The 57,671-nt window shown below is 71.5% G+C and carries 43 protein-coding genes and 1 pseudogene (1 of these 44 running past the window's edge); 23 read left to right on the top strand and 21 right to left on the bottom strand.

Annotation, left to right across the window (positions count from 1 at the left end):
- From JK364_RS47105 to JK364_RS47055, 12 genes and pseudogenes are all read left to right on the top strand, one after another.
- A protein-coding gene (locus JK364_RS47105) for an ABC transporter substrate-binding protein (protein ID WP_201857595.1) crosses the window boundary here: on the top strand, positions 1–678 show its final stretch. The gene continues 681 nt to the left of window position 1, outside the view; the window shows 678 of its 1,359 coding nt (coding positions 682–1,359); the start codon falls outside the window, past its left edge; it ends in the stop codon at positions 676–678.
- Between the two features lie 24 nt (positions 679–702).
- Positions 703–2,076 carry a carbohydrate ABC transporter permease gene (locus JK364_RS47100; protein WP_201857594.1) on the top strand — a complete coding sequence of 458 codons (1,374 nt, stop codon included), beginning with the start codon at positions 703–705 and terminating at the stop codon, positions 2,074–2,076.
- The gene (locus JK364_RS47095; RefSeq protein WP_201857593.1) at positions 2,073–2,954 is read left to right on the top strand and encodes a carbohydrate ABC transporter permease; all 882 of its coding nucleotides are present in this window, start codon (positions 2,073–2,075) and stop codon (positions 2,952–2,954) included. Before JK364_RS47100 ends, JK364_RS47095 begins: the two co-directional genes overlap by 4 nt.
- A gap of 132 nt (positions 2,955–3,086) precedes the next feature.
- The gene (locus tag JK364_RS47090; protein ID WP_201857592.1) at positions 3,087–3,746 is read left to right on the top strand and encodes a TetR/AcrR family transcriptional regulator; all 660 of its coding nucleotides are present in this window, start codon (positions 3,087–3,089) and stop codon (positions 3,744–3,746) included.
- Positions 3,747–3,905: 159 nt separating this feature from the next.
- Complete coding sequence (locus JK364_RS47085; protein WP_201857591.1) at positions 3,906–4,949, top strand: medium chain dehydrogenase/reductase family protein; 1,044 nt, start codon at positions 3,906–3,908, stop codon at positions 4,947–4,949.
- A gap of 243 nt (positions 4,950–5,192) precedes the next feature.
- On the top strand, positions 5,193–5,804 hold the full coding sequence (locus JK364_RS47080) for an ABC transporter permease (protein ID WP_201857590.1): 612 nt from the start codon (positions 5,193–5,195) through the stop codon (positions 5,802–5,804).
- A 60-nt stretch (positions 5,805–5,864) separates the two neighbouring features.
- Positions 5,865–6,278 carry a Dabb family protein gene (locus tag JK364_RS47075; RefSeq protein ID WP_201857589.1) on the top strand — a complete coding sequence of 138 codons (414 nt, stop codon included), beginning with the start codon at positions 5,865–5,867 and terminating at the stop codon, positions 6,276–6,278.
- A pseudogene (locus JK364_RS56320) lies at positions 6,262–6,567 on the top strand (Scr1 family TA system antitoxin-like transcriptional regulator); the annotation flags it as partial. The gene JK364_RS47075 and the pseudogene JK364_RS56320, both read left to right, overlap by 17 nt.
- A gap of 34 nt (positions 6,568–6,601) precedes the next feature.
- Complete coding sequence (locus tag JK364_RS47070; RefSeq protein WP_201857588.1) at positions 6,602–6,817, top strand: DUF397 domain-containing protein; 216 nt, start codon at positions 6,602–6,604, stop codon at positions 6,815–6,817.
- 156 nt (positions 6,818–6,973) lie between these two features.
- Positions 6,974–7,516, top strand: a complete 543-nt coding sequence (locus JK364_RS47065) for a DUF4232 domain-containing protein (protein WP_201857587.1) — start codon at positions 6,974–6,976, stop codon at positions 7,514–7,516.
- A gap of 248 nt (positions 7,517–7,764) precedes the next feature.
- On the top strand, positions 7,765–8,634 hold the full coding sequence (locus JK364_RS47060; protein ID WP_201857586.1) for a hypothetical protein: 870 nt from the start codon (positions 7,765–7,767) through the stop codon (positions 8,632–8,634).
- A 12-nt stretch (positions 8,635–8,646) separates the two neighbouring features.
- On the top strand, positions 8,647–9,447 hold the full coding sequence (locus JK364_RS47055) for a phosphotransferase (protein ID WP_201857585.1): 801 nt from the start codon (positions 8,647–8,649) through the stop codon (positions 9,445–9,447).
- Positions 9,448–9,644: 197 nt separating this feature from the next.
- Here JK364_RS47055 and JK364_RS47050 read toward each other — a convergent pair whose 3' ends face one another.
- The 6 genes from JK364_RS47050 to JK364_RS47025 form a co-directional block, all read right to left on the bottom strand.
- The gene (locus JK364_RS47050) at positions 9,645–9,962 is read right to left on the bottom strand and encodes a winged helix-turn-helix domain-containing protein (protein WP_201857584.1); all 318 of its coding nucleotides are present in this window, start codon (positions 9,960–9,962) and stop codon (positions 9,645–9,647) included.
- Positions 9,949–10,476 (bottom strand): hypothetical protein, encoded by a 528-nt coding sequence (locus JK364_RS47045; RefSeq protein WP_201857583.1) that lies wholly within the window; start codon positions 10,474–10,476, stop codon positions 9,949–9,951. Before JK364_RS47045 ends, JK364_RS47050 begins: the two co-directional genes overlap by 14 nt.
- Before the next feature lie 100 nt (positions 10,477–10,576).
- Positions 10,577–11,128 (bottom strand): TIGR03086 family metal-binding protein, encoded by a 552-nt coding sequence (locus JK364_RS47040; protein WP_201857582.1) that lies wholly within the window; start codon positions 11,126–11,128, stop codon positions 10,577–10,579.
- Positions 11,129–11,316: 188 nt separating this feature from the next.
- Positions 11,317–13,029 (bottom strand): amidohydrolase, encoded by a 1,713-nt coding sequence (locus JK364_RS47035; RefSeq protein ID WP_201857581.1) that lies wholly within the window; start codon positions 13,027–13,029, stop codon positions 11,317–11,319.
- 10 nt (positions 13,030–13,039) lie between these two features.
- Positions 13,040–14,512 carry a sodium:solute symporter family protein gene (locus JK364_RS47030; protein ID WP_201857580.1) on the bottom strand — a complete coding sequence of 491 codons (1,473 nt, stop codon included), beginning with the start codon at positions 14,510–14,512 and terminating at the stop codon, positions 13,040–13,042.
- The gene (locus tag JK364_RS47025) at positions 14,512–14,799 is read right to left on the bottom strand and encodes a hypothetical protein (protein WP_201857613.1); all 288 of its coding nucleotides are present in this window, start codon (positions 14,797–14,799) and stop codon (positions 14,512–14,514) included. The genes JK364_RS47030 and JK364_RS47025 overlap by 1 nt, the downstream gene beginning before the upstream one ends.
- A 134-nt stretch (positions 14,800–14,933) precedes the next feature.
- Here JK364_RS47025 and JK364_RS47020 point away from each other — a divergent pair, with 134 nt between their 5' ends.
- The 4 genes from JK364_RS47020 to JK364_RS47005 all read left to right on the top strand — a co-directional run bounded on the left by JK364_RS47020 (position 14,934) and on the right by JK364_RS47005 (position 21,591).
- Positions 14,934–15,968 (top strand): Lrp/AsnC family transcriptional regulator, encoded by a 1,035-nt coding sequence (locus JK364_RS47020; RefSeq protein ID WP_201857579.1) that lies wholly within the window; start codon positions 14,934–14,936, stop codon positions 15,966–15,968.
- Between the two features lie 177 nt (positions 15,969–16,145).
- Positions 16,146–18,554 carry a bifunctional glycosyltransferase/CDP-glycerol:glycerophosphate glycerophosphotransferase gene (locus JK364_RS47015; RefSeq protein ID WP_307841621.1) on the top strand — a complete coding sequence of 803 codons (2,409 nt, stop codon included), beginning with the start codon at positions 16,146–16,148 and terminating at the stop codon, positions 18,552–18,554.
- Positions 18,555–18,679: 125 nt separating this feature from the next.
- Positions 18,680–20,524: a stealth family protein gene (locus JK364_RS47010; protein WP_201857578.1), complete on the top strand. Its 1,845-nt coding sequence runs from the start codon at positions 18,680–18,682 to the stop codon at positions 20,522–20,524.
- Positions 20,497–21,591: an FkbM family methyltransferase gene (locus tag JK364_RS47005; protein WP_201857577.1), complete on the top strand. Its 1,095-nt coding sequence runs from the start codon at positions 20,497–20,499 to the stop codon at positions 21,589–21,591. Before JK364_RS47010 ends, JK364_RS47005 begins: the two co-directional genes overlap by 28 nt.
- Positions 21,592–21,747: 156 nt before the next feature.
- Here the strand turns inward: JK364_RS47005 and JK364_RS47000 are convergent, their stop codons facing one another.
- Both JK364_RS47000 and JK364_RS46995 read right to left on the bottom strand, forming a co-directional pair.
- Positions 21,748–22,101: a VOC family protein gene (locus tag JK364_RS47000; RefSeq protein WP_201857576.1), complete on the bottom strand. Its 354-nt coding sequence runs from the start codon at positions 22,099–22,101 to the stop codon at positions 21,748–21,750.
- A gap of 9 nt (positions 22,102–22,110) precedes the next feature.
- Entirely contained in the window at positions 22,111–23,811 is a 1,701-nt protein-coding gene (locus tag JK364_RS46995; protein ID WP_307841620.1) for a glycosyltransferase family protein, read from the bottom strand.
- A 107-nt stretch (positions 23,812–23,918) separates the two neighbouring features.
- Here JK364_RS46995 and JK364_RS46990 point away from each other — a divergent pair, with 107 nt between their 5' ends.
- Entirely contained in the window at positions 23,919–26,111 is a 2,193-nt protein-coding gene (locus JK364_RS46990; protein WP_201857575.1) for a hypothetical protein, read from the top strand.
- Between the two features lie 255 nt (positions 26,112–26,366).
- Positions 26,367–28,379, top strand: coding sequence for a glycosyltransferase (locus JK364_RS57320; protein ID WP_201857574.1), 2,013 nt, complete (start codon positions 26,367–26,369; stop codon positions 28,377–28,379).
- Positions 28,380–28,462: 83 nt separating this feature from the next.
- Here JK364_RS57320 and JK364_RS46980 read toward each other — a convergent pair whose 3' ends face one another.
- From JK364_RS46980 to JK364_RS46970, 3 genes are all read right to left on the bottom strand, one after another.
- Positions 28,463–30,490 carry a glycosyltransferase family 2 protein gene (locus tag JK364_RS46980; protein WP_201857573.1) on the bottom strand — a complete coding sequence of 676 codons (2,028 nt, stop codon included), beginning with the start codon at positions 30,488–30,490 and terminating at the stop codon, positions 28,463–28,465.
- A 149-nt stretch (positions 30,491–30,639) separates the two neighbouring features.
- Positions 30,640–32,889, bottom strand: a complete 2,250-nt coding sequence (locus JK364_RS46975; protein WP_201857572.1) for a bifunctional glycosyltransferase/CDP-glycerol:glycerophosphate glycerophosphotransferase — start codon at positions 32,887–32,889, stop codon at positions 30,640–30,642.
- Positions 32,890–33,066: 177 nt separating this feature from the next.
- Positions 33,067–38,043 carry an NAD-glutamate dehydrogenase gene (locus JK364_RS46970; RefSeq protein ID WP_201857571.1) on the bottom strand — a complete coding sequence of 1,659 codons (4,977 nt, stop codon included), beginning with the start codon at positions 38,041–38,043 and terminating at the stop codon, positions 33,067–33,069.
- Between the two features lie 454 nt (positions 38,044–38,497).
- Between JK364_RS46970 and JK364_RS46965 the strand changes: the two genes are divergently transcribed.
- Positions 38,498–39,064, top strand: coding sequence for a DJ-1/PfpI family protein (locus JK364_RS46965; RefSeq protein ID WP_201857570.1), 567 nt, complete (start codon positions 38,498–38,500; stop codon positions 39,062–39,064).
- A gap of 127 nt (positions 39,065–39,191) precedes the next feature.
- On the opposite strand, the gene JK364_RS46960 is transcribed toward JK364_RS46965, so the two are convergent.
- Together JK364_RS46960 and JK364_RS46955 are read right to left on the bottom strand one after the other, a co-directional pair.
- Positions 39,192–39,860: an HAD family hydrolase gene (locus tag JK364_RS46960; RefSeq protein ID WP_201857569.1), complete on the bottom strand. Its 669-nt coding sequence runs from the start codon at positions 39,858–39,860 to the stop codon at positions 39,192–39,194.
- A gap of 35 nt (positions 39,861–39,895) precedes the next feature.
- Positions 39,896–40,402, bottom strand: coding sequence for a DUF6912 family protein (locus JK364_RS46955; protein ID WP_201857610.1), 507 nt, complete (start codon positions 40,400–40,402; stop codon positions 39,896–39,898).
- A gap of 795 nt (positions 40,403–41,197) precedes the next feature.
- Between JK364_RS46955 and JK364_RS46950 the strand changes: the two genes are divergently transcribed.
- Positions 41,198–41,689 (top strand): Rv3235 family protein, encoded by a 492-nt coding sequence (locus JK364_RS46950; RefSeq protein ID WP_230993609.1) that lies wholly within the window; start codon positions 41,198–41,200, stop codon positions 41,687–41,689.
- 390 nt (positions 41,690–42,079) lie between these two features.
- On the opposite strand, the gene secA is transcribed toward JK364_RS46950, so the two are convergent.
- Positions 42,080–44,926: a preprotein translocase subunit SecA gene (gene secA / locus JK364_RS46945; protein WP_201857568.1), complete on the bottom strand. Its 2,847-nt coding sequence runs from the start codon at positions 44,924–44,926 to the stop codon at positions 42,080–42,082.
- Between the two features lie 242 nt (positions 44,927–45,168).
- On the opposite strand from secA, the gene JK364_RS46940 reads away from it, so the two are divergent.
- Positions 45,169–45,849, top strand: a complete 681-nt coding sequence (locus JK364_RS46940) for a GNAT family N-acetyltransferase (protein WP_230993608.1) — start codon at positions 45,169–45,171, stop codon at positions 45,847–45,849.
- An 83-nt stretch (positions 45,850–45,932) separates the two neighbouring features.
- Entirely contained in the window at positions 45,933–47,129 is a 1,197-nt protein-coding gene (locus tag JK364_RS46935) for a winged helix-turn-helix domain-containing protein (protein WP_201857566.1), read from the top strand.
- A gap of 121 nt (positions 47,130–47,250) precedes the next feature.
- Here the strand turns inward: JK364_RS46935 and JK364_RS46930 are convergent, their stop codons facing one another.
- From JK364_RS46930 to mtnA, 7 genes are all read right to left on the bottom strand, one after another.
- Positions 47,251–48,000, bottom strand: coding sequence for a response regulator (locus tag JK364_RS46930; protein ID WP_201857565.1), 750 nt, complete (start codon positions 47,998–48,000; stop codon positions 47,251–47,253).
- Between the two features lie 222 nt (positions 48,001–48,222).
- The gene (gene hpf, locus JK364_RS46925) at positions 48,223–48,912 is read right to left on the bottom strand and encodes a ribosome hibernation-promoting factor, HPF/YfiA family (RefSeq protein WP_020870848.1); all 690 of its coding nucleotides are present in this window, start codon (positions 48,910–48,912) and stop codon (positions 48,223–48,225) included.
- Positions 48,913–49,227: 315 nt separating this feature from the next.
- The gene (locus JK364_RS46920) at positions 49,228–50,049 is read right to left on the bottom strand and encodes a ComF family protein (protein WP_201857608.1); all 822 of its coding nucleotides are present in this window, start codon (positions 50,047–50,049) and stop codon (positions 49,228–49,230) included.
- Positions 50,050–50,225: 176 nt separating this feature from the next.
- On the bottom strand, positions 50,226–52,124 hold the full coding sequence (locus JK364_RS46915) for an LpqB family beta-propeller domain-containing protein (RefSeq protein WP_307841619.1): 1,899 nt from the start codon (positions 52,122–52,124) through the stop codon (positions 50,226–50,228).
- Positions 52,114–54,150, bottom strand: a complete 2,037-nt coding sequence (mtrB, locus tag JK364_RS46910; protein WP_230993607.1) for an MtrAB system histidine kinase MtrB — start codon at positions 54,148–54,150, stop codon at positions 52,114–52,116. Before mtrB ends, JK364_RS46915 begins: the two co-directional genes overlap by 11 nt.
- Before the next feature lies 1 nt (position 54,151).
- The gene (gene mtrA, locus JK364_RS46905) at positions 54,152–54,829 is read right to left on the bottom strand and encodes a two-component system response regulator MtrA (RefSeq protein ID WP_020870844.1); all 678 of its coding nucleotides are present in this window, start codon (positions 54,827–54,829) and stop codon (positions 54,152–54,154) included.
- Positions 54,826–55,983: an S-methyl-5-thioribose-1-phosphate isomerase gene (gene mtnA, locus JK364_RS46900; RefSeq protein WP_201857564.1), complete on the bottom strand. Its 1,158-nt coding sequence runs from the start codon at positions 55,981–55,983 to the stop codon at positions 54,826–54,828. Before mtnA ends, mtrA begins: the two co-directional genes overlap by 4 nt.
- Positions 55,984–56,132: 149 nt before the next feature.
- Between mtnA and JK364_RS46895 the strand changes: the two genes are divergently transcribed.
- Complete coding sequence (locus JK364_RS46895; RefSeq protein ID WP_201857563.1) at positions 56,133–57,398, top strand: DUF7544 domain-containing protein; 1,266 nt, start codon at positions 56,133–56,135, stop codon at positions 57,396–57,398.
- The last annotated feature ends 273 nt before the right edge of the window (positions 57,399–57,671 follow it).

The raw sequence follows: 57,671 nt of genomic DNA, 5'->3' as shown, positions 1-57,671 counted from the left end.
CAGGCGGGCGCGGAGAAGTACGACCAGCTCGCCCAGCACAAGATCAAGTGGACCGATCCATCGGTGAAGAAGGCGCTCGAGACGCTCGCCGAGCTCTGGGGCACCAAGGGCCTGGTCGCGGGCGGCCGGGGCGGCGCGCTCCAGACCGCGTTCCCGGACTCCGTCACCAAGGCGTTCGGCAACAAGGCGGAGCCGGACGCGGGCATGGTCTTCGAGGCCGACTTCGTCGCCGCCAACGTCGCCGACGCGGGCGCGGAGCTGGACCAGGACGCGAAGGTGTTCCCGTTCCCGGCGGTGGGCGCGGACGCGCCCGTCGTGACCGGCGGCGACGTCGGCGTGGCGCTGAAGAACAGCAAGGCGGCGCAGGCGCTGCTCACCTTCCTCGCCTCGCCCGACGCCGGGACCATCTGGGCCCAGTCCGGCGGGTTCATCTCGGCGAACAAGAACGTCAAGTTCAGCGCCTATCCCAATGCCTCCATGCGCAAGATCGCACAGGCGCTGATCGCGGCGGGCAATGACTTCCGGTTCGACATGTCCGACCAGGCTCCCGCCTCCTTCGGCGGCAAGCCGGCGCAGGGCGAGTGGAAAGCGCTCCAGGACTTTCTCAAGAACCCGAGGAATGTCGCGGGCATCCAGCGCCAGCTGGAGCGGGATGCCGCCAAGGCGTACAAGAACTGACGACTCGACCGGGAGAACCACATCATGTCGACCGCGACTGCGGACGGCGCGGCCACACCTGGCCGGGCATCGTCCTCCCCACCGGCACATCGGCCGAGCGCGAAGAAGCGGAAGAGTCTCATGGGCACCCGGCCCTGGCTGGCGGCGGTGTTCCTGCTGCCCGCCCTGGTGCTGCTCGGGGCGCTCGTCGTCTATCCGATCGCCTACTCCGTCTACCGGAGCTTCTTCGACGCCTCGGGCAATGGCTTCGTCGGCCTGGACAACTACCAGGAGATGTTCTCCGACGACGCCACCAAGACGGCCATCAAGAACAATGTCATCTGGCTGATCCTGGCCCCGACCGTCTCCACCGCGCTGGGCCTGATCTTCGCCGTGCTCACCGAGCGGATTCGCTGGGCCACCGCCTTCAAGCTGGTCGTCTTCATGCCGATGGCGATCTCGATGCTGGCGGCGGGCATCATCTTCCGGCTGGTCTACGAGCAGGACCCGGACAAGGGCGTGGCCAACGCCATGTGGGTGGGCGTGCATGACTCCTTCAGCGAGTCGCCGCCGTTCCCCGGCGCCCATCCGCGTCCCACCGCCGGGCTGACCGAGGCGTCGAACGGCTCGTTCACCACCAAGGACGCCGTGCGCGCCGGTGACCCCGCCTCGCTGCCGCTGGTCGCGGCCAAGCGCGGGGACATCAGCGGGGCGCAGGACGCCAAGGCCGCCAAGGCCGAGCCCGGGAAGGTCACCGGCACCGTCTGGTTCGACTTCACCCGGGGCGGCGGTGGTGAGCAGGGGACCATCGACAAGGGCGAGAAGGCGATGGCCGACCTCAAGATCGAGGCGGTCAAGGACGGCAAGGTCGTCGCCCGGACGAAATCGGCGGCGGACGGTACGTACACCCTCCCCGCCAAGGCCGAGGGCGCCCAACTGCGGCTGCCCGCCTGGAACTTCTCCGAGCCGTACAACGGCGTGGACTGGCTCGGCCCGTCCCTCGTCACCCCCGCCATCATCGGCGCGTACGTCTGGATCTGGGCCGGTTTCGCGATGGTGCTGATCGCGGCGGGGCTCGCGGGGGTGCCGCGCGAGCTGATGGAGGCCGCGCGGATGGACGGCGCCAATGAGTGGCAGGTCTTCCGGCGGATCACCGTGCCGATGCTGGCACCGGTGCTCTCGGTCGTCGTCGTCACGCTGATGATCAACGTGATGAAGATCTTCGACCTCGTCTACATCATCGCGCCCGGCCCCTCCCAGGACGACGCCAACGTCCTCGCCCTCCAGCTCTTCCAGTCGTCCTTCGGCACCGACGTCAACCAGGGCCTCGGCAGCGCGATCGCCGTGCTGCTGCTGTTGCTCGTGCTGCCCGTCATGTTCATCAACATCCGCCGGATCCGAAGGGAGAGCCGCCGATGACCAGCGCGGACACGGTCGTACAGGCGAAGCAGTCCCCGGTCGCGCGGATCGCCGCCCGCGCCGGCGGCGGGGTCCTCCGGGTCGTCCTGATCCTGGTCGGCCTGCTGTGGCTGATGCCGACCGCCGGACTGCTGCTGTCCTCCCTGCGGGACCCGTCGGAGGTGGACCTCTCCGGGTGGTGGAAGGTCTTCACCGACCCCGGACAGCTCACCTTCAGCGGCTACGACCATCTGCTGGGCAATCAGCAGATCACCGACTCCCTCTGGACCACGCTCGCCATCACCGTCCCGGCGACGCTGCTGGTCGTGGTGATCGGCGCCCTGGCCGGTTACGCCTTCGCCTGGATGGACTTCCCCGGCCGCGACGTGTGGTTCCTCATCGTGGTCGGCCTGCTGGTGGTCCCGATCCAGGTGGCGCTGATCCCGGTGGCCAAGCTCTTCGGCGAGATCGGCATCTTCCAGACCACCACCGGCGTGGTCCTCTTCCACACCGCCTTCGGCCTCCCCTTCGCGATCTTCCTCCTCCGCAACTTCTTCGCGGAGATCCCCCGCGAGCTCCTGGAGGCCGCCCGCCTGGACGGCGCGGGCGAGCTGCGGCTCTTCCTGCGCGTCGTCATGCCCCTGGGCGGCCCGGCCATCGCCTCGCTGGGCATCTTCCAGTTCCTCTGGGTCTGGAACGACATGCTGGTCGCCCTGATCTTCGCCGACAGCGGCAACCCCCCGATCACGGTCGCCCTCCAGCAGCAGGTCCGCCAGTTCGGCAACAACATCGACATCCTCGGCCCCGGCGCCTTCGTCTCGATGCTGATCCCGCTGGCGGTCTTCTTCGCCTTCCAGCGCCAGTTCGTGGCGGGCGTGATGGCGGGCGCGGTGAAGTAGCGCGCTTCTGGAACGAAGTAGCGCCCTCCCGGAACAGCGTGCGGCCCGACACCCCCCGGGGTGCCGGGCCGCCCCTTTGTCGACTGCGACAAGAGGTTCGCGCCCATAAACTTCACGGTGTAAGGTTACGGAGTGGAGAAGACCAGCACGGCAGGCCCGGCCGCACCGAAACCGGCGCGCACGCGCAACCGTCGCGGCGAGGGGGGCCGCCTGCGCGAGGACATCGTCTCCGCCGCCGCGGCGCTGCTCGACGAGACCGGCGACGAACACGCCATCACCCTGCGGTCGGTCGCCCGCAAGGTGGGCATCTCCGCCCCGTCGATCTACCCGCACTTCCCCGACCAGCCGGCCATCATGCTCGCCGTCGTACAGCGGGAATTCGCCGAACTGGAAACCCTCCTGCGCTCCGTCGCACAGGAGGCCGGTGACGACCCGCGAGAACAGCTGTATGCCGTCTGCCGGTCCTACCTCGCCTTCGCGCAAAGGCACCCCGAGCGCTACCGCACGATGTTCGGCGGCCTCTGGATGCCATCCCTGGGCGACAATTCCCTGACCGAGGAGGACCTCGTCAGCCTCGGCTCGACGGCCATACAGGTACTCGTCGACGTACTCACGGACTGCGCCGCCGCGGGCCGGTGCGCCATCAGCGACCCGTCGCTCGACGCGGTCACGCTGTGGCTCAGCCTGCACGGCCTCGCCCACCAGCGTGCCGTCATCCGCGCCTTCCCCTGGTCCGAGGAGAGCATCGCCGACTCGATCATCGCCAGGATCGCCCGCCTCAAAGACGCCTGATCACCGCCTCCGGGCTCGTCGCCATCGGGGGCCGCGGGGTCCTCTTCCGTCCGTAACCTTACAGCGTGAAGTTTATTGGCGTAGCCCCTTGCCGCCCTCGACTTACATGCGTAACCTTACGCAGGCAAGCACACATTTGAGGCGTCAAGGAGCCCCCTCATGAGCACATCGGTCGCCACCCGCGCCACCGAGATCGTCCTGCCCGGCAAGGTCGAGCCGAGCGGCCTGGAGGTCCGGACCCGCGACCTTCCCGCCCCGGACACGGGCCAGGTCCTCCTGCGGATGGACGCGACCGGGGTCTCCTTCGCCGAGCAGCAGATGCGCCGCGGCAAGTACTACGACCAGCCGCCGTTCCCCTTCGTGCCCGGGTACGACGTGGTGGGCACCGTCATCTCGACGGGGCCCGGCGTGGACGCCGGGATGGCCGGACGCCGGTTCGCCGCGGTCACCAAGGTCGGCGCATGGGCCAGCCATCTGCTGATCGACGCCGCGGAGCTGGTGCCGGTGCCGGACGGCATGGCCGCGGCCACCGCGGAGACCGTGGTCGTCAACGGGATCACCGCCTGGCAGATGCTGCACCGGACGGCCGAGGTGCGCCCCGGCGGGACGGTCGTGGTGCTGGGTGCCAACGGCGGGGTCGGCTCCATCCTCGTGCAGTTGGCCTGGCACGCCGGGATCACGGTGATCGGCACGGCCTCGGCGCGGCACCACGCGAGCGTGCGCGAACTGGGCGCGACCCCGGTCGACTACCACGACCCGGACATGTACGACCAGATCCGGAAGCTCGCGCCGGACGGTGTCGACGCGGTCTTCGACCACGTCGGCGGCCCCGGGATAGTGGAGTCGTGGCGGCTGCTGCGCCGGGGCGGGACCCTGGTCTCGTACGGCACCGCGGCGACGAAGAACGAAGAGGGCAGCTCGCAACTGCCGGTGCTGAAGCTGTTCGGACAGCTCGCGGCGTGGAACTCGCTGCCCAACGGCAAGAGCGCGCACTTCTACAGCTTCTGGGCGGGCCGGCGCCGCCGGACGGAATTTCAGCGCCGGCTGGCCGAGGACCTCACCGAGGTGCTGCGTCTGGTGGCCGACGGCGTCCTGACCCCTCAGATCGCCGCCGAGATCCCGCTGTCCGACGCCGCCTCGGCGCTGGCGCTCGCCGAGTCCCGCACCGTCATCGGCAAGGTCGTCCTCGTCCCGGAGGCCTGACCGGCGCGTTCTTGTCCCGCACACCTCTGACCACACTCTGACCACGGCGGCCGACCGCTGATGCCGCACGGCCTCTCGCGACCCACCGCCACTCACCACCACGCACCACCACGCACCACCCACTCAGCCCGGTACCCGGGCAGCTTCCCGGACCGCGTACGTACCCGTGCCGGCTCTCGGCCACCTCTGCCGGTCCGCCCGTCCCGTCAGTTCACCCCGCCCCGCCACCCCGGAGGTTCCGTCATGCCTTTCGCCACCGCCGCCCCCCAGGTCACCGCCCCCAGCACCGCCACCGCGACGCGCGCACCGGCCGAGGTCGACAACCGCGCGACCTACATCGGCTTCGGACTCGCCTACGTGTTCGGGCACGGCTCCGCCGCGCTCTCCAAGGGCACCAGCCCACTGCTCGATCTGCCCGCCTGGCTGCCCATGACACTCCTCGTCGCCGGACTCGCGACCGGCACCGTCCAAGCCACCCGCGCCGCCCTGCGCGCCCAGCGCGGCGTCACAGGGCCGGACCTCCTGTCCGGCAAACTGCTCGGCGCCTCCTGGCTCATCGGCTTCGCCGCGCTGTTCCTCGCCATCACCGGCCTGTCGTCCGCCGTCGAGACGCCCGACCTCCAGTCCATGCTCTGGCCCACCGGATCCGGCCTCATCGTCGGCTTGATCTACGTCAGCGAAGGCGCCGCACGCCGCAACGTCCTGCACTACGTCCTCGGCGTCTGGCTCGCGCTGACCTCCACCGCCGCGCTCTTCCTCGGCACCCCCGGCCTCTACTGGGTCCTCGCCATCGCCGGTGGCGGCGCCTACGCCATCGCCACCGTCCTCGAACGCCGCCGCCTCGCCGTCCGCTGACCACCCACCTTCACCCACGCACCCACGCACCCACGCACCCACCACGGCAGGGAGAACCCGATGATCTACCACGGCATCCGCATGAAGCTCAGGGAAGGCATCACCTCCCAGCAGATCGACGAGGCGCTGGACTGCCTCAAGGACCAGGGCCAGGCCATCCCCGCGGTGAAATCGTTCATTTTCGGCCGCGAATACAACAGCGACTTCGACTGGAGTGCGGTGTTCGCCCTGGAAGATCTGGATGCGTACTGGGAGTACCTCATCCACCCGGTGCACATGACATCGGAACGGGTCGCCTTCCCTCTGATCGAAAAGTTCGAGAGCTTCGACATCTCCGACACTCCCCACCCAGAGCTGGGCGCCAAGATCGCAGAGCTGCAGAAGCGGCACTACGAAGCCGACCCCGGGCTCGCCGAGCTGCTGTCCGGCCTCGACTCCCACACCGGCAGCAGCGCTCCTGCGCACAAGAGTTGACCCGCGGCCGAGCCCCCTGTCTGTCGCTGGATCACGGCGTACCGCACTCCGCCTCCTGGACGCCGCCATGGAACCCCACATCACCGTGCAGGTACTGCCTTTCCACCAGGCGGAGCACGACGTGATGGGCGGGTCCCTGACCGTGCTGACGTCGCCTGACGAGACAGAGGTGGCCTACACGGAAGGCGCCCACTACGGCCAACTCATCGAAGAACCAAGGGACGTCAAGCGCTTCGCGCTGTCCTACGATCGGCTGCGGGCAGCATCTCTGCCCCCGCTCATGTCACTCGACATGATCCGATCCGTGATGGAGGGCAACCACCGTGGAGCGAGTGTCCCGTCCCGATCTGAACGGCGCCGCGTGGCGCAAGAGCAGCTACAGCAATCAGGCGGGTGGCGACTGCGTGGAGGTGGCCGACGGCATACGTGGCGTCGTCCCCGTCCGTGACAGCAAGCGGCCTGACGGTCCCACGCTGGTCTTCCCGGCGGCCTCCTGGACCACTTTCGTTGATGAACTGACGACCGGCCGCAGCCTCTGACGTAAGTCCTCGCAATGCGGCCGCAGTTGAGCGCCTGACTGTCCGAAATAGGCTCTCCGGCACACGGAACCTCCCCCGGGCACCGCACATCTTCCGGTGCGCAGGCGCCAACTGACATCGCGCGCCGATTCGTATGCGAGGGGAACCCCGAACTTCATGAAGAACAAGCTCACCGCCGTGGCCCTTGCGGCCCTCGTCGTCGCGGGCGCTGCCGCTACGGCCATCCCGGCCTCGGCCGCCACCGCCAAGGCCGCGCCGACCCGCTGCCACACCGCCGACCTGAAGGCCGGTTTCGCCATGGGGGAGGACGCCAGACCGGAGATGGATCAGACCGAGAGGCAAACCCAGGCGTACATCTGGTTCACCAACAAGAGCAACCGCACCTGCACCCTGTCCGGCTTCGCCGGTGTCGACATGATCGGCGCTCAGGGGACTGACGGCACCTGGTCGCTGGCACGCTCCTCCAAGTCGCCCGAAAAGATGGTCCTGGAGCCGGGAGATACGACCGACTTCAGCATCACCCTGCTCCCGGTGGCCGAGTCCACGCCGCAGAAGGAGAAGTTCGTTCCGGCGAAGTTCCTGGTCACCCCGCCGAACGAGACGGCGCACTTCACCCTGAAGTGGCCGTTCGGCGGCCAGATCCTCAAGCAGGACGGCGCCACCCACCCGGCCACCTACCTCAACCCGGTCGGGCTGTAACCAAGCCGGCCCGCCGGACCCTCGTACGCGAGGGCCCGGCGGGCCGCGAACTCCCCCAAAGAACCGGGATAGAGAACTCCCGCCCACCCACCCTTCCTGCTGCTCACCCGTACGAGTGACCAGCTTGCGGGCGAAGCACGCCAGTCGTTACGTTCACGGCAACACAACCGCAAACAGACGACGGCCCCCGGCCGGGACGGCAATCCCGAACGAGGGCCTGACCGATCAGGAAGAAGTGAGCTTCCCGAATGGCTGAGCCGCAGTCTAACGCGCCCACGCGCGCCGACGCCGGAGCTCCGACCTCCGGCGTGAACCACGTCCGTACCCGCCTCACCGCCGACTTCACCGTGATCGCCAACGCCCTCGCGCAGCGACGCGGAAGCGCGGTCACGATCGGCGTCGCGGCGTACATCTCCTCACTCCCCGACGGCACCCCCGTCAGCATCGCCGCACTGTGCGAGCACTTCACCGAGGGCGAGATCCTGATCTCGCGGGCGTTACGGGAGTTGGAGTCCGCCGGATACCTGGAGCGGCGACGGGAACGCGGCCCCGGGGGCACCATCCGCACCCGCACCTACTTCTACGACGTCCCAAGGGGCGGTGACTCACCCACCCCACCAAGCCCCCGAAGGTCCCGTCCGAAGGTGCCTCGGGAGACACCCGCCGCCCGCACGGCACCACACACACCCGAGCCGGAAGCCGCTGCCGACACCAGCCCCACCCCTCCCTCACTCGCCGAGGCCGACGAGCGGGCCGTCACCATCCTGACCTCGCTGCGCATCCTCGACCCCCGGCTCATCCTGTCCCACCGGGACGTCGCCGAACTCGCACCCGCCGTCAGCGAATGGCTCGCCGCAGGGGTGGGGCCCGCGCAGATCACCCGTGCGCTCACCACACGCCTCCCCGACCGCCTCCTGACCCGCCCGGCCCGCATCCTCGCCTTCCGCCTCAGCGAACCTCCCCTGCCCGTACCCACCCCGGCCGCCCCGCCCAGCACACCGCCCGTCCTCCCCTGGCGGACCTGCGACGGCTGCGACCGCGCCTTCCGCTCCACGAACAACAGCCACTGCCGCGACTGCCGCACCGCGTCCGGCGAGGACCTGCGGGCGGCCTGCTAAGAGAAGGACTCCATGAGCAGCAGCCTTCCCCCGGAGGAGTTCTGGGGGTTTCTCCGGCCCTACACGGGGCCCGTGACCGACGTGGAGCCCGCCTCGCGTGGTTTCAGTTCGGACCTCACAGCCCTGGTCCGCTGTGAGAAGGGTCCGTTCTTCGTCAAGGCCATGCGTAACCGGCCGGGCGGGCGGCGGGACTCCCTGGTTCGCGAAGCGCTGGTCAATCCAGCGGTGATGCCGGTCTCCCCGGCTTTGCTGTGGCACGCGGAGAACGAGGACTGGATTGCTCTGGGGTTCGAGGTGGCGGAAGGGAGGCGGGCAGACTTCGGGCCCGGTTCACCTGATCTGCCCGCCGTGGTCGACACCTTGAACCGGATCAGCTCACTCGACCTGCCCGAGGTCGCGCGGGACTGGCCCGAGGCCCGCTGGGACCGGTTCGCCCTCGACAAGGCGGAGGCGGATCTGTTCCGAGGCGACGGGCTGCTGCACACGGACATCAATCCGAGCAACCTGATCATCGGCCAGGACGACACATGGGCCGTGGACTGGGCATGGCCGACGCGAGGGGCTGCGTTCATTGACGTGGCCTGCCTCGTCATCCAACTCATCGCGGCCGGACACACGGCCCAGGGCGCCGAGTCCTGGGCCGCTCGCTGCCAGGCTTGGGGGAACGCGGACCCTGCCGCAATCGACGCGTTCGCCGCCGCCACGTTCCGCATGTACCGGTCGCGGGCCCGCCGGTTCCCTGATGCCTCCTGGCTCGAAGACATGGCCGGGGCCGCTCGGGCGTGGGCGGTTCACCGAGGAGTGGGCACGTAGGAGCTAAGCGCTCCGCTGGAAGTGTCGCGATGCGTCGTCGGCCGACTGCGGCGCCGTCGTGGCTGGTCGCGCCCAGGCGGCGGAGCCGCACATCGACACAGCTGCGGCGAGCCGCACATCGACACAGCCCCGCGCCCCTTCGGGGCGCTGCCCGAACCGTAGCGGACTTCCTCTGACCTGCTTAGGCAGACTTCCGTTCAGGTGTCGCGGCGCTCCGCGGCTCGCTGTGACTCCTCGACGATGCGGCGCAGCGCCGCCACGTGTCTTTCGAGTGCGGCCCGTCCGGCCGTGGTGAGGGCGAGCCACGTTCGGGGGCGTTTGCCCACGTAGCCCTTCTTGACCTCGACGTAGCCCCGGGACTCGAGCGTGCTGACCTGCTTGGAGAGCGCGGAGGGTGACATTCCCACCGACTCGCGGACCCATCCGAACTCGGCCCACTCCACACTCACCAGCAGCGACACGATCGACAGCCGCGTCGGGTCGAGCAGGACGGTGTCGAAGTCAGCGGGATCCATAGGTGCCGCCGTCCAGGCTGCCCTTGCCGTCGCCTCGGAAGGCCAGGGAGTTCATGGCTCGCTGCAGGTTGCGGCCGAAGAGGATGAGGGTGGCGCCGATCACCGCGCCCACCACCGTCCCTGTGTACGGGAACGGCGCGTGCGGCAGCAAGCGTGTGCCGAGGAAGCAGATCACCGCCACGGCGACCATCACCAGTTGGGCCAGCCGTATGAAGCGCGGGGAGATTTCGTCCCTGCGCACGCGGGTGGGCCGACCCAGGAGGGCGCCGCCCCGGGGGTTCCGCAGCATCACCACGTACACCAAGGAGAGTACGGCGATCGCCATGGAGATCCAGGAGCGCGCGTCGTCGCTGACGAAGTCGGGTGCCGCCAGTTGGGCGAAGATCGCGACGCCGAACACGACGCTGACCCAACGGGATTCCTGCTCCGAGGCGGCGCGGGCTTGGTCGCGGCGCTGCTCGATGTCGCGCAGCGCACGGGCGGCCTCGGCGGGCGGGGTCACACGCTCGGACATGGGGTACCTCCAGGTGGTGCTTGACCATGCTTCGGCAGAACTAGTTTCCACTCAGGAAACTAGTTCTGCCCAGTGGAATAGTCAACCGACAGGATTGCTCCTACGGGTGCCGACCGGTGATGGCCACGATCCGGTCGAGGAGCGAAGCGTCGGTGGGGACCTCGACGGCCGGTCCCCACAGGCCCTCGACAGGAGCGTTCGGGACGAACGCGGCTACGTGGTCGTAGCAGGCTCGCAGCGTGTCGTCGGGGAGGTCGAAGGGCTGGTCGGTGGCCCTGGCGATGTCCCAGCCGTGCACCACCATCTCGGTGAGCGCGACCTTCCCCCATGTGTCATTCGGCAGGTCGACGCCCGCGGCGTCGGTCCTGCCCTGCCAGGCCGCCGGGTCGTCCCAGGCGTCGCCGAGTGCCCGCACGCTCTCGGCGACGCCTCCCCGCCAGTCGTCGCCAGGGTTCGCGGCAGCCGGCTCGGCGGCGGCTGTGCCGGCGTCCTTGCGAGCGATGCCGGAGAATCCCCGGGAAGCCTCGTCAACGTGGGTGATGAGGTCACGGACGGTGTATTCGGTACAGCGAGTAGGACGGGTGAGCTGCTCATCGCTCACGCCTGCCAGCACGTCGATCATCTGGCGGCAGGCCGGCTTCAGGTCGATCACGGGTTCTTCTCCTCGGTCGCGCGATGCGGTCACAGATGCGGGCACAGATGCAGTCACAACTGCGGTCACATAGGCAGACGACCCGTGGCACAAGAACTCATCGGTCCGCCTCCCCACCGGGGACCTCGGTCCGCTCCTGGTGCGTGAACCCGGTGGCGAGCGCGGCCGCGGGCGTCAGGAATCGGCTATCACGTCTGCGCGGACCACACCCGGCGGCCGCCCACCCAGGTGGAGTGGACGGGGATCTCGGAGATACCGTCCGGGTCGGTGTCGAAGGGGCTGGCGCCGAGCACCACGAAGTCGGCGAGCATCCCCGGTGCCAGGCGGCCCTTGAGGTGGGATTCGCCGGTGGCGTGAGCGGATCCGGCGGTGTACACCTCGAGCGCCTGGGCAACCGTCAGCCGCTGGTCGGCGCCGAGCACCCGGCCGTCCGCGGTGCGCCGGGTGACCATGGTCTGGACGGCGAGCAGCGGGTTGAGCGGTCCGGCCGGGTAGTCGGAGGAGCCCGCGACAGTGATACCGGCGTCCAGCAGGGTGCGGTGTGCGCACACCTGCTCGGCGCGCTCGTCGCCGTAGTAGCCGACGAGCTTGGCGCCGTGCCCGTGGACGAAGGAGCCGAACGGGACCGGGGTGACCCCGCTGCGGCGGATCCGTTCGACCAGGGCGTCGTCCACCATGCTGCAGTGCTCGATCCGGTGGTTGACCGTGTTCCGCGGATGCAGGGCGCGGGCCCGTTCGATGGCGTCCAGCACCTTGCCGACCGCCAGGTCGCCGTTGGCATGGACGCCGACCCGCAGCCCGGCGGCGTGCGCCGCCTCCACCGTGGCCGCCAACTCCTCGTCGCCCATCACCTGGATGCCGTTGTCACCGCCGGTCTCCGCCCGGTACGGCCTGCTGCACAGACAGGTCCCGCCCGCCAGCGCACCGTCGGCCATCAGCTTCACCCCGACCACCCGCACCCACTCGTCGCCGAAGCCCGCGCGCAGCCCGGCCCGGCGCAGCTCGTCGAGGTAGCGGTACCACAGCAGCATGCCGACGCGGGCGGTCAGCCGCCCGCGCTCGGACGCGAGCTGGTACAGCCGCAGCTCCTTGGGGGTGACCAGGGCGTCGCACCACGAGGTGATACCGGTGGCGTGCAGATCGGCGCAGACCTCTGCCAGCGGCTCGACGAGGTCCTCGATGCCGTGGCTGGGCAGGAACTCGGGTTCACCGACCGCCCGGTACCACTCGTCGAACCAGGCCCGCTCGTATATCCAGCCGTCCAGCCGCCCGGTGGCGTCCCGGCCCAGGTCGCCACCGGCCGGGGCGGGGTCGCCGTCCCGGAACCCGGCGAGTTCCAGCGCGGGCGAGTTGGCGACGGCCATATGGCAGGAGAAGTGGATGACCACCACCGGACGGCCCGGGGCGAGGGCGTCCAGGGCGGCACGGTCGAGTCGGCCCTCGGGGTCGGCGCGCGGGTCGTAACCCTCGGCGGTCACCCAGCCGCCGGGCGGGGTGGCCGCGACGGCGGCGGCGATGCGCTCACGCGGCGGTACGGAGGTGTCTCCGCTGCCCAGGTGAAGGCGCAGCTTGGTCTCGGCGAGGCAGGAGGGATGGCAGTGCGCGTCGTGGAAGCCGGGTACGACGTGGCCGTCGCCCAGGTCGATGCGGTCGGCGGTGGGAAAGGCCGCGGACAGCTCGGCCAGACCACCGGTGGCGACGATCCGGCCGGCCAGGACGGCAAGGGCCTGGGTCTGCGGTCCGGCGAGGGTGGTGATCGCGCGGGCGTGGAAGATCCGCGTCCGCTCCGGCCGGTGCGATGCGACGGCCGATGCGACGGCCGATGCGGCGGGTGATGCTGCGGCCGATGCGGCGGCCGACACCGGGGAGGCGGGCCGCGGAACGGCGGCTGGGGTTGTCATGGCGTGCTCCTCAGACTGTGGCGGGGGCGGAGGCGGATGAGGGGGCGGACGGCTCGTCCGGGAGTACGGGTGCACCGCCGCGGGCCCGCAGCACCAGCTCCACCGCGACCGCGACCACGACGTTGACGGCCAAGGAGATCAGCCCGGTGCTGATGGCGCCGTGGTAGGAATCGCCGAAGGTCAGCCAGATCAGCACCGCCTCGCCGACGACGATGCCGGCACCGGCCGACCAGGCGCGCAGCAGCGGGCGGCGGGTGAGCGCGGCGGCGGTGGCGGGCGCCATCTGTCCCAGACCGCTGTACGTGAGCAGCAGGAGGTTGGCCAGCGCGTCGGGGCGGGCGATCCCGAGCACCAGTGCGAGGGTGACCGCGATGACGACCGTGCCGTGGTTGACCAGCAGCCCGGCACGGGCGCCGCGCGGGCGCAGCACATTGCGGGCGACCAGGGTGGACATGCCGAGCACGATGCCCGCCGAGGGCACCATGGCGGTCGCGGCCGCGGCCACCGCGATAACGCCGAGCAGCCAGTCGGGCATCGCGCCGGAGGCCAGCTGCAGCAGGACGCCGTTGCCGTTGGCCGAGGCCGCGCCGCTGAGCGTGGTCAGCGCGGTGAACCCCACGATCATCGGGATGGCCTGGGTGGCGCCGTACACCGGTATCCAGATGCTGTTCTTGCGCAGTGCCCGCTCGCTGCCGGCCGCCAGCACGGGGGCCCAGCCCTGCGGCATCGTCAGGAACAGGACGCTGAAGAGGCTGGTGAGCATGGCGGTGAAGAACCACACCTGGCCGAACGGTCCACCGGCGGGCACGCTCAGCAGCTCCGAATGGTGCTCGCGCAGCTGGGCGCCGAGGTGGCCGATGCCGCCGCTGTAGTGCGCGGGGACCATCACCAGCAGCACCAGCAGCGCGACAACCATCAGGGCGTCCTTGAGGTAGGCCGCCTTGGCGACGCCCTGGATGCCGGACCACAGCACGAAGGCGACCACCAGCACCGAGGCCGCGATCATGGCGGGGGTACCGGCGTCCTTGTTGCCGGTGGCCAGCTGGATGACCAGGCCGAGTCCGGTGATCTGCAGTTGCAGGTACGGCAGCAGGAAGACCACGCCGAGGACGGAGGTGAGCCCGCCGAACAGGCGGCTTCCGTAGCGGTCGGCGAAGAAGTCGCCCTGGGTGAGGTAGCCGCGGTCGCGTCCCATCCGCCAGATGACGGGCGCGATGGCGTACAGGCCCACATAGGCGAGCGGCAGGTAGGGCAGCGCGTAGGTGACGGCCACACCCGAGGTGCAGGCGAGTCCGGCGAGGCCGAGGAAGGTGAAGGTGGTGTAGATCTCGCCGGCCTGGAGCAGCCAGGTGGTGAACGCGCCGAAGTTGCGTCCCCCGACGCTCCACTCCTCCAGGCTGGCGGCGGGCCGACGGCGGCCGAGCAGACCGAGGGCGCCGATGGCGACCATGCCCAGGACGCAGACGAGCAGCGTGACGGACATCAGCGCTCCTCCCCGGTGGCGGTGGAGGTGGCAGTGGAGGTGGAGGTGGAGGTGGAGGTGGAGGTGGAGGTGGCAGTGACCGTGGCAGCGGCAGCGGCCGTGGCGGTGGCGTTGCGGCAGCGCTCCACGTAGGCCAGCGCGGGGGTCAGTGCGAGCACCCACCCGACGGACCAGACCAGCAGCGAGGGCAGCCCCAGCCACAGCTGGGGACCGTTCACGAAGGGCAGCCACACGGCCGCCAGTAGTGCCACCACGGGCACGGCGAGAAGTGTCAGCGCAAGGGGCATGTTCGTGCTCCGGACTCTGGAAGGGGTTCCAGCCCGCGTCGTTGGTTGCGAGGCGGGATCGGGTCGCAGCAGCATCGGCCCTCGCTGGCAATAGGGCCTTGTTTTTGCAGGAAACCGGCGTTCAGATAGCGCGCATGAAGTTTTCCGCCGATCTGGACGAGACGGACCTCGCGCTCGTCACCGCGCTGCAGACCGCGCCGCGGGCCTCCTGGGCGCTGGTCGGCCGGGCGCTGGGCATCAGCCCGGTCACCGCCGCCCGGCGCTGGGAGCGGCTGGTGGAGGCCCGGCTGGCCTGGGTGACCGCGTACGGCGGCGGCTTCATCGCCCGGCACCATGTGGAGGCGTTCGTCGAGGTGGACTGCGTGCCCTCACGGCTGTCCTCGGTGGTGGCCGGGCTGGTGGAACAGCCACAGGTGGCCAGCGTGGAACACACCTCGGGGCAGCAGGATCTGCTGCTCACCGTGCTGGTCTCGGACCTGGCAGCGCTCTCCCGGCTCCTCACCGACGTGATCGGCCGCCTGGACGGGGTGCTGGCCACCCGCAGTCAGATCGTCACCGAGCTGCTCACCGAGGGGTCCCGCTGGGACCTGCGGGCGCTGGACCGCGACCAGCGGCAGGTCATGCGCGATGGCCGCGACGACCTGGCGGTCCAGGAGCCCGACCCCACCCCCGCACCCGAGGACATCCCGCTGATGCTGGCGCTCGGGCACGACGGACGGCTCGGCTACCAGGAACTGGCCGAGCGTACGGGGATGAGCGAGTCCACCGCGCGGCGGCGCACCTCGCGGCTGCTCCGCACCGGCGTGCTGGTGCCACGGTGCGAGATCGCGCACTCACGGTCCAACTACCCGGTGTTCGTCACCTACCGGATGAACGTTCCTTCGGCCGCGTTGGCGAGAGTGGGCTCCGCGCTGTCCGGGGTGCCGGCGGTGCGGATGTGCGCCTCGATCTCCTCGGCGCACAACCTGGTGGTCAACGGCTGGGTGCGGTCGGTGCCGGACAGCCGGCGGCTGGAGGAGTACCTGGTCGAGCGGTTCCCGGAGATCACATTGGTCGACCGGTCGCTCACGCTGGCGAACTTCAAACGGATGGGCTGGATTCTGGACGACGAGGGCCGGGCGGTGCGCCCCGTCCCCATCGACCTGTGGCGTGCCCCTGCCACAGCGTGACGTCGGCGCCGTGCACATTCCGAAAGTCGGCGCCGTTCACCTTCCGAAAGGTGCCGTGTGGGCTGGGCCGAACGGGGGGCTTTCGGGGGTGCCTCGCCATGGCGTCGTCCTATTCGGTGGGCGTTCAGATGATGGTGTGAGGAACCATCCGTGCCGCTTCGACCGATGGGATCCGCCGTGCCCCGGTTCAGCGTCATCGTGCCCGCATACGAGGTCCAGCCGTATCTGAGTGACTGTCTGCGGTCCGTGCTGGAGCAGGACTTCACGGACCTGGAGCTGATCGCGGTCGATGACCACTCGCCGGACGCCTGCGGCGCGATCATCGATGAGGCCGCCCAGCGGGATCCGCGGGTGCGGGCCGTGCATCTGGTGGAGAACGCGGGGCTCGGGCGGGCGCGGAACGCCGGGATTCGGCGGGCCACCGGGGACTATCTGCTCTTTCTCGACGGGGATGACACCCTCGCCCCCGGCTCGCTGCGCGCCATCGCCGACCGGCTGGCGCGGACCGGCGAGCCGCAGCTGCTGGTCTTCGACTACGCGCGGGTGGACTGGACGGGGGACGCCGTACGGAACGTCCGGGCCGAGTCGCTCCGGGAGGGGGATCCCGGGAGCGTCCGGCAGGTGTTCCGGCTCGATCAGCGGCCGGAGCTGTTGCGGCTGCTGATGGTCGCCTGGAACAAGGCGTACCGCCGGGACTTCGTCCGCGCGGAGGGCTTCGCCTTTCCGCCCGGGTTCTACGAGGACACGCCCTGGACCTTTCCCGTGCTGCTCAGCGCGGAGTCCATCGCCGTCCTGGACCGGGTGTGCGTCCACTACCGGCAGCGGCGGCGCGGCGGGATCCTGCGCACGACCAGCCGGCGCCACCTCGATGTGTTCGACCAGTACGACCGGGTGTTCCGGTTCCTCGACGCCCGGCCCGAACTGGCCCACTGGCGCCCGGCGCTGTTCCGGCGGATGGTCGACCACCTCGGCGTGATCGCCGCCGCGCCGGACCGGCTGCCGGTGCGGGCGCGGGCCGAGTTCTTCCGCCGGGCGGGCGCGCACCACCGCCGCTACCGGCCGCACGGCGCGGCCACCCCGCCGGGGCGCGCCCGGTGGCGGTGTCTGCTGCTGCGGCTGGGCGCCCGGTGGACGTTCGAGCTGCTGCGGGGTGGCGGCCGGGTGCGGCGGAGTGCCGGCAAGCGCGCCCGCGCGGCGTACGGGCGGGCACGCGCCGCCGCGTTGTGGCTGCATTACCGGGTCCAGCTGTGCCTCCCCGTCGATCCGCGGCTCGCCGTCTTCGCCGCCTACTGGCACAAGGGCTACGCCTGCCACCCGGCCGCCATCGAGGCGAAGGTGCGCGAGCTGGTGCCGGGGGCGCGCACCGCCTGGATCACCACCCCCGAGTACGCCCGCACCCTGCCGCCCGGGGTGCGCCGGCTGCACCCCGGCTCGGCCGCGTACTGGACGGCGCTGGCCCGCGCCCGCTTCCTCGTCAACAACGTCAACTTCACGCCGGGGCTGCGGAAGCGGCCCGGACAGATCCATCTCCAGACCCACCACGGCACCCCGCTCAAGCACATGGGCCTGGATCTGCGCGACCGCCCGGCCGCCGCCCGCGGCATGGACTTCGGCAAGCTGCTGGAGCGGGTGGACCGCTGGGACTACAGCCTCTCCGCCAACCGCCACACCACCCTGGTCTGGGAGCGGGTCTACCCCTCCGGCTACACCACCCTCCCCTACGGCTCGCCGCGCGACGACGTCTTCCAGCACGCCACCGAGGACGACGTGGCCCGGCTGCGCGCCCGGCTCGGCATCCCCGCGGGCACCGTCGCCGTGCTGTACGCGCCGACCCACCGCGACTATCAGCGCCGCCCCGTGCCGCGGCTGGACCTGGAGCGGGTGGCCCGCGCGCTGGGGCCCGGGTTCACGCTGCTGGTCAGGCCGCACTACTTCCACGCTCCGGACGGGGCCATGGGGAGTGCCGGCGGCCGGGTGCTCGACGTCTCGGGGCACGGCCGGGTGGAGGAGCTGTGCCTGGCGGCGGACGCGCTGCTGACGGACTACTCGTCGATCATGTTCGACTACGCCAACCTCGACCGCCCCATCGTCATCCACGCCGACGACTGGGACGCCTATCGCGCCGCCCGCGGCACCTACTTCGACATCACCGCCGCCCCGCCCGGCCCGGTCTCCCGCACCGAGGACGAGCTGATCGCGCTCTTCGCCACGGGCGCCTGGCGCGGTCCGCGCCCGGCCGCGCTGCGCGCCGCGTTCCGGGCCCGCTTCTGTCCGTACGACGACGGGCGGGCGGCCGAACGCGTGGTGCGCCGGGTGTTCCTCGGCGAGCCCCACGAGCTGCTGCCGCCCGTCGTCCCGCTCGCCGAGCGCCGTCCCGCACCCGCCGCCGTCCGCGCCGATGTCCGCACCGCCGTCCGCGCCGTTCCGCACGGTCCTGACCGGCCCGTCGAGGCAGCGGCCCGGACGGCGCCACGGACCGGGGCCGTCTGCACCCCACCAGCCGCATCGCCGACCGCCGCCCCCGCACCCGCACCCGCGCCCGCGCCCGCGCCCGCCGCACTCCCCCACCGGAGCCGCCCCCACTAGCCCCCACTAGCCCCCACCAGCCCCCACCAGCCCCCACCAGCGCCCGCGCCCCGCCCCGTCCCGACGCGCCCCGACGCACTCCGTCCCGACGCACCCCGTCCCGACGCCCCGACCCAGGACGCACGATGCCCCTCACCGCACCGCCCGCCGCCCCCCGCCCCTGGCTCGCCGACCCGCCGCCGCTGGTGCGCGGATACCGGCGTACGGTCCCGCTGCCGCTGCGCCGCGCGGTCGTCGCCATGACCGGCCCCGGGCTGCGCCGGGCGGCCATGCGGGGCCTCGGCGGGCTGTCGGCCGCCTCCGGCACGCTGCGGCTGCGCCGGGCGCGGCGGCGGATGCGGCGGGCCGGGCTGCTGGCCGGGTCCGGCCGAACGATGATCGCCGACGGACGGGGCGGCGCCCTCGTGGCGGCCCTGGTCCCCTCCCCCACCCCGCTGTTCGCGCGCGCCGAGAATCTGCGGCTGGTGTGCGAGGCGCTGGACCGGGCGCGGATCGACCACTTCGTGGTCCGCTGCTACGGCAACGTCGGCTCGGCCGTGGGCGTCCGGGCCGATCAGCGGGGAGAGGTGGTCAAGGCGCTGGCCGCGCTGTGCGCCGAGGAGGCCGGGTATGTCTCACCGCCCCCGCGGCGCGGCCACCCGGCGCCCGCGCCCCGGCTCGGCGGTACCCGACGGACCTGGCGGCGGCTGGCCGCCGCCCCCGTGGTCCGCTTCACCCGCTTCCACGCCGGACCGGGCGGACGGCTGGTCCTCGGCCCGGCGCACGGCTGCGACATCGAGTTCTGGGAGCCGGGCGGGCAGGGCGAGGAGCGGGTGCTGACCGCGCCGCGCTTCAACCGCACCACCGCGTCCGTACCGCTCGTGGGCGAACCGGTGCGCGCCCCCGACCAGCTGTTCACCCGGCTCGCCCCGCCCGTCGGCTGGCAGCCGGGGCCGCTGGTGCGCACCCGCCCGGAGTTCCTGACCCGGCTGCCGGACGAGGTCCGCTTCCCCATCGACGTCGTCTACACCTGGGTGGACGGCTCGGATCCGCAGTGGCAGCGGCGGCGGGCGGCCCTCGCGGGCGAGGGCTATCACGCCCAGGCCGCCAACGCCGCCCGCTACGCCAACCGCGACGAACTGCGCTATTCGCTGCGCTCGCTGTACCTGTACGCCCCCTGGGTGCGCCATATCTACCTGGTGACCGACCGTCAGGTGCCGGACTGGCTGGCCGCCTCGCACCCGGGGATCACCGTCGTGGACCACCACGACATCTTCGACGACCCCGATGTGCTGCCCACCTTCAACTCCCATGCCATCGAGACCCGGCTGCACCACATCGACGGACTCGCCGAGCACTTCCTCTACTTCAACGACGACGTCTTCCTCGGCTCGCCGGTCACCCCGCAGGACTTCTTCCTGGCCAACGGCGTCTCCAAGTTCTTCCCCTCCCGCGCGCTGATCCCGCTGACCCCCGTGGGCCCCGGCGACGTGCCCGTATCCGCGGCGGGCAAGAACAACCGGGCGCTGCTGGAGGAGCGGTTCGGCCCGGCCATCACCCAGAAGATGAAGCACACCCCGCACGCCCTGCGCACCAGCGTGCTCGCCGAGATCGAGAAGGAGTTCCCCGACCCGGTCCGCGCGACCATGGCCAGCCGGGTGCGCTCGACGTCGGACATCTCCGTACCGTCCTCGCTCCACCACTACTACGCGTTCCTGACCGGGCGCGCGGTCCCCGCCCAGCTGCGCTACGACTACTTCGACCTGGCCCAGCCCACTGTCCGCACCCGGCTGGCCAGACTGCTGCGGGCCCGCCACTGCCAGGCGTTCTGCCTCAACGACACGGTCTCCTCCGAGCACGACCTCGAGGACCAGCTGGCGCTGGTCCGCCCCTTCCTCGACGCCTACTTCCCCCTCCCCAGCCCGCTGGAGCGGGCCGTCACCCGACAGGAGACCCGGCAGCCATGCCCCTCGCCATCACCCTTCCCCTGAACCCGGACGTCCTCGAGGCGGGCGGGCCGTATCCGCGGGCGCTCAATGTGCTCAGCCGCAAACAGACCGCCGTACAGCGGCAGTTGCGGCGCGCCGGGCTCGCCGGCTACGAGCCGACCACCCAGGCCACCTTGCTGGCCCTTGCCCAGCAAGCGCCCGAGGGCAGCGCGGTGTACGACATCGGCGCGCACATCGGGCTGTACTCGGCGCTGATCAGCGCGGTGTACGGGGACGGCGGGCGCGGGCCGCGGGCCATCGCGTTCGAGCCGACCCCGGAGACGGCCGCGCTGTGCCGCCGGATCCGGGAGTGCAACCGGCTCGGGTTCGAGGTGCAGCAGACCGCGCTGGCCGATGAACCGGGCACCGCCGAGCTGTACTTCTCCCTCAAGTCGGAGTCCTCCAACTCGCTGAACCCGGCCCACCGCCGGTACACCGAGTCGGTCACGGTGCCGGTCACGACGGTCGACGCGTTCACCGGAGAGCGCGGTCTCGCCCCGCATCTGATCAAGATCGACGTGGAGACGTTCGAGGCGGCGGTGTTGCGCGGGTCGTACGACACGATCCGGCGCCACCGGCCGTGGATCGTCTGCGAACTCCTCCCCGGCGCGGACCACAACGCGCTGCGCACCGCCCTGGCGCCACTGACCGCCATGGACTACGGCCTCCACCCGATCACCCCGGAGGCGCCCTGGCACCGCTACGACGAGACCACGTACCGGTCCGCGGTGAGCGGCCAGTGCCGCGACTGGCTGCTGGCGCCGCGGCCGCTGACGCCCGCCTTCCACCGGGTGGTGCGGCGGTGGCTGATCGCGATTCTGGCGTGCGACGAGACGACGAACATCATGACGACGGACAAGGCGTCCTTCCCGTACGGCTGGAACGCGCCGTACCGGTCGCCGCGGGGTGCGGCGCGGGTGCCCCGTACGGGGCCGCGGGGTGCGGCGCGGGTGCCTCTTACGGGTCTGCTGAGGCTGGCGGGGGCCGCGGCTCTGGCGCGCCGCGCCGTCGTTCCGGCTCGGCGGGCGCCCGGGGCGCAGGCTACGGGGAGTGGGTCGTTGCGGGGGTGAGTGGTGGGGGTGGGGTGATTTTTCCCCGCCCCGCCCCTTCCCGGAAGAGGGGGCTCCGCCCCCTCACCCCCGCCGGGGCTCCGCCCCTGGACCCCGCTCCTCAAATGCCGGAGGGGCTGGATAACGCGGAGGCTCCGCCCCGGGCCCCGGTGAGCCTTACTGGCGGCGCTGGGCGAGGACGCAGAACTCGTTGCCTTCGGGATCCGCCAATACGATCCACGATTGCTCACCCTGGCCGATATCGACACGCTGTGCGCCATGCGCCACCAGACGAGCCACCTCGGCGTCCTGGTCATCAGGCCTGAAGTCGAGATGCAGTCGGCTCTTGGCCTTCTTGCTCTCAGCGATCCGGACGAAGTCCAACCCTGGCAGGCGATCCGGCTCCGGACGGATCTCGAACTCGTCATCGGAGGAGTGGACCACAACCCAGCCAAGAGCCTCGGCCCACCACTGCCCCAGGGCCACCGGATCTTCCGAATGAACGATTACCTGTTCCCATTCCAAGGTCATCCGCAGAGCTTAGACCGCCCGCACGTAGCGCTCCAGGCGAATACCGGGCAGGCACAGCGAGTACGCCAGCCGGAAGTGCCCCGTCAGCACGGCCGCCTTCGGGCGGCGTGCCTCCGGTTCATCGGCCGCGATCAGCCATGCCGAGCGCGTCCCGGCCAGCCGTCGCAGCAGCTCGGCGGGACCGACGTCCACCCCGTAGAGCGTGCCGGAGGCCGGGCCGGGGGTGCTCAGCGCGATGTCGCGCAGCCCGGCGAGGGGGCGCGGATAGGCGATGGCGATCCGCCGTTCCTTGGGCGGGTCGTACAGCACCGGCTCACCCGGCCGGGTCAGCCGCCCCACCGCGGTGGACAGCGCCGCCAGGTCGTCCTGACGGCTCAACGGCTCCCGCTCCCGCTGGTGCAGCGGGAGCTGCCAGACGAACGCGCAGCCGACCGCGAGAGCCCCGGCCGCGGCGACCACGGCGCGGCGGCGGCCGGACACGGCCCGGCGACGGCGACCCGTCACGGCCCGGCGGTGACCGGACATCTCCTCCGCCAGTCGGTCGACGCCCGCCGCGGCCAGTAGGGGGATGCCCGCCAGGGCGAACAGGAGGTAGCGCTCGTGGAAGCAGGGGCGGTGGAGGGCCAGGGCGAAGAGGAGGACGGGCGGGACGCAGATCAGGGGCAGGGCGACCGCGGTCAGCGCCGTCCGGCGGGGGCGGATCACGGCGATCGCGACCAGCAGGAGGTTGGCGGCGAGGACGAGCGCGCTGGGGCCCGCGAACTCCTCGACCACCGCCCACAGCCGACCCGGCGTCGGATGGCGTATCCAGGCGATCTGCGCGCTCTGCCGCCGGGCCACCACCGCCAGCGGCGCCACCGCCCCCACCGCCCCCGCCGCCGCGCTCCCCCAGCCCCACCACACGCGGCGCGGGGCGCGCGAGACGAGCAGCGTCAACGCGTGCGCGGCGAGCATCAGCACCGCGAACACGTGCAGCAGCGCGGTCACGGCCACCACACCCCCGTACGCGGCCCAGCGCCACCCGCCCGCATGGCCCCTCGCCCCGGGCCCGCCCGGCCCCTGCGCCGGGCGGGGCACGTCGCCGCGGACCCGTACGGCCGAACGGACCCCTGTGGCCGACGTCGCCTCGCCCGTCGGCCCGACCGGGCGGGACGCCGCCCCGGGACCGAGGGCGGGCGCGGGCGCCGCCCCAGGGGCCGGTGTGGGCGCCGCCCCGGGGCCGGGGGCGGGCGTGAGCGCCGCCCTCGGCGCCAGCCCCGCCGCGCCCACCAGCAGGTACGTCGCCCCCGCCGCGCCCGCCGCGACCAGGGCGTAGGAGCGGCCCTCCTGGGCGTAGTGGGTGACCACGGGCGTGGTCGCGTAGAGCAGGCCGGCCCACAGGCCCACCCGGGGGCGGGCGAGGCGGCAGCCCAGGGCGGCGACGAGGGCGGTGGCGGCCATGGCGGCGAGCACCGAGGGCAGACGCATGGTCACCTCGGAGGGCCGCAGGGCCAGGACCGGGTGCATCAGGACGTAGTAGAGCCCGTGGACGGCGTCCACCGTGCCGAGCGCGTCGCGGATCTGAGGGAGGGTCCGCCGGGCCATCTGGTACGTCGCGGACTCATCGCGCCACATCGTGCCCCGGTCCAGGCCCCACAGCCCCAGCCCGAGCATGACGGCCACCGGGAGCACGATCGCCGTCGGCGCGGAGATCCCCTCACGCTTCCGCACCCTCACCCTCACCTCATCCGCTCCACACGACAACAAAAGGCATAAATACGACTATTCGCCTACAGTGTGCAGTCAGAACGACTCATCCGCCGCGAAGGGCACGCGTCATGAACCGCCTCGGTATCGAAAGCCCCCGCGGTCTCGTGGCCTTCGCCGCGCTGACCGGGTGTCTGGTGACCATGGCGGTGGCGGCGCTCACCGGGGCCGGAGAGGTCTTCGCGGCCGCCGGGCTGGCCGGGTGCGGCTGCGAGCTGCTGCTGCACCGCACCGCGCCGGGGCTGATGGCCCGTCTGGGGCGGCTCCACATGGGCGCCACGTCACGCTTCGAGTTCCGCTGCGTGCTGCTGCTCCTGCTGCTCGGCCGACTCCATGTCACCGGGCCCATCGGCCTCGCCGCGGCCATGACGCTGGTGCTGTGCCTGCTCGCCGGGCAGGCCCTGCACGCCGCGCTCACCACCCTCATCCGACGCCGCCGCGCCCTCGCGGTCGCGGCCCGCAACATCGATCTGCGGCGGCTGGACATCAGCGACCGGCCACCCCGCAGACTCACCGAATGGCCCGGTCAGCGGATCCTGGTCTACGAGCTGTCCGCCCTGCTCGGGCTCACCGCGTCGCTGACGACCGGTGACGCCCGCTGGGTGGTGGCGGCGCTCACCCTCGCCGCCGGGTCGTCCCTGATCACGGTGGTGGCGCTCGTTCCGTACCTGGTCCGGGCCACCCGGCGGCTGCCCGGCGCCGCCGAGGTGCTGGCCGAGGTGGACGCCTGGCTGATCCATCACCGCCCCCGCACGGTGCTGTACTTCTCCGGCCCGCGCGACCGCGCCGACCAGGTCACCCGGTGGCTGGGGCCGGTGGCCGCGCTGCACACCCCGTCGCTGGTCATCCTGCGCGAACGGGAGCTGCTGGAGGCCCTGGGGCCGACCCCGCTGCCGGTGCTGTGCGTGCCGAGCGCCGCCCATCTGTCGCAGCTGGACCTGAGCGGGGTGCGGGTGGCGCTCTACCCCGCCAACACCGGCCGGAACATCCACCTCCTGCGGATCCCCACCATGCAGCACGTCTTCCTGGCCCCCGGCGACGGCGACGAGACCGCCGCCGTCGATCCGTACAGCAAGGTCTACGACCAGGTGTGGGTCGCGGGCGAGGCGGGGCGCCGCCGCTATGTGCAGGCCGCGGTCGGTGTCGAGGAGGCCGACATCGTGGAGATCGGCCGCCCCCAGCTCGACGGCCTGCGCGTCGCGGGAACCGGCCATGCCCCCGTGCCAACGCCCACGCCCACGCCCCTGCCCACCGTGCTGTACGCGCCCACCCGTGACCTCACGGCGGGTGAGCCGATCGTCCAAGCGCTGCTGGAGAGCGAACGCCCGGTCCGGGTGCTCTACCGGCCGCATCCCCCCACCGGCCACCGCTCCCCCGAGGACCACGCCGCCCACCGCCGTATCGTCGCCCTGATCCAGGCCGCGAACGAGCGGCGCGCCGCGGCGGCCCTCGCCGCGAACGCCCTCGGCAAGAGCACCTTCGCCGACGCCCTCAGCGCGGACGCCCTCGCCGCCGAAGCCCTCGGCGGGGACGCCCTAACCCCGGACGCCTTCGGCGAAGAGCCCGAGGACGCCCAGGCCGCGCACACCGACGACCCGCACACCGACACCCCGCACACCGAAGCCCTCCGTACCGAAGCCGCCCGCCACCGCGCCGAGTTGGCCAAGCGCATCGCCGCGCTCGACGCCCGGCTGCGCCGGGCGGACGCCGACGAGGCCATGCTCACCAGAGACCGCGCCGCACCCGACCCGGCCCTGCTCACCGAGGCCGAGGGGCTGCGCCGGGAGTGGCACCAGGCCCACTGGGCGGCCTCACCGCCCTGGCTCCACCAGGTGATCGAGGGGGACACCCCCACCCTCCACTCCTGCTTCGACCAGGCCGATCTGCTGATCGGTGACCTCTCCGACGTGGTCGGCGACTTCCTCGCCACCCTCAAGCCGTACGCCCTCACCGCCCCGGCGGGGCTCGGCGAGGAGGAGTTCCGGCGGCAGAACGTCATGGCCAGGGCGGCCTATCCGCTCGGTCCCGGGGCATCAGGAACGCAGAACCTCCTGCGCCCGCTCTTCGACCCCTCCCTCGACGAGCTGCGCACCGCCCGCCACGAGGTGAAGGGGTTTCTCCTCGGCCCCGCCACACCACCGTCCATCCAGCGCTTCACCGACGCCGTCGACGCCCTCGCCGAGAAGGGAGAGGCGGTCGTCCGGCTGCGCGACCTCCACACGGCCTCGCCGCCCGGCGCCGGACGCTGGTCCATCACCCGGTAGCAGGACACCCCCCATGTACGTCACCCGGGAACCCGATATCCCCCACGTACGTCACCCGGGAACCCGACACCCCACATCTACGTCACCTGGGAACCCGACACCCCACATCTACGTCACCCGGTGGCAGCACTTCCCACACCCGGACCTCACCCCAGCCCCCCACCATGAGCTTCCACCCTCGGCCCCACCCCACGGCCCCGTCCCAGGAGCCCCCCACACGCCTCCTGAGCCCCCCGCACACCTTCCGGAGCCAGCATGCCGCGCAATCACCGCCCCGGCCCGCCTCCCCGTGTCAGCGTGATCGTCCCCGCCCGTGACGCCATGCCCGGAATCACCCGGGCCGTCACCTCCGCCATGGAGCAGACCCTCGGGCTCAGCCGCCTCGACATCATCGCCGTCGACGACGGATCGGCCGACGGCACCGCGGAGGAGCTGGACCGGCTCGCCGCCGGCTGCCCCTCGCTCCATGTGGTCCGCGACCCCCACCCCTGCCGCGGCGGCGTCGGCGGCCCCCGCAACACCGGACTGGCCCGCGCCACCGGCGACTTCGTCTTCTTCCTGGACGCCGACGCCCGGCTGGCGCCCGACGCGCTGCGCCGCATGGTCGCGATGGCCGACCAGAACGGCACCGACGTGGTCCTGGGCAAGATGGTCTCCCCGGACGGGCGCGGCGTCCCCAAGGCGGTCTTCCGCCACAACCAGCTGCGCACCGACGTCCACAGCTCCCACGCCTACGCCAGTCTGGAGCCCTGCAAGCTGTTCCGCCGCTCCCTGATCGAACGGCTGCGGCTGCGCTTCCCCGCCCACCTCCGCCACGGCGAGGGCAAGCCCTTCACCGCGGCCGCCTATCTCAATGCCTCCGGGATCTCCGTCGTCGCCGACTACGACTGCTACCACCTGGGCCCGAACCCCGGCCGCGCCGCCCCCGGTCTCGCCGAGCGGATCGAGGCCATGCGGCCGCTGTTCGAGACCGCCGCCCGGCACACCCGGACCGGCACCCGCCGCGACACGGTGATGCGCCACCACATCCGGCGCGAGCTGTGCCCGGCCCTGCGCGCGCTGCCGCGCGAGGACGAGACCGAGGTCCGCGAGCGGTTCCTGCCCGAGCTGCGCCGGTGGGCGCAGGCCCACTGCTCCGACGCGCTCTTCCCCACCCTCACCGCGCCCGAGCGGCTGATGGTCCATCTGCTGCGCACCGGCCGCTTCGAGGATCTGCTGTCCGTCGTGCGCAACACCAAGCGGGACGCCCGGTGCGGCCATCTGGTGGAGAAGGGCAGCGTCTACTGGCTGCACCCCTTCTTCCGCGACCCCGACGCCGAGGTCCCCGACGCCTGCTTCGACGTCACCGACCGGCTGCCGGTCCGGCACCACCTCGCGGGCGCCGGCTGGCACGGCCGCAGCACCCTGCGGGTGCGCGGCCGGGCGGCCATCGAGGGGCTGGAGTCCGACCCCGAGGAGGACCGCGCCGAGCTGGTGCTGCGCCGCCGCGAGGCGCGGGACGAGGTGCGGATCCCGGTGGAGGCCACGGCGGCGGAGGACCCCGCGCGGTTCGAGGCGGACGTGGACATCGCCACCGCCGACGGCGGCACACCGCTGCGCCCCGGGGTCTGGGACGTCTTCCTCGACGTCCGCGCCCAGGGCATCAGCCGCACCGTACGCTTCGGCAACCGCCATGACGACCTGCTCGACATCGGCACCGCGCGCCGGGTGGTGGCCGCCGGGCCCGGGCTGCGCGCCCGGGTCACGCCGTACTTCACCAGCCCGTACCGCAACCTCTCCCTCGACATCGGCCCGGCCCCGCGCGGGGCGCCCTGCGAGGTGACGGAGGCCGTGTGGCATCCGTCGGACAAGGGCACCCTGGTCGTCGCCGGACGGCTGCTGCCGCCCGGCACCCCGGCGCGCGGGCGGGTGCTGCGGCTGCGCGCCGAGCACACCGACGGACGGGTCCACGACCATCCGGTGCGGTTCGCCGCGGGCCATCCGGCGGGTGCCTTCACCGCCCGGCTGCCGGTGCGGGACCTGGGCCGCGGCCGGTGGACGGTGACCCTGGCCGTCGTCGCCCCCGGCGATGACCAGGGCCCGGGGCGCACCGCGCCCGCCGCGCCCGTGCCGCCGCCCGCCCGGCTGCCCGGCGCCCGCTGGGTGCGGCGCGGCCGGCCGTACTACGCCAAGCCGCTCATGGGGCGCGGCGAGGTGACCCTGGAGCTGCGGGTGGCCCCGGTCCGGCTGCTCGCCGCCGTACGCAACCGGCTGGGGCTGAACCAGTGATCTCGCGGGACCAGTGGCCCCGCGGGACCAGCGACCCCGCGGGACCAGTGACCCCGCAGGGCCAGTGACCCCGCGGGCCCGGCTCACCCTCCCAGCCGCCGCCGCACCCCCGTGACGACCTTGATCGGAGCCACCTCCAGGCCCAGGGCCCGCGCCGGGCCCAGGGCCACCGGCTTGGCGTAGTACGGACGGCAGCCGAAGCGGAGCCAGCGGGTGGCGGCCAGCCGGTCGAAGTACGGCACGATCGCGGTGCGGGGCGGCGCGTCCGCCCCGGGTCCGTCCATGATCAGCGTCAGCGTCCAGCAGCCCGCGCCCAGGCGGCCGATCGGCAGCCGGGCGGTGAAGACGGTCACGGAGCCGCCCTGCTCGGTGCGCACCGGCACCTCGTGCACCGCGTCCGTCCCCGTTCCCGTCCCCGTCCCCGTCTCGGCGCGCAGCCGCAGCACCCCGCCGTCCCGCACCGCCTCCTCGGTCAGCCGTCCGCCGACCAGCAGCGTGCCGCGGCTGCGCCAGATGGTCCTGAGCACCTGGCAGGGCGGGTCGAGGGGATGGGCGACCTCGCCGACGTCGAGCGAGATATTGCCGTACGGGGTGAAGTACGGCACCACCGCCACCGGCCCCTGGGGGGTGGTGACGCGGCGCCGGGTGGGATGGGTGACCTCACCGCCCTCGCGGCGGTTGCCGAACCGCACCGTACGGCTGACGCCCTGGGCTCGGACGTCCAGGTAGATGTTCCACAGCCCCCGCTCCAGCGGGGCGCCGCCGTCCGCGGTGGCCGGGTCGATCTCGGCGGTGAAGCCCGCCATCTCGTACCGCCGCCCCTCACCCGGCAGCGGATGGGCGGACAGGCACGGCGTGGTGGGCAGCCGGACCTCGGGGCGGTCGGCCCGGTACTTGCGCAGCACGATCTCGGTGGCCGGGTCGAGGGAGTCCACGTCCTCGACATACGCGTGCCCGGCCAGCCGCAGCACCCCGCCCTGCCAGCTCGCCGTCTCCAGGTGGTGCTGGACCGGCAGCCGGTCGGTCACGTCGAAGCAGATGTCGGGGACGGCGGCGGCGTGGTCGCGGAAGAAGGGGTGCAGCCAGTAGACCCGTCCCTTGTCGACGAGATGGCCGCGCCGCTCGTCCTGTCCGGCGTTCCGGGCCACGGTCAGCACATCGTCGAAGCGGTCGGCGCGCAGCAGATGGATCAGCAGCCGGTCGGGGGCGTCGAGCCGTTGGAAGAGGGCGTCGGTCACCCAGGTGCTCGCCCAGTGCCGGAACTCGGGGAAGAACCGCTCCCGCGCGTCCTGTTCGCTCTCGCGGGGCAGCAGGGCGCGCAGCGGACCGCACAGCTCCCACTCCACATGGCGGCGCATGATCTGGTCCCGGCGCGGGCCCGGCTCCAGATAGCGGGCGACGGTCTCGAAGCACAGCCGGGTGCCGTCCATGCGGTGGGCGAGGTCGGAGGCGGTGAGGGTGAGGTTGGTGCGGTTCTCGCGGTAGCGGACGTAGTAGCAGTCGTAGTCGGCGACCACCGAGATACCGGAGGCGTTGAGGTAGGCGGCCGCGGTGAACGGCTTGTCCTCGCAGTTGCGGTAGGGCGGGAAGCGCAGCTCCAGCCGCTCGATGAGGGAGCGGCGGAACAGCTTCCACGGGCCCAGGGTCAGATAGGCGTGGGAGGAGAAGATGTCCGTACGGGGCTGATTGCGCTGGAAGACGGCCCGGGGCACGGCCCGTCCGCCCACGGAGGCGATCTTGCCGAGGACGATGTCGGTGCCGTGGGCGTCGGCCATGGCGACCATGCGGCGCAGCGCGTCCGGGCCCAGATAGTCGTCGGAGTCGAGGAAGAAGACGAAGTCGCCCCGGGCGTGGTCCAGCCCGGTGTTGCGGGGGACGCCCGCGCAGCCGGAGTTCTCCTGGTGGATGACGTGGAGCGCGTGGCAGGTGCGGGCGAGCCGCTCCAGCTCCTCGCCGGTGCCGTCGGTCGAACCGTCGTCCACCGCGATGATCTCGACCCGTTCCGGGCCCAGGGTCTGGTCCATCGCGGAGGTGACGGCCCGGGTCAGCTCCGGCAGGGCGTTGTAGGCGGGGATGATCACACTGACACGAGGTCGGGACAGAGCGGGCATGACGGCCTCCTGACTCCGGGCTCTCGACGGGTCGGGTCGGGATCGGGATCGGGGTCACCCGGCGGACCGGACGGCGGACCGGGGACCACGCGGCGGATCGGTCACTCGGCGGATCGGTCACTCGGCGGGTCGGTCACCCGGCGGATCGGTCACTCGGCGGTGAGGACGCCGCCGCGCGGCCCCGCCGGGGCACTGTCCGCCAGCGGCCGCGGCTGTGGCGCGGGGGCGAGCGGAAGCTCGACGTCCTGGCCCAGCATCAGGGCCCGCACCACCCGCTCGGCCGCGTGGCCGTCGTCGAACCGGCCGAAGCGGGCCCGGAAGGCGGTCCGCAGCGCGGTCGCGTCCGCGTCGCACCAACGGCCCTCGCGGAAGACCTCGACCAGCTCCCGCTCGCTGCGGGCGACGGCCCCCGGGGTCTCGCCGGGGGATCCCGACAGCAGGTCGAAGTAGACGCCGCGGGAGGAGCGGTAGATGTCCCAGTCGTCGGCGTAGATCACGACGGGCCGGTCCAGCAGGGCGTAGTCGAACATCATCGACGAGTAGTCGGTGATCAGCGCGTCGGCCGCCAGGCACAGCTCCTCCACCGACCGGTGGCGCGAGACGTCGATCACCGATCCGGCCTCCTCGAGCCGGGCCAGCTCGTCATCCGGCCGGTAGGAGTAGTGGGCCCGCACCAACAGCGTGGTCCCGGGGCCGAGTTCGCGGCTGAGCCGCTCCAGGTCCAGCCGGGGGGTGAACCCCTTCTGGTAGTCGCGGAGGGTGGGCGCGTAGAGCAGGGCGGTGTTCCCGGCCGGGATTCCCAACTCCGCACGGATCCGCCGGATATCCGCCTCGGTCGCGGTGAAGAAGACGTCATTGCGCGGATATCCGTATTCCAGCAGCCGGTACGCGGCGGGGTAGACCCGCTCCCAGATCTGGCTGGAGTGCGGATTGGAGGAGAGGGCGAAGTCCCAGCGGTCGATGCGCTTGAGCAGATTGCCGAAGCTCATCCCGCCCGCGGCGGCGGGATAGCGCTGCTGGTCCAGGCCCATGCATTTGAGCGGGGTGCCGTGGAAGGTCTGCAGATGCACCGCGCCCGGCCGCTTCACCACCTCATTGGGGAAGTTGACATTGTTGATGAGGTATTTCGCGCGGGCCACCGTGCGGTAGAAGTCGCGGGTGCCGGTGACGACGTAGTCGACGCCTTCCGGAAGGGTCTCGATCTCCGACTTCTTGACCGCCCACACGCCATGGATCTCCGGCGCCAGCTCCCGCGCCTTCGCATAGATCGCCCCCGGGTTGCACAGCACCCCCCGCCCCCAGTACGCGGAGTAGACGGCCAGCTGGGGGTCGACGGGCCGCTGCCGGTGCAGCCGGTACAGCCCCTGCTTGGCGCGGGCCGCCAGCGGCGGCCGGACGGTCCGGCGCAGCTTGCGGGCCCCGGCGGCCGCCCGTACGGCCAGCTCGTGCTCGCGGTAGCGGAGGAAGGAGCCGGACGCCAGCGCCTCGAAGCGCCACCGCCCCTCGACCGGCGGGGTGAACCCGGCCGGGAGATGGGCGCGGTACCACTCGGCGGCCCGGGCGAAAAAGCGCGGCCGGTCCGCCGCCGCCACCCGGGACGTCCGGTCCAGGCAGAACAGGAAATGCGATACGGCCCGCTCGAAGAGCAGCGGGCGCAGCGGATCCAGCTGCGGCCGGTCGTCGAGGAAGTCGAAGAGCCGGGCGTACTGCTGGAAGATGATGAAGTGCTTCTCGCCGGGGCTTCCCGTACTGGCCCCGACCCGCCGCTGCCGGTATTCCAGGCCCACCAGATCCACACAGGCTATTCGCCGCGCGGTGAGCATCGTCTTGTACGAGAGCAGGGCGTCCTCGTAGATGCCCTCGCTGAACGCGAAGCCGTGCCGGATGTAGAAATCCCGGTGGTAGACGCGATTGGACGACATCGCGAAGAGCCGCAGGAATTCCGGGCGTTCGACGGCGGAGAAGACATCGGTGCCCGCCGAGGCCAGCAGTTCCCCGAAGAGGCTGGGGGCCCGGCGCTCCGACCAGTACGTGCGCACATGGTTGAAGTAGAGGATCTCCGGGTCGTGGGTGAGGGCGAGCCGGTCGGCGAGGCCCTGGAGGGTGCCCGGGGCGAGGGTGTCATCGCCGTCCAGGAAGAGCAGATAGTCCCCGCTCGCCCGCTCCACCCCGGCGTTACGGGCCCGGCCGGGCCCGGAGTTGACCCGCTGGTGCACGGGCACGACCCGGCTGTCGCGCGCCGCGTACGCGTCGATGATCGCGCCGCAGTGGTCCGGTGAGCGGTCGTCCACGGCGACCACCTCGAGGTCGGTGCACGACTGCGTCAGCACGGAGTCCAGGCAGGCGCCCAGATAGCCCTGGACGCGATAGGCGGCGATGACGATGGTGAAGCGGGGCATAGGGCTCCTCGGGACGCGGTGGCGGTTCGAGGCGCGAAGCACTCACTGACCACCCACGCTAGGTGGGTTCGTCCCGGTATGCCCGCTCGGTCGTTGGAGGGGCGCCCAAGCGGGTGACAAACGCCCCCGGCGGACATGAAGTCCACCGGAGGCGCGTTGAGCCGGGTGCCGACCGCGTCAGCTGTGGGTGCGCAGCAGCGTCCGCATCGTCCGCATCGCGACCGACAGATTGGCCAGGTCGAAGGTCTCCGACGACTGGATCTCATCGAGCGTGGTGCGGGCCCGCTGCAGGAGCGCGGCGTTCTTCTCCTCCCACGCCTTGAAGCGCTGCTCGGGCGTGGAGCCGCCGTTGCCCACCGACAGCACATCGGCGGTCAGGGCGGCCTGGGCCGCGTACAGGTCCTCGCGGATGGAGACCCGGGCCATGGACTGCCACCGGTCCGCGCGCGGCAGCTCGATGATCCGGTCCATCAGCTGGCTGATCCGCAGCCGGTCGGCCAGGTCGTAGTAGACCTCGGCGACCGCCAGCGGGTCCTTTCCGGTGCGGTCCGCGATGGCCACGATGTCCAGCGTCGGGAAGGCCGAGGAGAAGCCCGCCACCCGGGTGGCCAGGTCCTCCGGGACATGCGCCCCGGTCAGGTCGTCGTAGATCCGCTGGTACCACTCGATGTCGGAGCCGCGCAGCAGCTTGGGCAGCTGCGCCCGGACCGTGCCGACCCGCTCGCCGAAGAAGTCGATCGTCTCGGCCAGCTCCAGCGGCTGCGGCCGGTTGTTCAGCAGCCAGCGGGTGCCGCGCTCGACCAGCCGGCGCGAATGCAGCCGCATCCGGGTCTGGATGTCGGCGTCGACGACCGTGTCCAGCGCCTCGACCTCGTCCCACACCTGGTTCAGCTCGAAGATCGCGCGGGCCGCGGTCTGGGCCCGCACGACCTCCTCGGTGGAGGCCCCGGTCTCCTCCCGCATCCGGTGCAGGAAGGTCGAACCGGCGGTGTTGACGGTGTCGTTGACCAGCACCGTGGTGATGATCTCGCGCCGCAGGGCGTGGCCGTCGATGTGCTCGGGGAACTTCTGCCGCAGCGCCTGCGGGAAGTACGCGTGCAGCAGCCGCTGGAGGTACGGGTCGTCGGGCAGCCCGGTGGTGATCAGCTCATCGGCCACCGTGATCTTGACGTAGGCCAGCAGCACGGCCAGCTCGGGCTGGGTCAGCCCGCGCCCGGCGGAGAGCCGCTCGCGGATCTGGCGGTCGGTGGGCAGGAACTCCAGCGCCCGGTCCAGCCGCCCCTCGCGGCCCAGGCGGCGCATCAGCCGCTGGTGGGCGTGGAGCAGGCTGGAGGACTGGACGATGGAGTTGGCCAGCGCCACGTTCTGCGCGTAGTTGTTGCGCAGCACCAGCGCGCCGACCTCGTCGGTCATCTCGGCGAGCAGCTTGTTGCGCTGCTTGAGGGTGAGGTCGCCCTCGGTGACCAGGGCGTTGAGCAGGATCTTGATGTTCACCTCGTGGTCGGAGGTGTCCACACCGGCGCTGTTGTCGATCGCGTCGGTGTTGATCCGGCCGCCGTTGGAGGCGAACTCGATCCGGCCGAGCTGGGTCAGGCCCAGGTTGCCGCCCTCGCCGACGACCTTGACCCGCAGATCCTGGCCGTCCACCCGGATCGCGTCATTGGCCTTGTCGCCCACATCGGCGTGCGACTCGGTGGACGCCTTGACGTAGGTGCCGATGCCACCGTTCCACAGCAGGTCCACCGAGGCCTTGAGGATCGTCTTCATCAGATCGGCCGGGGTCATCTTGGCGACCCGCTTCTCGATCCCGAGCGCGGCCCGCACCTGCGGGGTGATCGGGATGGCCTTGGCCGTACGGGGGTGGATGCCGCCGCCCGCCGACAGCAGCTCGGTGTTGTAGTCCTCCCACGAGGAGCGCGGCAGCTCGAACAGGCGGCGGCGCTCGGCGTAGGAGGTGGCCGCGTCCGGGTTCGGGTCCAGGAAGATGTGCCGGTGGTCGAAGGCGGCGATCAGCCGGATGTTCTCGCTCAGCAGCATCCCGTTGCCGAACACGTCACCGGACATGTCGCCGACGCCCACGACCGTGAAGTCCTGGGTCTGGGTGTCATGGCCCAGCTCGCGGAAGTGGCGCTTGACCGACTCCCAGGCGCCGCGGGCGGTGATGCCCATGCCCTTGTGGTCGTATCCGGCGGAGCCGCCGGAGGCGAAGGCGTCCCCGAGCCAGAAGCCGTACGCCTGCGCCACGTCGTTGGCGATATCGGAGAAGGTCGCGGTGCCCTTGTCGGCGGCGACGACGAGATAGGTGTCGTCCCCGTCGTGGCGAACCACGTCCTTCGGCGGCTCGACCTGCCCGGCGACCAGGTTGTCGGTGATGTCGAGCAGACCGGAGATGAAGGTCTTGTAGCAGGCGATGCCCTCGGCCATCCAGGCGTCGCGGTCCACGGACGGGTCCGGCAGCCGCTTGCCGACGAAGCCGCCCTTGGCACCCACCGGCACGATGACCGTGTTCTTCACCATCTGCGCCTTGACCAGGCCGAGGATCTCGGTACGGAAGTCCTCACGCCGGTCGGACCAGCGCAGACCGCCGCGCGCGACCTTGCCGAACCGCAGATGCACACCCTCGACCCGCGGCGAGTAGACCCAGATCTCGTACGCCGGGCGGGGCGCGGGCAGATCCGGCACGGCCTGCGGGTCCAGCTTGATCGACAGATAGTCGTGCGGCCTGTCGTGGGCGTTCTTCTGGAAGTGATTAGTGCGGAGAGTGGCCTTGATCAGGGTGAGGAAGGAGCGCAGGATGCGGTCCTCGTCCAGCGAGGCCACCTGGTCCAGCGCCGCGTCCAGCTCCTCCAGCAGGGCGTCGGTCAGCTCCAGCCCCGCCCGCTGCCGCTCCGGCGACATCCGGGCCTCGAAGAGGGAGATCAGCAGCCGGGTGGTGTGCACATTGTTACGGAGGGTGTCCTCCATGTACGACTGGCTGAAGGTGGACCCGGCCTGCCGCAGATACTTGGCGTAGGCCCGCAGCACCATCGCCTGCCGCCAGTCAAGACCCGCGCCCAGCACCAGCTGGTTGAAGTCGTCGCTCTCGGCCTGGCCGGTCCACACCGCGGCGAACGCGTTCTGGAAGCGCTCACGGGCGTCGTCGGCGAGGGCCTCGCCCTCGCGCAGCGGCAGCCGCAGCCCGAAGTCGTAGATCCAGGCGGTGGTCTTGTCCGAGCAGCGCAGCTCGTACGGGCGCTCGTCCACCACCTCGACGCCGAGGGTGTTGAGCACCGGGAGCACCGCGGACAGCGAGATCTGGGCCCCGGCCCGGTAGATCTTGAAGCGGCGCTCGGCGTGAGCCGCGCCCACCGGCTCGTAGAGGCTCAGCGCGAAGTCCTTCTCGGCGTCCTTCAGCCGCTCCAGGTGCTGCAGGTCGGCGACGGCGCCGCGCGGAGTGTGGTCCGCCTTGTAGCCCTCGGGGAAGGCGTGCTGGTAGCGGCGGAGCAGCTCGGCGGCGCGCTCCTCGCCGACCTCGGAGACCAGCGCGTCGGTGAAGCCGTCGGCCCAGGAGCGGGCGGCCTCGATCAGCCGGCTCTCGATCCGCTCCACATCGGAGTCGGTGAGGTCGGGCAGCTCGGTCCCCGGCTGGACGCGGACCACGAAGTGCAGCCGCGAGAGCACCGATTCGGTGTGCAGGGCGGTGAAGTCGACCGGCGGACGGCCGCTCAGCTCCTCCAGCAGGATGTCGGTCAGCCGCAGCCGCACATCGGTGGTGAAACGATCACGCGGAAGGTAGACCAGCGCGGAGTAGTAGCGCCCGTACTCGTCCTGGCGCAGGAACATCCGCAGCCGGCGGCGCTCCTGGAGGTAGAGCACGCTGGTGGCGATCGAACGGAGCTGGTCGACCGGGGTCTGGAACAGCTCGTCGCGCGGGTAGGTCTCCAGGATCTGCAGCAGGTCACGGCCGTCGTGGCTGTTGGCCCGGAAGCCCGCGCCCGCGAGCACCTCGTCGACCTTGCGGCGGATCACCGGCACCCGGCGCACCGACTCGGTGTACGCGGCGGACGAGAACAGCCCCAGGAAGCGGCGCTCGCCGATCACATTGCCCTCGGCGTCGAACTTCTTCACACCGATGTAGTCGAGGTACGAGGGACGGTGGACGGTGGCGCGGCTGTTCGCCTTGGTCAGCACCAGCAGCTTGCGCTCACGCGCCTTGGCGCGGGCGTCGGCCGGCAGCCGGTTGAAGGCCTGGGACACCGGGGTGCCGGGGCCCGCGTGGGCGCTCTCGTCGGCGTCCTTGTGCTGCGGGTCGGAACGCAGGATGCCGAGACCGGTGCCGGGCACCGCGGTCAGCGCGTCCTCCTCGCCACCGGCCTCGGTGGGGACCTGCGTCAGCTCGTACTCGCGGAAGCCGATGAAGGTGAAGTGGTCGTCCGCGAGCCAGCGCAGCAGCTCACGGGCCTCCTCCACCTCCTCCTCGCGGACCTCGGCGGCCTTCGGCTCGTCCGGCAGGCCCTCGGCGATGCGCAGCGCGGAGTCGCGCATCTTCTCCCAGTCCTCGACGGCCTCGCGGACATCGGACAGGACGCGCAGCAGATCGGCGGTGATCTGCTTCAGATCGCCGCGGTCGGTCTCGCGATCGGTCTCGACATGGATCCAGGACTCCACGACCGCGTCATGCGGCAGCTTCTTCTTCCTGTTCCTGGCCGGGCCGTCCGGGGAGACGTCGAGCATCTCGATCAGCTTGCCGGTGATGTCACGGCGCACGATCACCTGCGGATGGATCACGACATGGATGCCGCGCCCCTGGCGGGTGAGCTCATTGGTGACCGAGTCGACCAGGAACGGCATGTCGTCCATGACCACCTCGACCACGGAGTGGCTGCAGGTCCAGCCGTGCTCCTCGACGGTCGGGGTGTGCACCCGGACGTTCGCCGTGCCCTGCGGACGCACCTCGGCGAGCCGGTAGTGGGAGAGCGCCGCCCCGAAGACATCGACCGGGTCACGATCGGCGAGGTCCTCGGGAGGCGTGTGCAGGTAGTAGTGCTGGAGGTATGCGGTCAGGGTCTCCGGTCCTGGGCCCTGCACCGGTTGACCCCCGGCAGGGCTGTTCTCAGCGACCCGGGCGGCCCGTTCGAGCAACTCGGCCTTGGCTTCGTCCAGCTTGGTCTGCATGTCCTCTGGCTCCTGTCGCGCGCCGTTGCGTGACATCGATGGCGGTGGCATGACGCCGCGACGCGAAAAATCCGGTCGTGAACGACGGTATGCCGGATCGGGAAAAGGCCGGGGTGTACTCGGCCGTAAGTGACCAAGACCCCATGCGCCACGGGTCAGCGGCGGCTCGGGCCCGGCCCTGGTGGGGCGCCGGGCGCGGAGCGAGGGCCTCGTTGCCCTCACGGACTATCGCGCTGATCACGCAGTAAGGCTATCGCTCCACCCCAGGGGGTCGTCATGAGCCGTTCGTGTACAAAACCGAGCCCTGAAGTTTGACGAAATGGACAGCGACCGGGAGGGGCGCACGCGCCGATGATGCGCCGCTCATGCCCCCTTGGCAAAGCGTGGCCGCGGATGCACCGTGATCTGGACGGTGGTAAGCACGGTGGTAGGCGTGGACCTGGAGGTGCGTGGCATGGCTGCGAAGATCCTGCTGGTGACCGGCGACGCGGCCGAATCGCTGGAGGTGCTCTACCCGTACCAGCGGCTGCGCGAGGAGGGGTACGAGGTCCATATCGCGGCCCCGAGCCGCAAGACGCTGCGCCTGGTGGTCCATGACTTCGAGGAGGGCTTCGACACCTACACCGAGAAGCCGGGCTATACGATCCCCGCCGACCTGGCCTTTTCCGAGGTGGACCCCGGACAGTACACCGCCCTGGTGATCCCGGGCGGCCGGGCCCCGGAGTATCTGCGGAACGACCCCGAGCTGCGCAAGATCTGCAAGGCGTTCTTCGACGCGGACAAGCCGGTGGCGCAGATCTGCCACGGCCCGCTGCTGACGGCGGCCGTGGGCGGCCTGAGCGGGCGGCGGGTCACCGCGTATCCGGCGCTGGAGCCGGACATGCAGGCGGCGGGGGCGGACTACCAGGACGCGGAGGTCGTGGTCGACGGCACGCTGATCTCGTCGCGGGCATGGCCGGACCATCCGGCGTGGATGCGGGAGTTCCTGGCGGTGCTGCGGTCGAAGGCGCCGGTGGCGTGAGGGTGGCGGCGGTGTGAGGGGGACGGTGGCGTGAGGGCGGCGGTGGCGTGAGGGCAGCGGTGCGGCCCCGGGGGCACTCGTCTCACCCGACTCACTCAGCTCACCCGACTCACCCGACCCACCCGACTCACTCGTCGGCCATGCGCTCGGCCTCCCGTACGGCCTCCTCGAGTGTGTCCACGACCGGCACCCCGGCCGCCTCCAGGCTGGTCCGGCTGTGCGAACCGCCCGTGTAGAGCACGGCCCGCGCCCCCACGTGCCGCGCCGCCACCGCGTCGTCCAGGGCGTCCCCGATCACCACCATCCGCTGCGGCGGCACCCCTTCGAGCGCGGCGATATGGCGCATCATCTGCTCGGCCTTGCCGGTGTTGCTCTCCCCTGTGCGACCGTCCACCCGGACGAAATGGCGCTCGATGCCATGCGTCCGCACCAGGGGGAGCAGATACTCATGCGGGGCCAGTGAACACAGAGACTGGGTGAGACCCGCCTGCTGCCACTCGGTGAGCAGCTGCCGGGCGCCGATCGCCAGCCCGGCGGTCTCGGCCAGCGCCCAGTAGTGCCGGTGGAACGCCTCGTCCATGACCGCCCACTCCTCGTCGGTGGGCAGCCGCCCCATCAGCCGCTCGTAGAAACGGGGCACCGGGACGCAGTACAGGTCGCGATAGCGCTCGAGGGTGATCGGCGGCAGCCCGATCTCCTGGAACGAGGCGTTCGTCGCCGAGATCACGGCGTCGATGTCGTGGAGCAGCGTGCCGTTCCAGTCCCAGACGAGGTGCGTCACGTGGTTCTTCCCCATCCCACGACCGTACCCGGAGGGTCGGACAGCGGGCATCACTCGATCAGATTGGGGATCTCCTGGGTGGCGTACCAGAGCAGTTCGTGGTCCTCGGCGCCGTCCACGGTGAACTGCGCGTCGTCGTCACCGAGGTCCGCCGCGCCCAGCGCGTCGGCGGCCGCGGCGATGTCCCGCTCGGCGTCATCGGCGTCCAGGTGCACGGCGGCGGCCTTCGCGAGCGGTATGGCGGCCTCGATCCGCACCTCGCCCAGCGCGGACTGGTCCAGCCCCCGGTCCGGATCGGCGACCGCCTGCCCGTCGGGCACGTCCACGGCCACCACGACCCGCCGGCGGGGCGCCCGGGGGTCGACGGCGAGCAGCCGCAGCGACGCCTGTGCGGCCCGGCTCAGCGCCGCGTACTCCAGCTCCTCGATGTCGTCGGACACGTACCACTCGCGGAGCGCCGGGGTGACCGCGTAGGCGGTCAGCGGCGTCGGCCCCAGGCGGCCGTCCTTGTACGCCTCGGCGAGACCGGAGAGGGTCAGGGGGACGTAGACGCGCATGGCTGCCGCTTTCATCAGAGACCAATAGGCCCCCAGCATACGATCGCCCGTCCCCTCGCCCGAGCCTTCCGCGAAGGGCCGCTGGTCCCCTTTCGGGGGACAGGGGCCGACGGAGCCGTACGAAGACGAGACCGAGCCGCGCTCGAGTCGATGACCGGGGCCGACGATCCGCCGCATGCCCCGGATAGGTGAACCGCGGCGCCGACCGCGGCCCCGGGTCAGGCGCATTGCGGACCCCGAAAACCCGCCGGTAGAAGACTCTCCGACGAAAGCTACCGCCCGGTATACGGCCGGGCCGCGGAGAACGGGGCGAGCGGCATGAGCGAGGGCGTCCGGGCGACGGACCGGTCCACGAACCGGGCCAAGACGGCTGGAGAGGCCGTACGACGGCGCGGCGGCAGCGGGCCAGGGCAGAGCGGCCCACCCGGCCGCAAAGACCCCCGCCGCCCCCGCACCACCCCCACAACAGCGACACCCCGCACAACGGCCGCACCACCCACGACAGCACCACCCCAAGCACCCCGCACGACAGCCGCACCACCCACGACAGCACCACCCCAAGCACCCCGCACAACGGCCACACGACGCAACGCGACAGCACGCGCAACGGCCTCACCACCCACGACCGCACCGCCCACGACCGCACCGCCCCAGGCGGCCCGCACAACGGCCGCACCACCCACGACAGCACCGTCCACGACAGCACCACCCCAAGCACCCCGCACAACGGCCGCACGACGCAACGCGACAGCACCGCCCCAGGCAGCACACACGACGGCCGCACCGCCCACGACGATGGCGCCACACAGTGCCACGCCGCCTGCCCCGACCGCGCCGCGCAGGACGGCCGTCCCGGGCATCACACCGCCCGTCCCGGCCGCGCACCGCGCGCCCACCGCGTCCCGCGCCGCGGCCGTATCGCGGTCCGCGGCGGCCGCCGCGGCGTGGCGGGAGCGGGACCGGCTGCCGCGCTACTGGTTCGCCAACCGACTGGTGCTCACCCTCAGTGGTCAGCGCCCCGTCCACACCCTCCTCGGGCACGCCCTACCGGCCGCCTACGACCAGCTGATCGAGCTCGCCCCGCGCGCGCCGCTGCGCCCAGCCGGAGAGCGGGCCACAGCGCCCCTGGTGCGGCGCTGTGGCGAGTACCAGCCCCGGCATGGGGTGATCGAGGCGTTCGCCCGGATCACCTCCGGAGACCGGCTCACAGCGCTCGCGTTCCGGCTCGAGCTCGGCGCCGACGCCCGCTGGCGCTGCGCCGCGATCGACCTCGGCCCACTCGCCTAAGCCCCGTCCGACGGATCCCGACGCCTGCGGCGGGCCGCTCTCCTCCCCGCCCCTTCCCGAAACTGGTGCTCTGCCCCAGACCCCGGACCGGGGCTCCGCCCCTTCCCACAGCGTCGGTATGCGGCTGCGCCGCGTGGCAGGGCCCTGGACCCCGGGCCCCGGGGTCCAGGGGCGAAGCCCCTGGTAACGGGAAGGGGCGGGGAGGGGAAAGCATCGACATGCGACTCCGCCGCGTGGCCCGCCGGACCCCATAGGGCCCGGGACGCCAGGGCCGACACCGTAAGCCGACCCAATCCGCGAAACCGGCCCACAGGGCGGCATGCGCAACGCGACAGGCCGGGGCGCCGCGCTCTCGCGCGGCACCCCGGCCCGTTCACCCCAGCCCGGTCACTACTTCTTACGGCGGCGACCCTTCTGCGCCTTGCGCCGCTCCGCCCGCGTCAGCCCATCGGCCTCCGACCGCGGCGGCGGGGGCGTCTCACCGTTGGGGAAGTCGCCCTCGACGACGCCGCCCTCTCCGTCCACCGTCGGCGCGGAGAAGTGCAGCCGGTCCGGCCGCTGCGGGGCCTCCAGGCCCTTGGCGCGGATCTCGGGGCGGGCCGCCGAGGAGCCCGCGGACGGCGCGCCCGCCGGCACCGCGTCCTGCACGTCCTTCTCGAGGGCGACCTGCTCCTCCGACTCCTCGACCGGGACCTCCTCGACCTGCTGCTCGACCTGGACCTCCAGGTTGAACAGATAGCCGACGGACTCCTCCTTGATGCCCTCCATCATGGCCTGGAACATGTCGAAGCCCTCGCGCTGGTACTCGACCAGCGGGTCCTTCTGGGCCATCGCGCGCAGCCCGATGCCCTCCTGGAGGTAGTCCATCTCGTAGAGGTGCTCGCGCCACTTGCGGTCCAGGACGGAGAGCACGACCCGCCGCTCCAGCTCACGCATGATCTCGGAGCCCAGCTGCTCCTCGCGCGACTCGTACTGCTGGTGGATGTCGTCCTTGACGGACTCCTCGATGAACTCGGCGGTGATCCCGGCGCGGTCGCCGGCCTCCTCCTCCAGCTCCTCGACGGCCACGCTGACCGGGTAGAGCTGCTTGAAGGCGTTCCACAGCCGGTCCAGGTCCCACTCCTCGGCGAAGCCCTCGACCGTCTCCGCCCGCACATAGGCCTCGATGGTGTCGTTCATGAAGTGGCCGACCTGGTCCTGAAGGTTCTCGCCCTCCAGGACGCGGCGGCGCTCGCCGTAGATGACCTCACGCTGGCGGTTGAGGACCTCGTCGTACTTCAGGACGTTCTTACGGGTCTCGAAGTTCTGCTGCTCGACCTGCGACTGGGCGGAGGCGATGGCCCGCGTGACCATCTTGTTCTCGATCGGGACGTCGTCCGGGACGTTCGCCATCGCCATGACGCGCTCGACCATCTGCGCCTTGAAGAGCCGCATCAGATCGTCGCCGAGGGAGAGGTAGAAGCGGGACTCGCCGGGGTCGCCCTGACGGCCGGAGCGGCCGCGGAGCTGGTTGTCGATCCGGCGCGACTCATGGCGCTCGGTGCCCAGCACATACAGCCCGCCGAGCTCCTTGACCTCCTCGAACTCGGCCTTGACCGCGGCCTCGGCCTTCTCCAGGGCCGCGGGCAGCGCGGCGGCCCACTCCTCGGAGTGCTCCACCGGGTCCAGACCGCGCTGGCGCAGCTCGGCCTCGGCGAGGTCGTCGGGGTTGCCGCCGAGCTTGATGTCGGTACCGCGGCCCGCCATGTTGGTCGCGACGGTCACGGCGCCCTTACGGCCGGCCTGGGCGACGATCGTCGCCTCCCGGTCGTGCTGCTTGGCGTTGAGCACCTCATGCGGCACCCCGCGCTTGGCGAGCTGCTGGGAGAGGTACTCGGACTTCTCCACGGAGGTCGTGCCGACCAGGACCGGCTGACCCTTCTGGTGCTTCTCGGCGATGTCGTCGACCACCGCGTCGAACTTGGCGACCTCGGTGCGGTAGATCAGGTCGGACTGGTCGATCCGGGCGAGGGCGCGGTGGGTCGGGATCGGGACCACGCCGAGCTTGTAGATCTGGTGGAACTCGGCGGCCTCGGTCATCGCCGTACCGGTCATGCCGGAGAGCTTGTCGTAGAGGCGGAAGAAGTTCTGCAGGGTGATCGTGGCGAGCGTCTGGTTCTCGTCCTTGATCTCCACCCCTTCCTTCGCCTCGATGGCCTGGTGCATGCCCTCGTTGTAGCGGCGGCCCGCGAGGATACGGCCGGTGTGCTCGTCGACGATCATGACTTCGCCGTCCATGACGACGTAGTCCTTGTCGTTCTTGAAGAGCTCCTTGGCCTTGATCGCGTTGTTGAGGTAGCCGACCAGCGGCGTGTTGACCGACTCGTAGAGGTTGTCGATCCCCAGCCAGTCCTCGACCTTGGTGACCCCGGACTCATGGATGCCGACGGTCCGCTTCTTCTCGTCGACCTCGTAGTCCCCGGTCTCCTCCTGGCCCTTCTGCGGCTCGGCGGCCTGGCCCCGGCTGAGCCGGGTGACCAGCTTGGCGAAGTCGCCGTACCACTTGGTGGCCTGGTCGGCCGGGCCGGAGATGATCAGCGGCGTACGGGCCTCGTCCACCAGGATCGAGTCGACCTCGTCGACGATCGCGTAGCTGTGACCGCGCTGGACCAGCTCGTCCTTCGCCCACGCCATGTTGTCGCGCAGATAGTCGAAGCCGAACTCGTTGTTGGTGCCGTAGGTGATGTCGCACGCGTACTGCTCGCGGCGCTGCGCCGGGGTCATGTTGGCGAGGATGCAGCCGACCTCCAGGCCGAGGAACCGGTGCACCCGGCCCATCCACTCGGAGTCGCGCTCGGCCAGGTAGTCGTTGACCGTGATGAGGTGGACGCCCTTGCCCGACAGCGCGTTCAGATACGCCGGGAGGGTGCCGACCAGGGTCTTGCCCTCACCGGTCTTCATCTCGGCGACATACCCGAGATGCAGCGCCGCGCCGCCCATCAGCTGGACGTCGTAGTGACGCTGTCCGAGCACCCGCTTGGCCGCCTCGCGCACCGTGGCGAACGCTTCGGGCATCAGGTCGTCGAGGGTCTCACCGTCGTCGTACCGCTGCTTGTACTCGTCGGTGAGGGCGCGCAGCTCGGCGTCGGAGAGGGACAGGAAGTCCTCTTCGATGGAATTGACCTGGTCCGCGATGCGGTGCAGCTTGCGCAGGATCTTTCCTTCGCCTGCACGCATGAGCTTGTTGAGGACGGACACGTAGGCTGGCTCCTTGCCGGTCGGGCCTGGCACGGTCGGGGTGCGCTGGCGCGGCATTGTCAAGGGGCGCAGGCCCCGCCGCAACGGCCATCGTAAGACAGACCCCGGCACGCCGGGAGGTCCGTCACCACGAGGACCGGATGTCACCTCACCGTGTCAACGCCCGAGAGGCCCCCCAGGTGCCCTCCAATTCACCGAAACCGCTCGCGGTGAGTGACGACGGCGGCGCAGACTCGGGTCGCATGGAGCCTGTCACCCTCACCACCGAGCGCCTGGTCCTGCGCCCCTTCCGCCCCTCCGACACGGACGCCGTCTTCGCGGCTTGTCAGGACCCGGACATCCAGCGATGGACCAGCGTGCCGTCCCCGTACGAACGCGCGCACGCGGAGGACTTCACCGGCCGGATCTGCCCGGAGAACTGGCGTGACGACGTGACCTACGACTTCGCCGTGCTCACCAAGAGTGACGGCGCCCTCGTGGGCGCCATGGGCCTGGTGCGGCTGGCCCATCTGCGCTCCCCCGAGCACCAGGCCGAGCTGGGCTACTGGACGGCGCGCGAGCGGCGGCGGCACGGCTACACGGGTGAGGCGGCGCGCGCCGTGATCGAGTGGGCGTTCACCCGGCTCGGGGTGGAGCGCCTGGAGTGGTGCTGCGAGGCCGGGAACGAGGGCTCGCGGGCGGTCGCCCTCGGGGCGGGCTTCCGGATGGAGGGGACGGACCGCGCCCGGATCGTCCACCAGGGGACCCGGCGGGACGCCTGGCGGGGCGCGCTGCTGCCCTCCGACTGGGGGCTGCCGTCGACGACGCCGTATCTGCCCGCCAAGGCGTCCGTGGCGGCCAACGCGCCCCAGGAGCCGGAGGCGTCCGGCCGGGCGTCCGGCCAGGCATCCGGCCAGGCGCCCACGGCGCCGTCGGTCGCCTGAGGGCGGCGTCGGCGGCGTCGGCGGCGTCGGCGGCGTCGGCGGCGTCGGCGGCGTTGTCAGTGGGTGCTACTACGGTGGCGCGCATGACGAACGCCGCCACCGGGTCCGCCGTGGACCGCACACCCGAGGCCACCCTCTCCGCCGACGAGGCGCGCCGGATCGCGCTGCGCGCCCAGGGGCTGCTGGGCGCCCCCGACCGGCGTGGCGGGGTGCGGGGCGTGCTGCGCCACCTGGGCGCGGTGCAGCTGGACACGATCTCGGTGCTGGCCCGCTCCCATGAGCTGATTCCGTACGCACGGCTGGGCGCGGTCGGCCGTAAGACGGTCGAGTCGGCGTACTGGACCGGCACCCACGCCTTCGAGTACTGGTCGCATGCCGCCTGTGTGCTGCCGATCGAGGAGTGGCCGCACTTCGCCTTCCGGCGCCGCGCCTACCGCCTCCGTCCGCACTGGCACCACGAGCTGCCGGACGGGGTGTACGAGACGGTGGTGAAGCAGCTGCGCGCGGAGGGCCCGCTGACCGCGACGGAGCTGGGCGGGGCCAAGAACGGCGGACCGTGGTGGGACTGGTCGGCGGCGAAGATCGCCGTCGAGCGGGCGCTGATGTTCGGCGAGGTCGTTTCCGTCGAGCGGCGCGGCTGGAAGCGGGTGTACGACCTGGCGGAGCGCGCCGTTCCGGACGCCCTGCTCCATGACGACCTGGACGACCGGGAGTGTCTGCGCCGGCTGGTCCGGCTGGCCGGGCAGTCCCTGGGTGTGGGCACGCGGGCGGACCTCGCCGACTACCACCGGCTCAAGGGCGAGCAGGTGGAGGCGGTGATCGCGGACTCGGGGCTGGTGCCGGTGGCGGTCGAGGGCTGGGACAAACCGGCCTGGGCGGACCCCGAGGCGCTGGCCACCCCGCCGCGCGGCCGGCACCGCACCACCCTGCTGTCGCCCTTCGACTCGCTGATATGGGACCGGGCGCGCACCGAGCGGATCTTCGGCTTCAGCCATCGGCTGGAGGCGTACGTGCCCAGGCCCAAGCGGATCTACGGCTACTTCGCCATGCCGCTGCTGTCCGGCGGGCGGCTGCTGGGCCGGGTCGATCCGGCCCGGGAGGGGACGACCCTGGTGGCGCGGCAGGTGTCCCTGGAGTCGCCGAAGGCCGTGGCCCCCATGGCGCAGGCGCTGCGGGAGGCGGCCGAATGGGTGGGCTGTGACGCCGTACGGGTCGAGCGCGTGGACCGCCCGGAGCTGGCCGCACCGCTCGTGGCGGCGGTCTCGGCGGCGGTCGCCTGAACCGATCCGGGCTCACCCGGGGCGCTTCCCCGAGGCTGCGGCCCCGGGCCCCGGGGTTCGGCCCGGGATCCGAGGTCCAGCCCCGGACTCCGGGCTCCGGACTCCGGGCGAGGCGAACCTCTCACCTGATCTCGAGGATCTTCTCCCGCATCGCGTACACCACGGCCTCCATCCTGGAGTGCAGCTGCAATTTCTCCAGAATGTTGCGCACGTGGTTCTTCACGGTGTTCTCGCTGATGAACAGCTCCTTGGCGATATCCCGGTTGTTCATTCCGGTCGCCACCAGCTTGAGCACCTCCAGCTCCCGGTCGGTGAGCCGGGGCGCGGGCACCAGCCGCCGCTCGTCGGTGCGCTGGATCATCGACTTGAACTCGGTCAGCAGCTTGGCCGCCATCGACGGGCTGATCTGCGACTGGCCGTCCGCCACCGCCCGGATCGCGGTCGAGACCTCGTCGGTCGAGATCTCCTTCAGCAGATAGCCCGTGGCGCCTGCCTTGATCGCGTCATAGAGATCGGCTTCCTCATCGCTGATCGTCAGCATGATGATCTTGGCGCTGGGTGCCACCTCCTTGATGGCGGTGCACGCCTCGATCCCCCCGCGCTTGGGCATCCGCACATCCATCAGGACGATGTCCGGCAGCAGATCCGCCGCCTTGTCCACGGCCTCGGCCCCGTCCCCCGCCTCGCCGACGACCTGGATGTCCTCCTCCTGAGCCAGGACGATCTCCAATCCACGCCGGAAGAGCGCGTGGTCGTCCACGACGAGGACCCGAATCGGCTCCTTGCGCGGTTCGCCGCGCGGCTCGCCCCCGTCCGGACCGACGCCATGGTCTTCACCGGCGCCGGACACGGGCCCGAAGCTATCCGCCATCGTTCCTCCCCCTGAAGGCCATGGCCCTTGCGGTCCGCACCCTGGGTGCACTCGGTCTGGCGTCAACCGGTGCTTGCGGTACACCGGTTGGCCGCGCGGCCATGATTTCATGCCCGGACGGCGGAATGGTCCCGCCGTGGTCGCACGGAGGTGCCCCGGGGGGCGCGCAGGCGCTCCGGGGCACCACTTACGTGTCAGGCTGAATTCGGCTGAATTTCTCGGTCAGCCACCGAGTGCGCCGCCCGCGCCGCCGGCTGCCTCTCCGACGAACGCTTCCGGCTGAAGATGAATCACCCCGTAGTCATAGCCATGCCGCCGGTAGACGACGCTGGGTCGATTGGTGTCGGAGTCGACGAACAGATAGAAGTCGTGCCCGACCAGCTCCATCTCGTAGAGAGCCTGGTCGAGCGACATGGGAGCCGCGGCGTGAGTCTTCTCCCGGACCACCAGGGGGCCCTCGCCCTGGACTTCCAGGGGGCCCATCCGGGTGGTGGGGACGGTCTCCGTCGTGCGCTGGGGGGCGATATCCCCATGCCCGTTGATGCGCGCCGCGTTGGGCACGGTGATGGCCACGTCGCTGGCCGGAATGCGACCGTTGCCACGGCGCGTATGGCGCTTGTCGTGCTGCTTGCGCATCCGTGCCTCCAGCTTGCTGGCCGCCAGGTCCAGCGCTGCGTACGGATCGGCCGCGGCGGCCTCCGCCCGGATCACCGGGCCCCGCGAGCGGAGCGTGATCTCCACTCGGTCGGCGCGGTCGGACTGCCGCGGGTTGTGTTCCTTGGACACCTCGACGTCGAGGCTGATCACCTTGCCGTCGAGCTTCTGGATCTTATCCAGCTTCAGCTTCTCGGCCACGTGCTTCCGGAACCGCTCGGGCACCTCAGTTTTACGGCCCTTGACGACGATGTCCACGCAGAACTCCGTTCCCGGGTAGCTCCAGTCAGTATCGGAGCGTCATCCCTTGTGCACTTGGCTCCGGCGTCTTCCGGAGCCACCGGCTTGGCGCTTTCAGCTCCTCCTTCCCACCGGGAGGATCTCAATCCCGTTTGTTCCAAGCCTCACCAGAATGCAGGCAAAACACGCCAAGCGGATGAGCGAGTCATAGCACCCGCCATTCCTCACAACCGAACATAGCTCGACCGGTCGGAAGTCGGCACCCCCTACCGGCCCGTACCTCCGATCAGGTGCTTTGCCGTGCTTACCACCTGCAACGATGCGGCTTCGTAATCAGTTCCGGTTGGTGGCCGTCAGCGGTGCCGCGACCACGGCAGCGCCGATGACCAGCCCTCCGGCCGCCGTCACCGCCCGCGCCGCCTCCGCGAGCGAGGCTCCTGTGGTCATCAGATCGTCCACCACCACTACCGGGCCCGCCACCAGCAGCCGTCCGCCGCCGGGGACCGCCCCCAGCGCTCCGGTCACATTCGCCCGCCGCTGCCGCGCGTCCAGCCCCGACTGGTCGGTCACCCGGCGCCGCTGGCACAGCACGGCCGGGACCCTCGCCGCGCGCCCGTCGGCGCGCAGCACACCCGCCGCGGCGAGCGCGATCCGCCGGGCCGGGTCATGCCCCCGGGCGCCCACCGAGCGCCGGGCCGATGGCACCGGCACCAGCAGCAGCGGCGCTCCGCAGGGTCTCGCCCCCGGTCCGGCACCGGGTCTCGTACCCGGTCTGGTCTCCTGTCTCGTACCCGGTCTCGCCCCGCATACCGCGCCCGATCCCACGGCCGACCGCCCTCGGGACCCCGCACCGGGCCCGCCGCCAGGGCAGGCCGCCCGCACGGCTCTCGCCAGCGCCTCGCCCAGCGGCCGCGCCAACCGGAGCGCTCCCCGCTCCTTGTGCGCGAGCAGCACGGCCCGCGCCTCGTCCACGTATTCCACCGCCGCATGGACCACCGGCAGCCCCGGCGGCGCCGGGCTCGGCTCCACCCGGCGCGCCCCGGAACCCCGCAGCGCCCCACGACAACGGTCACACAGTGTGCCGCCCGGCCGACCGCATCCGGCGCAGTCGGCCGGCAGCACCAGATCGGAGATCTCCTGCCACCAGCCCCGCATGAACACCACTGTCCCGGTGGTCACGCCCCCGCGCCACCCCTTGTGGACAACCACGCACATGTGGACAACCGGCCACCCCCGATCGGTGTACAGGCCTAAAAGGTCAGGGCAGACCCGGCCAGGGCAGACCCAGACCTGGCGAGCAGACCTCGCCGAGCAGAGCCGGCCGAGCAGAGCTAGCCGGGGTAGACCGGAGCCGAGCCGTCCTGATCCACGGTCTTCCAGTCGGTGTTCGGCAGCAGCCGCACGATGCCGTTCTCCCTGGTCTCGGCGATCAGCGGCCGGGTCTGGTCCTCCGAGGCGCCGATCGACTGCACACCGTTCGGTCCCGGCACCTCCGGGACGTTCGCCGGGGAGCCGTCCGACTCCACGTACTGGAGCTGCTGCACCCCGTCCGACTCCCGGCCCGCGACCACCAGCCGGCTGTCCCCGGCCCACGAGAAGGTGTCCACGTCCTCCAGCTTCGGCGCGACCGCCCGCAGCGCCCCCACCGACAGCTTCGGGGCGTCCGCGGTGCCCCGCCGCTCGATCCGGCCGAGCCGCAGCGTGGTGTGGCCGGACCGCTTGACCAGCATCGCGATCCTGGAGCCGTCCGCGGACACCCGCAGCGCCGTGATCCGGCCACCGTCCAGCTCGGGCAGCCGCACCTCGTCCGCCGGTCCGGTGCCACCCCGCAGCCGCAGCAGCCTCGGCTGCCGCGGATCCCGGTCGGCCACCCACAGCCCGCCCAGCCCGTCCCAGCTGGGCGCCGTCAGACCGTGCTCCACGCTGCCGCCCCGGCTGCGCACCCGCACCTTGCCGCGGTCGTCGCTGCCGGACGCCAGCTCGGTCACATACAGCGCCGAGCCGTCGGTGGTGACCCCCGCCGCGTCCCGCTCGTCGCGGGAGACCGCCACCGAGCCCAGACCCGCGTCAACGGCGCCGAACGGCCCCGGAACCGGCTGCGGCCGGTCCTCGTCGTCGGACAGCCGGACCATCCGGTTTTCGGAGTCCACGAAATACTGGTGGCGCGGATGGCCCTCGACCCCGTCCGGGGCGTAGGCACGTGCCGCGTCACTGGAGAGGGCACATAGCTCCGAACCGTTCTGCCGCTCCAGCCGCACCCCGCTGACCTCGGACGATCCCTCGCCCAGATCCTGGACCGTGAACAGCGTCTGCGCCGCCATCCGGGCGCAGCGCGCCGCGCTGATCCGGGCGGCCCGCTCGTTCAGCCGGATCTTCAACGCGTTCGAGTCGTCCAGCGACAGCCGCTCGTCCCGGCGGCCGAGCGCCGCACCGCGCGGGAAGGAGCTGCTGACCACCGGCTCCAGCCACCCCGTGGGACCGTCCAGCAGCGCCTTGACGGTCGCGGTCACCGGGTCGATACGACGCCGCACATAGACCGGATCGGCCACCAGCACGTTGTCCCCGGCCTTCGAATCCTCGGCGTCCGGGCCGAGATCGGCGAAGTAGTACTTGTTGACCGAGCGGTAGATGCGCTGGAAGTCGGACTCGCCGAGGATCAGCCCCCGCGGCGGTCCGTCGATCCGCCACTCCGAACCGCTCAGGGTGAGATGGATGCGCTCCTCGTACGGCTGCTCATCCGGCTTGTAGGCGTGGGTCTCGTCCACGACGGCGATCCGCTTGCCCGACAGCACGACCGTCTTACCGTTGCCGTCCCGGTCGCCCGGGTCCGTCTCCACCCGCACGTCAGGCGCCTGGTCCAGCACAGTGGTGGCCGCGAAGGGCTGCCACCGCTTGCTCGCGCTCTTGGTCAGGTACTCCTTCGCCGTGCCGAAGTTCTCCTCGTCGCTCGTCGTGGCCTCCAGGAAGCCGGAGACCAGCTCCGCGGGCTGCTCGCCCTTGCCCGGGCTCACCCCGTACACCCGCACCTGCGAGTCGACGTCGGAGCGCGGTGAGGAGTCCACCCGCCGCACATCGCCACTGTCGGGCATCGAGGCGCAGCCGGACAGCAGCAGGGCGCCACAGGCCAGCAGCACGGGCGCGCTCAGGCCCCGGCCACCCGGGCGGCGCACCCGGCGGCGGAAACGGCGACGGTCAGCGCGGTCGGCACGGTCAGCGCGGTCAGCGCCCACGAGGGCGGCCCTCCCCTTCGTTCGATGGCGTCGGCCCGGCGGACGGCTCCTGGCCGCCCCGCGGCCCGTCGGACGGCGTCTCCGGGGTACCACGCACCACCCGGGCCCCATTGCCCGGCAGGGCCGTCGGATCGGCGGACGGCGCCACGGCGTCGGCGGGCAGCGCGGACCGCGGCTGCGCGGGCACCGCCGCCAGCCGCTCCGCCGCGGGCTGCGGGGCCACGGCATCACTCGGACGGCGGTTGCTCCGGGAGTCGTCGGGCTCCAGGGGGATCGGCGAGCCACGCAGCACATCGCCCGCGGTGCGCGGCAGCGTCAGCCGGAACTGCGACCCGCCGCCGGGCTCGCCCCACGCCTGGAGCCAGCCGCCGTGCAGCCGCGCGTCCTCCACCGCGATCGACAGGCCCAGGCCGGTGCCGCCGGTGGTGCGCGCACGAGCCGGATCGGCCCGCCAGAAGCGGTTGAACACCCGCGTCGCCTCGCCGGGCTTGAGCCCGACGCCATAGTCCCGCACCGCGACGGCCACCGCGCCGCCCGCCGTCGCGAGCCGTACGACCACATCGCGGCCCTCACCGTGCTCCACGGCGTTGACCACCAGATTCCGCAGCACCCGCTCGACGCGGCGGGGGTCCGCCTCGGCGATCACCGGCGCCTCGGCGCCCCGCACCAGGATCCGGGTGCCCTTGGCCTCCGCGAGCGGCTCGGCCCCGTCGACCACCCGGTGCACAACATCGCGCAGATCGATCGGCTCGGCCTCCAGCGCGGCCGCGCCCGCGTCGAACCGGCTGATCTCCAGCAGATCGCTGAGCAGCGACTCGAAGCGGTCGACCTGGCCCCACAGCAGCTCGGCCGAGCGCGCGGTGATCGGATCGAAGTCCTCACGCGCCTCATGGATGACGTCCGCCGCCATCCTTACGGTCGTCAGCGGGGTGCGCAGCTCATGGGAGACATCGGAGACGAAGCGGCGCTGCATCCGGGAGAGCTCCTCCAGCTGCTGGATCTTGAGCTGAAGGTTCTGCGCCATCTTGTTGAACGACTCGCCCAGGCGGGCGATGTCGTCCTCCCCTGTGACCTTCATCCGCTCCTGGAGCAGTCCGGCCGCCAGCCGCTCGGAGATCCCCGCCGCCATCCTTACGGGCGTCACGACCTGCCGGACCACCACCCAGGCGATGGCCCCGAGCAGCACCACCACGAACACCCCGGCCGTGGCCAGGGTGCCCTTGACCAGGCTCAGGGACTTCTCCTCCTGGGTGAACGGGAAGAGGTAGTACAGCTGGTAGGCGTCGCCGTTGTTGTCATCCAGACGCTTGCCGATGATCAGCGCGGGCTCGGCGTCCCCGGAGCCCGCGTGCGCGATCTTCCCGTAGCGCTCGTACGGCGCCGTCCGGCCCTCGTCCACCCGGCGGCGCAGATCGGCGGGCACACTGTCCGGCTGCACATCGCCGGAGGCCCGCGGCCCCCGGCTGGCCACATAGGGCGTCTCGCCGGAGTCGGAGCTGAGCGCCACCACCGAATAGGCGCCCTTGCCGCCGCTGGCGAGCTGCTCCACCAGCGCGTTCAGCCAGGCACCGGAGTCCTCGGCACCGGCACCGGCCCCGTCCTGGCCACGGTTGTCACTCTTGCGGTCGGCCATCTGCTCGGCCACCTCGAACCCGCCGACCGCCTGGCCCTGCGCCGCATGGCGCTTGGCGTCCAGCAGACCGTTGCGCACCTGCCCGATGACCACCAGACCCAGCAGCAGCACCACACCGAGCGACATCAGCAGCGTGGTGGCCACCACCCGCAGCTGGATGTTCCGCCGCCACAGCCGGGCAGCAGGCAGCAGCGGACGGCGCGCCCACCGGCCGAACAGCCGGATCACCGGATGGGCCGGCCCTCCGGACGCCCCGTCGGGCAGCAGCTGCCCGCCGCTCCACAACCTGCGCAGCAGCGGAATCTCGCCCGCCGGGTCGGGCCGCCCGATCCGGGCACCCTCCGGAGCCCCGCCGCCCGGTCCACCGGGCTGCGGCGCCGTACCACCGGTCATCTCAGCTGGGCCCGGCCTTGTAGCCGACACCGCGCACGGTCACCACGATCTCCGGCCGCTCCGGGTCCTTCTCGACCTTCGACCGCAGTCGCTGCACATGCACATTCACCAGCCGGGTGTCGGCGGCATGCCGATAGCCCCACACCTGCTCCAGCAGCACCTCACGGGTGAACACCTGCCACGGCTTACGGGCCAGCGCCACCAGAAGATCGAACTCCAGCGGCGTCAGCGCTATCGACTGGCCGTCCCGCTTCACCGAGTGCCCCGCCACGTCGATCACCAGATCGCCGATGGCCAGCTGCTCCGGCGCCGGTTCCTCGGAACGCCTCAGCCGCGCCCGTATCCGGGCCACCAGCTCCTTCGGCTTGAACGGCTTGACGATGTAGTCATCCGCCCCCGACTCGAGCCCGACCACCACATCGACCGTGTCGGTCTTGGCCGTGAGCATGACGATCGGCACCCCGGACTCGGCCCGGATCAGCCGGCAGACCTCGATGCCATCCCGTCCGGGCAGCATCAGATCGAGCAGCACAAGATCGGGCTTGGTCTCACGGAAAGCGGCAAGAGCCTTGTCGCCGTCCGACACGAACGACGGTTCAAAGCCTTCGCCGCGCAGCACGATGCCGAGCATCTCTGCCAGTGCGGTGTCGTCGTCGACGACAAGGACGCGTCCCTTCATATCGACATCATCCCATTACCCGATCGTGACCTGGCCCACAGCTCGGCGATACCGTCCGCGGTGACCGGGGAAATCACGCCGTCCTCGGTGACGATCGCCGTCACCAACTCCGGTGGTGTGACGTCGAAGGCCGGATTGTGGGCCTGTGTGCCCAGCGGAGCGACCGGCACTCCGGTGCCCGCCTCCTGTCCGGCGATGGGGACATACGGAATTGTGATGTCTGTCACTTCATGTCCAGGACGTTGTTCGACCTCGATCGCGGCTCCGTCGGGAGTGCCCGGGTCCACGGTGGTGGTCGGGGCGACCACCACGAACGGCACATGGTGGTAACGGGCCAGCACCGCGAGCGGATAACTGCCCACCTTGTTGGCCACCGAGCCGTCCGCGGCGATCCGGTCCGCGCCTATCAGCACCGCGTCCACCTCACCGGCCGCGAAGAGCGAGCCCGCCGCGTTGTCGGCGAGCAGCGTGTACGCCATTCCGGCACGCGCCGCCTCGTACGCGGTCAACCGCGCCCCCTGGAGCAGGGGCCGGGTCTCATCCACCCAGAGCCGCCGCAGCTGCCCCGCCCGGTGCACCGCCTTGACCACGGCGAGGGCGGTCCCCTCGCCTCCGGAGACCAGGGCGCCGGTGTTGCAGTGGGTGAGGATCCGATGGCCCCCGGCAGGCAGCAGCTCTTCGAGGAGTGCCTGACCACGGGCCGCCATGCGCTCGCTGGCCTCGGCATCCTCCCGGTGCAGAACACGGGCCTCGGCGAGGGCCGCCGCGGCGGCCTGAGCGTCGTCCGCGTCGTCCCGAAGCGCGGCGTGATACGCGGCGACGGCACGGCGGACCCCATAGGCGAGATTGACGGCCGTGGGGCGGGCATGGGCGAGCGATTCGGCGGCCTCGTCCACATCGAAGCCACGGGCCGCGGCGAGCGCGATTCCGTATGCCCCGGCGAGGCCGAGCAGCGGGGCGCCGCGCACGGCGAGGGAGCGGATCGCCTCCACCAGCGCCGGCACATCGGTGCACACCAGATCGACCTCTTCGGCGGGCAGCCGAGTCTGGTCGAGAAGTACCAGTACGGGCCCCTCCGGGGGCTCCTCCCAGCGCAGCGCCAGGGCGGTAGGAGGTATGGAGCCTTCCGGGGACACCGGATGCTGATCAGCCATCCGCCCAGTTTGCCTTGTGCGCCACCGACTATTGAAGTGCCGGACCGCCCCCAGTGACCGGTCCGGGGTGGAACGCACCGTGGCACGATGGCTGACATCCGCCCGCCGCGGACGCCGCGGCCGGTCAACGAACAACCTACGGAGCGACGATGAATGACTCTCCGGGCTGGGCCCCGCCCGGATCGTCCCCTTCCGACGAACCGGACCACGGCGCTCAGCAGCAGAACGAGCCCGCCGACCAGCCCGCCGCGGAGCAGCGAGCATGGGGCGAACAGTGGGCCCGCCGCCAGCCGCCGCCCGGCCGCTGGGCCGCGTCGGGAAGCCGCACGCCACCGCCGGTGCCGCCCGCTCCCGGACCGGGTGGCGGATGGGGCACCGGCCGGCGTCGGCCGCCCGCTCCCCGCCCCGGAGTCATTCCGCTGCGGCCGCTGGGCGTCAGCGAGATCCTGGACGGTGCGGTGGCCATCATGCGCGCCCACTGGCGCACGGTCCTCGGCCTCTCGCTGATCGTCTCGATCGTCACCCAAGGTCTGATCACGGCCGCCACGGGACTGTGGTTCAACGACGGCCGAGGGAACGAGAGCAAGGTCCTCGACGATCCGGACGCCACCGTCGGTCAGGCGCTGCGTGCCGTCGGCGACACACTCGGGGACAGCGGAGTCACCCTGCTGCTCGGCGTCCTCGGAACGATCGTCACGACCGCCCTGCTGACCGTGGTCACCGCACGGGCCGTCCTGGGCCGGAACGTCTCCACACGGGAGGCCTGGGCCGGTGCCCGGCCGCACCTCCTTCAGCTGTGCGGGCTGCTCGTGCTGATCCCCACCATCGCCGCGGCCGTCATCGCCGCCGGTATGACGCCGGGTCTGCTGCTGGCCGTGGCGGGCGTGCCGAGCGAGGGCGCCGCGCTGGCCTCTCTGGGCGGGCTCGCCGCAGCGTGCGTCGCCGCCTGGCTCTGGGTCCGCTTCAGCCTCGCCGCTCCCGCGCTGATGCTGGAGAAGCAGGGGATCATCAAGGCCCTGCGACGCTCCTTCAAGTTGGTGCGCGGCTCGTGGGGGCGCGTCTTCGGCGTCCAACTGCTGGCCGTCGTCCTGGTCTTCATCGTCGGCGCCATCATCGAAATCCCCACCAGCCTGGTCGCCATGGTGATCGGCGGGGACAACGCCATGGACTGGCTGTCCGGCGAATCCGTCTCCGTCGGCTGGACCTTCCTGATCGTGGTCGGCGTCGGCGGAGTGATCAGCTCGACCATCACCTTCCCGATCAGCGCGGGTGTGACGGCCCTCCTCTACATGGACCAGCGCATCCGGCGCGAGGCCCTCGACCTCGAGCTCGCCCGCGCCGCGGGGATGCCTGGAGATTCGACAGAAAGTCATGACGAGACCCAACCGACCGTCGGCTCCACGTCCTGGAACTGACGGCGTCACAACAGACGGGGACGGACGGGGCGTCACCCTACGCCCCCTCACCGCACAGCTCGTCATGCTCACAGGCCATCACCTCCCCCTCCGCCCGCTCGGCGCATACGTCCGCTGCCGCTTGGGCCTCTTGACTGGTCGTCAACGGACCCTCTGACTGGCCCTCACCGACTACTCTGCGTGACCCTCACCATGCCACGCCAGAGGTCTGATGCCTTTTCACTCGATCCGGTGGAACATCCGATCGAGTGGGAACGCAAAAATGCCTCGGTT

Origin of the sequence: Streptomyces endocoffeicus (genome assembly GCF_016741935.1) — a bacterium.
GTDB classification, from domain to species: Bacteria; Actinomycetota; Actinomycetes; order Streptomycetales; family Streptomycetaceae; genus Streptomyces; species Streptomyces endocoffeicus.
This window is presented reverse-complemented; position numbering and strand designations above follow the sequence as displayed.

Bases quoted from the DNA above. Each gene is read 5' to 3' on its own strand.
- JK364_RS46935 (WP_201857566.1), top strand. From the start codon at position 45,933: ATGACGAACGCCGCCACCGGGTCCGCCGTGGACCGCACACCCGAGGCC.
- JK364_RS47075 (WP_201857589.1), top strand. From the start codon at position 5,865: ATGATCTACCACGGCATCCGCATGAAGCTCAGGGAAGGCATCACCTCC.
- JK364_RS47095 (WP_201857593.1), top strand. From the start codon at position 2,073: ATGACCAGCGCGGACACGGTCGTACAGGCGAAGCAGTCCCCGGTCGCG.
- JK364_RS47065 (WP_201857587.1), top strand. From the start codon at position 6,974: ATGAAGAACAAGCTCACCGCCGTGGCCCTTGCGGCCCTCGTCGTCGCG.
- JK364_RS46975 (WP_201857572.1), bottom strand. From the start codon at position 32,889: ATGCCCCGCTTCACCATCGTCATCGCCGCCTATCGCGTCCAGGGCTAT.
- JK364_RS47045 (WP_201857583.1), bottom strand. From the start codon at position 10,476: ATGTCCGAGCGTGTGACCCCGCCCGCCGAGGCCGCCCGTGCGCTGCGC.
- JK364_RS46970 (WP_201857571.1), bottom strand. From the start codon at position 38,043: ATGCAGACCAAGCTGGACGAAGCCAAGGCCGAGTTGCTCGAACGGGCC.
- JK364_RS46990 (WP_201857575.1), top strand. From the start codon at position 23,919: ATGAACCGCCTCGGTATCGAAAGCCCCCGCGGTCTCGTGGCCTTCGCC.
- JK364_RS47080 (WP_201857590.1), top strand. From the start codon at position 5,193: ATGCCTTTCGCCACCGCCGCCCCCCAGGTCACCGCCCCCAGCACCGCC.
- JK364_RS47005 (WP_201857577.1), top strand. From the start codon at position 20,497: ATGCCCCTCGCCATCACCCTTCCCCTGAACCCGGACGTCCTCGAGGCG.
- JK364_RS47100 (WP_201857594.1), top strand. From the start codon at position 703: ATGTCGACCGCGACTGCGGACGGCGCGGCCACACCTGGCCGGGCATCG.
- JK364_RS47025 (WP_201857613.1), bottom strand. From the start codon at position 14,799: ATGCCCCTTGCGCTGACACTTCTCGCCGTGCCCGTGGTGGCACTACTG.
- JK364_RS46940 (WP_230993608.1), top strand. From the start codon at position 45,169: ATGGAGCCTGTCACCCTCACCACCGAGCGCCTGGTCCTGCGCCCCTTC.
- mtnA (WP_201857564.1), bottom strand. From the start codon at position 55,983: ATGGCTGATCAGCATCCGGTGTCCCCGGAAGGCTCCATACCTCCTACC.
- JK364_RS47050 (WP_201857584.1), bottom strand. From the start codon at position 9,962: ATGGATCCCGCTGACTTCGACACCGTCCTGCTCGACCCGACGCGGCTG.
- JK364_RS46980 (WP_201857573.1), bottom strand. From the start codon at position 30,490: ATGCCCGCTCTGTCCCGACCTCGTGTCAGTGTGATCATCCCCGCCTAC.
- JK364_RS47035 (WP_201857581.1), bottom strand. From the start codon at position 13,029: ATGACAACCCCAGCCGCCGTTCCGCGGCCCGCCTCCCCGGTGTCGGCC.
- JK364_RS47085 (WP_201857591.1), top strand. From the start codon at position 3,906: ATGAGCACATCGGTCGCCACCCGCGCCACCGAGATCGTCCTGCCCGGC.
- JK364_RS46955 (WP_201857610.1), bottom strand. From the start codon at position 40,402: ATGCGCGTCTACGTCCCCCTGACCCTCTCCGGTCTCGCCGAGGCGTAC.
- JK364_RS47000 (WP_201857576.1), bottom strand. From the start codon at position 22,101: ATGACCTTGGAATGGGAACAGGTAATCGTTCATTCGGAAGATCCGGTG.
- mtrA (WP_020870844.1), bottom strand. From the start codon at position 54,829: ATGAAGGGACGCGTCCTTGTCGTCGACGACGACACCGCACTGGCAGAG.
- JK364_RS46960 (WP_201857569.1), bottom strand. From the start codon at position 39,860: ATGGGGAAGAACCACGTGACGCACCTCGTCTGGGACTGGAACGGCACG.
- JK364_RS47055 (WP_201857585.1), top strand. From the start codon at position 8,647: ATGAGCAGCAGCCTTCCCCCGGAGGAGTTCTGGGGGTTTCTCCGGCCC.
- mtrB (WP_230993607.1), bottom strand. From the start codon at position 54,150: ATGACCGGTGGTACGGCGCCGCAGCCCGGTGGACCGGGCGGCGGGGCT.
- JK364_RS46895 (WP_201857563.1), top strand. From the start codon at position 56,133: ATGAATGACTCTCCGGGCTGGGCCCCGCCCGGATCGTCCCCTTCCGAC.
- JK364_RS46965 (WP_201857570.1), top strand. From the start codon at position 38,498: ATGGCTGCGAAGATCCTGCTGGTGACCGGCGACGCGGCCGAATCGCTG.
- JK364_RS57320 (WP_201857574.1), top strand. From the start codon at position 26,367: ATGCCGCGCAATCACCGCCCCGGCCCGCCTCCCCGTGTCAGCGTGATC.
- JK364_RS46950 (WP_230993609.1), top strand. From the start codon at position 41,198: ATGGCGCCACACAGTGCCACGCCGCCTGCCCCGACCGCGCCGCGCAGG.
- JK364_RS46920 (WP_201857608.1), bottom strand. From the start codon at position 50,049: ATGCGGGGCTGGTGGCAGGAGATCTCCGATCTGGTGCTGCCGGCCGAC.
- JK364_RS47060 (WP_201857586.1), top strand. From the start codon at position 7,765: ATGGCTGAGCCGCAGTCTAACGCGCCCACGCGCGCCGACGCCGGAGCT.
- JK364_RS46930 (WP_201857565.1), bottom strand. From the start codon at position 48,000: ATGGCGGATAGCTTCGGGCCCGTGTCCGGCGCCGGTGAAGACCATGGC.
- JK364_RS47020 (WP_201857579.1), top strand. From the start codon at position 14,934: ATGAAGTTTTCCGCCGATCTGGACGAGACGGACCTCGCGCTCGTCACC.
- JK364_RS47030 (WP_201857580.1), bottom strand. From the start codon at position 14,512: ATGTCCGTCACGCTGCTCGTCTGCGTCCTGGGCATGGTCGCCATCGGC.
- JK364_RS47010 (WP_201857578.1), top strand. From the start codon at position 18,680: ATGCCCCTCACCGCACCGCCCGCCGCCCCCCGCCCCTGGCTCGCCGAC.